56 protein-coding genes and 3 pseudogenes (1 of these 59 cut by a window edge) are annotated in these 56644 nt (G+C 45.5%); 17 read left to right on the top strand and 42 right to left on the bottom strand.

The genetic code is table 11. From position 1 onward, the window contains the following. Window positions 1-263: 263 nt before the first annotated feature. The 9 genes and pseudogenes from AC0WRU_RS03970 to AC0WRU_RS03930 all read right to left on the bottom strand — a co-directional run bounded on the left by AC0WRU_RS03970 (window position 264) and on the right by AC0WRU_RS03930 (window position 10453). Complete coding sequence (locus tag AC0WRU_RS03970) at window positions 264-1820, bottom strand: glycoside hydrolase family 32 protein (RefSeq protein ID WP_476128560.1); 1557 nt, start codon at window positions 1818-1820, stop codon at window positions 264-266. Window positions 1821-2016: 196 nt separating this feature from the next. Further along, window positions 2017-3516 (bottom strand): glycoside hydrolase family 68 protein, encoded by a 1500-nt coding sequence (locus AC0WRU_RS03965; protein ID WP_476127309.1) that lies wholly within the window; start codon window positions 3514-3516, stop codon window positions 2017-2019. 890 nt (window positions 3517-4406) lie between these two features. Continuing rightward, window positions 4407-5921, bottom strand: a complete 1515-nt coding sequence (locus AC0WRU_RS03960) for an MDR family MFS transporter (RefSeq protein WP_476128559.1) — start codon at window positions 5919-5921, stop codon at window positions 4407-4409. 171 nt (window positions 5922-6092) lie between these two features. After that, window positions 6093-7632, bottom strand: a pseudogene (locus tag AC0WRU_RS03955) (ABC transporter ATP-binding protein). Between the two features lie 56 nt (window positions 7633-7688). Then, window positions 7689-8276, bottom strand: a complete 588-nt coding sequence (locus tag AC0WRU_RS03950; RefSeq protein ID WP_476127308.1) for an ECF transporter S component — start codon at window positions 8274-8276, stop codon at window positions 7689-7691. 124 nt (window positions 8277-8400) lie between these two features. Continuing rightward, window positions 8401-9159: an energy-coupling factor transporter transmembrane component T family protein gene (locus AC0WRU_RS03945; protein WP_476127307.1), complete on the bottom strand. Its 759-nt coding sequence runs from the start codon at window positions 9157-9159 to the stop codon at window positions 8401-8403. After that, on the bottom strand, window positions 9143-9739 hold the full coding sequence (locus AC0WRU_RS03940; protein ID WP_476127306.1) for a GNAT family N-acetyltransferase: 597 nt from the start codon (window positions 9737-9739) through the stop codon (window positions 9143-9145). Before AC0WRU_RS03940 ends, AC0WRU_RS03945 begins: the two co-directional genes overlap by 17 nt. A 203-nt stretch (window positions 9740-9942) precedes the next feature. Beyond that, window positions 9943-10248 carry a hypothetical protein gene (locus tag AC0WRU_RS03935; RefSeq protein WP_476127305.1) on the bottom strand — a complete coding sequence of 102 codons (306 nt, stop codon included), beginning with the start codon at window positions 10246-10248 and terminating at the stop codon, window positions 9943-9945. 46 nt (window positions 10249-10294) lie between these two features. After that, the gene (locus AC0WRU_RS03930; RefSeq protein ID WP_476127303.1) at window positions 10295-10453 is read right to left on the bottom strand and encodes a hypothetical protein; all 159 of its coding nucleotides are present in this window, start codon (window positions 10451-10453) and stop codon (window positions 10295-10297) included. Window positions 10454-10676: 223 nt separating this feature from the next. Here AC0WRU_RS03930 and AC0WRU_RS03925 point away from each other — a divergent pair, with 223 nt between their 5' ends. Together AC0WRU_RS03925 and AC0WRU_RS03920 are read left to right on the top strand one after the other, a co-directional pair. Beyond that, the gene (locus AC0WRU_RS03925; protein ID WP_476127302.1) at window positions 10677-11156 is read left to right on the top strand and encodes a GAF domain-containing protein; all 480 of its coding nucleotides are present in this window, start codon (window positions 10677-10679) and stop codon (window positions 11154-11156) included. Window positions 11157-11245: 89 nt separating this feature from the next. After that, a complete protein-coding gene (locus tag AC0WRU_RS03920) occupies window positions 11246-11725 on the top strand; it encodes a hypothetical protein (RefSeq protein ID WP_025686577.1) in 480 nt (159 codons plus the stop codon). A gap of 99 nt (window positions 11726-11824) precedes the next feature. On the opposite strand, the gene AC0WRU_RS03915 is transcribed toward AC0WRU_RS03920, so the two are convergent. The 5 genes and pseudogenes from AC0WRU_RS03915 to AC0WRU_RS03895 form a co-directional block, all read right to left on the bottom strand. Next, window positions 11825-12589, bottom strand: a complete 765-nt coding sequence (locus AC0WRU_RS03915; RefSeq protein WP_476127301.1) for a MerR family transcriptional regulator — start codon at window positions 12587-12589, stop codon at window positions 11825-11827. A 416-nt stretch (window positions 12590-13005) separates the two neighbouring features. Beyond that, window positions 13006-13953: an NAD(P)-dependent oxidoreductase gene (locus tag AC0WRU_RS03910; RefSeq protein WP_025722578.1), complete on the bottom strand. Its 948-nt coding sequence runs from the start codon at window positions 13951-13953 to the stop codon at window positions 13006-13008. A gap of 113 nt (window positions 13954-14066) precedes the next feature. Next, a pseudogene (locus AC0WRU_RS03905) lies at window positions 14067-14321 on the bottom strand (transposase); the annotation flags it as partial. A 45-nt stretch (window positions 14322-14366) separates the two neighbouring features. Beyond that, window positions 14367-15144 (bottom strand): annotated as a pseudogene (locus tag AC0WRU_RS03900) (IS5 family transposase). 71 nt (window positions 15145-15215) lie between these two features. Then, window positions 15216-15869, bottom strand: coding sequence for a TetR/AcrR family transcriptional regulator (locus AC0WRU_RS03895; RefSeq protein ID WP_476127300.1), 654 nt, complete (start codon window positions 15867-15869; stop codon window positions 15216-15218). Between AC0WRU_RS03895 and AC0WRU_RS03890 the strand changes: the two genes are divergently transcribed. Then, entirely contained in the window at window positions 15797-16246 is a 450-nt protein-coding gene (locus AC0WRU_RS03890; protein WP_476128558.1) for an FAD-dependent oxidoreductase, read from the top strand. The genes AC0WRU_RS03895 and AC0WRU_RS03890 overlap by 73 nt on opposite strands. 78 nt (window positions 16247-16324) lie before the next feature. Here the strand turns inward: AC0WRU_RS03890 and AC0WRU_RS03885 are convergent, their stop codons facing one another. Together AC0WRU_RS03885 and AC0WRU_RS03880 are read right to left on the bottom strand one after the other, a co-directional pair. Next, the gene (locus AC0WRU_RS03885; protein ID WP_025686572.1) at window positions 16325-16696 is read right to left on the bottom strand and encodes a MerR family transcriptional regulator; all 372 of its coding nucleotides are present in this window, start codon (window positions 16694-16696) and stop codon (window positions 16325-16327) included. 164 nt (window positions 16697-16860) lie between these two features. After that, entirely contained in the window at window positions 16861-17082 is a 222-nt protein-coding gene (locus AC0WRU_RS03880) for a helix-turn-helix domain-containing protein (RefSeq protein WP_476127299.1), read from the bottom strand. Between the two features lie 300 nt (window positions 17083-17382). On the opposite strand from AC0WRU_RS03880, the gene AC0WRU_RS03875 reads away from it, so the two are divergent. After that, window positions 17383-17847, top strand: a complete 465-nt coding sequence (locus AC0WRU_RS03875; RefSeq protein WP_476127298.1) for an AbrB/MazE/SpoVT family DNA-binding domain-containing protein — start codon at window positions 17383-17385, stop codon at window positions 17845-17847. A gap of 346 nt (window positions 17848-18193) precedes the next feature. Here AC0WRU_RS03875 and AC0WRU_RS03870 read toward each other — a convergent pair whose 3' ends face one another. From AC0WRU_RS03870 to AC0WRU_RS03845, 6 genes are all read right to left on the bottom strand, one after another. Next, window positions 18194-18622 carry a universal stress protein gene (locus tag AC0WRU_RS03870; protein ID WP_025686569.1) on the bottom strand — a complete coding sequence of 143 codons (429 nt, stop codon included), beginning with the start codon at window positions 18620-18622 and terminating at the stop codon, window positions 18194-18196. A gap of 27 nt (window positions 18623-18649) precedes the next feature. Continuing rightward, window positions 18650-19879, bottom strand: a complete 1230-nt coding sequence (locus tag AC0WRU_RS03865; RefSeq protein WP_476127297.1) for an MFS transporter — start codon at window positions 19877-19879, stop codon at window positions 18650-18652. 41 nt (window positions 19880-19920) lie between these two features. Next, window positions 19921-20376: a MerR family transcriptional regulator gene (locus AC0WRU_RS03860; protein ID WP_476127296.1), complete on the bottom strand. Its 456-nt coding sequence runs from the start codon at window positions 20374-20376 to the stop codon at window positions 19921-19923. A gap of 356 nt (window positions 20377-20732) precedes the next feature. Then, window positions 20733-20834, bottom strand: a complete 102-nt coding sequence (locus AC0WRU_RS03855) for a hypothetical protein (RefSeq protein WP_014599460.1) — start codon at window positions 20832-20834, stop codon at window positions 20733-20735. A gap of 112 nt (window positions 20835-20946) precedes the next feature. After that, the gene (locus tag AC0WRU_RS03850; RefSeq protein WP_476127295.1) at window positions 20947-21534 is read right to left on the bottom strand and encodes a TetR family transcriptional regulator; all 588 of its coding nucleotides are present in this window, start codon (window positions 21532-21534) and stop codon (window positions 20947-20949) included. A gap of 201 nt (window positions 21535-21735) precedes the next feature. Beyond that, the gene (locus AC0WRU_RS03845; protein WP_476127294.1) at window positions 21736-22347 is read right to left on the bottom strand and encodes a pyridoxamine 5'-phosphate oxidase family protein; all 612 of its coding nucleotides are present in this window, start codon (window positions 22345-22347) and stop codon (window positions 21736-21738) included. Between the two features lie 115 nt (window positions 22348-22462). On the opposite strand from AC0WRU_RS03845, the gene pdxR reads away from it, so the two are divergent. Beyond that, the gene (gene pdxR, locus AC0WRU_RS03840; RefSeq protein WP_476127293.1) at window positions 22463-23968 is read left to right on the top strand and encodes a MocR-like pyridoxine biosynthesis transcription factor PdxR; all 1506 of its coding nucleotides are present in this window, start codon (window positions 22463-22465) and stop codon (window positions 23966-23968) included. 14 nt (window positions 23969-23982) lie between these two features. Here the strand turns inward: pdxR and AC0WRU_RS03835 are convergent, their stop codons facing one another. From AC0WRU_RS03835 to AC0WRU_RS03825, 3 genes are all read right to left on the bottom strand, one after another. Then, entirely contained in the window at window positions 23983-24588 is a 606-nt protein-coding gene (locus AC0WRU_RS03835) for a pentapeptide repeat-containing protein (RefSeq protein WP_025686563.1), read from the bottom strand. An 11-nt stretch (window positions 24589-24599) separates the two neighbouring features. After that, entirely contained in the window at window positions 24600-25238 is a 639-nt protein-coding gene (locus AC0WRU_RS03830; RefSeq protein WP_476127292.1) for a pentapeptide repeat-containing protein, read from the bottom strand. A gap of 374 nt (window positions 25239-25612) precedes the next feature. Beyond that, complete coding sequence (locus tag AC0WRU_RS03825; RefSeq protein ID WP_025686561.1) at window positions 25613-26659, bottom strand: hypothetical protein; 1047 nt, start codon at window positions 26657-26659, stop codon at window positions 25613-25615. A gap of 202 nt (window positions 26660-26861) precedes the next feature. On the opposite strand from AC0WRU_RS03825, the gene AC0WRU_RS03820 reads away from it, so the two are divergent. Both AC0WRU_RS03820 and AC0WRU_RS03815 read left to right on the top strand, forming a co-directional pair. Continuing rightward, window positions 26862-28235 (top strand): helix-turn-helix domain-containing protein, encoded by a 1374-nt coding sequence (locus tag AC0WRU_RS03820; RefSeq protein ID WP_476127291.1) that lies wholly within the window; start codon window positions 26862-26864, stop codon window positions 28233-28235. A gap of 249 nt (window positions 28236-28484) precedes the next feature. Then, window positions 28485-28664 (top strand): aspartyl-phosphate phosphatase Spo0E family protein, encoded by a 180-nt coding sequence (locus tag AC0WRU_RS03815; RefSeq protein ID WP_476127290.1) that lies wholly within the window; start codon window positions 28485-28487, stop codon window positions 28662-28664. A 121-nt stretch (window positions 28665-28785) separates the two neighbouring features. Here the strand turns inward: AC0WRU_RS03815 and AC0WRU_RS03810 are convergent, their stop codons facing one another. Then, window positions 28786-28911 (bottom strand): AbrB/MazE/SpoVT family DNA-binding domain-containing protein, encoded by a 126-nt coding sequence (locus AC0WRU_RS03810; protein WP_476128557.1) that lies wholly within the window; start codon window positions 28909-28911, stop codon window positions 28786-28788. 226 nt (window positions 28912-29137) lie between these two features. Here AC0WRU_RS03810 and AC0WRU_RS03805 point away from each other — a divergent pair, with 226 nt between their 5' ends. Further along, window positions 29138-29596, top strand: a complete 459-nt coding sequence (locus tag AC0WRU_RS03805; RefSeq protein WP_476127288.1) for a hypothetical protein — start codon at window positions 29138-29140, stop codon at window positions 29594-29596. 500 nt (window positions 29597-30096) lie between these two features. On the opposite strand, the gene AC0WRU_RS03800 is transcribed toward AC0WRU_RS03805, so the two are convergent. Further along, window positions 30097-30540, bottom strand: coding sequence for an AbrB/MazE/SpoVT family DNA-binding domain-containing protein (locus AC0WRU_RS03800; protein WP_476127287.1), 444 nt, complete (start codon window positions 30538-30540; stop codon window positions 30097-30099). A 541-nt stretch (window positions 30541-31081) separates the two neighbouring features. Between AC0WRU_RS03800 and AC0WRU_RS03795 the strand changes: the two genes are divergently transcribed. The 4 genes from AC0WRU_RS03795 (at window position 31082) to AC0WRU_RS03780 (ending at window position 33184) form a co-directional block, all read left to right on the top strand. Next, a complete protein-coding gene (locus tag AC0WRU_RS03795) occupies window positions 31082-31360 on the top strand; it encodes a hypothetical protein (RefSeq protein ID WP_476127286.1) in 279 nt (92 codons plus the stop codon). A 303-nt stretch (window positions 31361-31663) separates the two neighbouring features. Further along, window positions 31664-31852, top strand: coding sequence for a hypothetical protein (locus tag AC0WRU_RS03790; RefSeq protein ID WP_476127285.1), 189 nt, complete (start codon window positions 31664-31666; stop codon window positions 31850-31852). Between the two features lie 490 nt (window positions 31853-32342). Beyond that, window positions 32343-32738: a hypothetical protein gene (locus tag AC0WRU_RS03785; RefSeq protein ID WP_476127284.1), complete on the top strand. Its 396-nt coding sequence runs from the start codon at window positions 32343-32345 to the stop codon at window positions 32736-32738. A gap of 167 nt (window positions 32739-32905) precedes the next feature. Next, complete coding sequence (locus AC0WRU_RS03780; protein WP_476127283.1) at window positions 32906-33184, top strand: hypothetical protein; 279 nt, start codon at window positions 32906-32908, stop codon at window positions 33182-33184. 549 nt (window positions 33185-33733) lie between these two features. Here the strand turns inward: AC0WRU_RS03780 and AC0WRU_RS03775 are convergent. From AC0WRU_RS03775 to AC0WRU_RS03750, 6 genes are all read right to left on the bottom strand, one after another. Then, entirely contained in the window at window positions 33734-34561 is an 828-nt protein-coding gene (locus AC0WRU_RS03775; RefSeq protein WP_025684374.1) for a carbohydrate ABC transporter permease, read from the bottom strand. Further along, entirely contained in the window at window positions 34558-35442 is an 885-nt protein-coding gene (locus AC0WRU_RS03770) for a carbohydrate ABC transporter permease (protein ID WP_476127282.1), read from the bottom strand. The genes AC0WRU_RS03775 and AC0WRU_RS03770 overlap by 4 nt, the downstream gene beginning before the upstream one ends. A 38-nt stretch (window positions 35443-35480) precedes the next feature. Then, entirely contained in the window at window positions 35481-36761 is a 1281-nt protein-coding gene (locus tag AC0WRU_RS03765) for an ABC transporter substrate-binding protein (protein ID WP_476127281.1), read from the bottom strand. A gap of 239 nt (window positions 36762-37000) precedes the next feature. After that, window positions 37001-38068: a response regulator transcription factor gene (locus tag AC0WRU_RS03760; protein ID WP_476127280.1), complete on the bottom strand. Its 1068-nt coding sequence runs from the start codon at window positions 38066-38068 to the stop codon at window positions 37001-37003. Continuing rightward, the gene (locus AC0WRU_RS03755) at window positions 38065-39861 is read right to left on the bottom strand and encodes a sensor histidine kinase (RefSeq protein ID WP_476127279.1); all 1797 of its coding nucleotides are present in this window, start codon (window positions 39859-39861) and stop codon (window positions 38065-38067) included. The genes AC0WRU_RS03760 and AC0WRU_RS03755 overlap by 4 nt, the downstream gene beginning before the upstream one ends. A 130-nt stretch (window positions 39862-39991) precedes the next feature. After that, complete coding sequence (locus AC0WRU_RS03750; RefSeq protein WP_476128556.1) at window positions 39992-41998, bottom strand: beta-galactosidase; 2007 nt, start codon at window positions 41996-41998, stop codon at window positions 39992-39994. A gap of 386 nt (window positions 41999-42384) precedes the next feature. Here AC0WRU_RS03750 and AC0WRU_RS03745 point away from each other — a divergent pair, with 386 nt between their 5' ends. Both AC0WRU_RS03745 and AC0WRU_RS03740 read left to right on the top strand, forming a co-directional pair. After that, window positions 42385-43293, top strand: coding sequence for an AraC family transcriptional regulator (locus tag AC0WRU_RS03745; protein WP_476127278.1), 909 nt, complete (start codon window positions 42385-42387; stop codon window positions 43291-43293). A gap of 268 nt (window positions 43294-43561) precedes the next feature. After that, window positions 43562-44350, top strand: coding sequence for a hypothetical protein (locus AC0WRU_RS03740; RefSeq protein ID WP_476127277.1), 789 nt, complete (start codon window positions 43562-43564; stop codon window positions 44348-44350). Between the two features lie 83 nt (window positions 44351-44433). Here the strand turns inward: AC0WRU_RS03740 and AC0WRU_RS03735 are convergent, their stop codons facing one another. The 6 genes from AC0WRU_RS03735 to AC0WRU_RS03710 all read right to left on the bottom strand — a co-directional run bounded on the left by AC0WRU_RS03735 (window position 44434) and on the right by AC0WRU_RS03710 (window position 48865). Then, window positions 44434-45522, bottom strand: coding sequence for a site-2 protease family protein (locus AC0WRU_RS03735; RefSeq protein ID WP_476127276.1), 1089 nt, complete (start codon window positions 45520-45522; stop codon window positions 44434-44436). A gap of 74 nt (window positions 45523-45596) precedes the next feature. Continuing rightward, a complete protein-coding gene (locus AC0WRU_RS03730; protein ID WP_476127275.1) occupies window positions 45597-45869 on the bottom strand; it encodes a hypothetical protein in 273 nt (90 codons plus the stop codon). A 63-nt stretch (window positions 45870-45932) separates the two neighbouring features. Continuing rightward, on the bottom strand, window positions 45933-47213 hold the full coding sequence (locus AC0WRU_RS03725; RefSeq protein ID WP_476127274.1) for a Tle-like phospholipase domain-containing protein: 1281 nt from the start codon (window positions 47211-47213) through the stop codon (window positions 45933-45935). A gap of 36 nt (window positions 47214-47249) precedes the next feature. After that, a complete protein-coding gene (locus tag AC0WRU_RS03720) occupies window positions 47250-47525 on the bottom strand; it encodes a hypothetical protein (RefSeq protein ID WP_476127273.1) in 276 nt (91 codons plus the stop codon). Between the two features lie 228 nt (window positions 47526-47753). After that, window positions 47754-48119, bottom strand: coding sequence for a hypothetical protein (locus AC0WRU_RS03715; protein WP_476127271.1), 366 nt, complete (start codon window positions 48117-48119; stop codon window positions 47754-47756). A 341-nt stretch (window positions 48120-48460) separates the two neighbouring features. Continuing rightward, complete coding sequence (locus AC0WRU_RS03710; RefSeq protein ID WP_476127270.1) at window positions 48461-48865, bottom strand: hypothetical protein; 405 nt, start codon at window positions 48863-48865, stop codon at window positions 48461-48463. 247 nt (window positions 48866-49112) lie between these two features. On the opposite strand from AC0WRU_RS03710, the gene AC0WRU_RS03705 reads away from it, so the two are divergent. Beyond that, complete coding sequence (locus tag AC0WRU_RS03705) at window positions 49113-52475, top strand: DEAD/DEAH box helicase (protein WP_476127269.1); 3363 nt, start codon at window positions 49113-49115, stop codon at window positions 52473-52475. Between the two features lie 527 nt (window positions 52476-53002). Beyond that, window positions 53003-53458 (top strand): MarR family winged helix-turn-helix transcriptional regulator, encoded by a 456-nt coding sequence (locus tag AC0WRU_RS03700; protein WP_476127267.1) that lies wholly within the window; start codon window positions 53003-53005, stop codon window positions 53456-53458. 94 nt (window positions 53459-53552) lie between these two features. On the opposite strand, the gene AC0WRU_RS03695 is transcribed toward AC0WRU_RS03700, so the two are convergent. From AC0WRU_RS03695 to AC0WRU_RS03685, 3 genes are all read right to left on the bottom strand, one after another. Further along, window positions 53553-54497 (bottom strand): ring-cleaving dioxygenase, encoded by a 945-nt coding sequence (locus AC0WRU_RS03695; protein WP_476127266.1) that lies wholly within the window; start codon window positions 54495-54497, stop codon window positions 53553-53555. Between the two features lie 40 nt (window positions 54498-54537). After that, window positions 54538-55164 (bottom strand): nitroreductase family protein, encoded by a 627-nt coding sequence (locus tag AC0WRU_RS03690; protein ID WP_476127265.1) that lies wholly within the window; start codon window positions 55162-55164, stop codon window positions 54538-54540. Between the two features lie 206 nt (window positions 55165-55370). After that, window positions 55371-55742: an MmcQ/YjbR family DNA-binding protein gene (locus tag AC0WRU_RS03685; RefSeq protein ID WP_476127264.1), complete on the bottom strand. Its 372-nt coding sequence runs from the start codon at window positions 55740-55742 to the stop codon at window positions 55371-55373. A gap of 461 nt (window positions 55743-56203) precedes the next feature. Between AC0WRU_RS03685 and panB the strand changes: the two genes are divergently transcribed. After that, window positions 56204-56644: the 5' portion of a 3-methyl-2-oxobutanoate hydroxymethyltransferase gene (gene panB / locus AC0WRU_RS03680; RefSeq protein WP_476127262.1), read on the top strand. It continues 432 nt past the right edge of the window; 441 of the gene's 873 nt are visible here — the first part of the coding sequence; the start codon lies at window positions 56204-56206; its stop codon lies off the right edge, out of view.

The following is a 56644-nucleotide window of genomic DNA, read 5'->3' as shown; positions in this document are numbered from 1 at the left end:
TGAAATAGAGTAATTTAGAATCGTTCCTATAAACATGCTTTTAGGAACGCAGATATTGCCCTTCACCAATGCCGGAGCAAACATGGGATAGGCCTTTTTATGACCATGATCGTTATTATTCTAGTAGGAACTTTATTCTAGCGAGTAAATCCTGAAACTAATTTAGTTAAGGCTGAAAAGTACAATAGTTGAATAAAGAGGCAGCTCGGACCTCATTTTGGTGCCCGAACTGCCTCTTTTTTATAGACTTCTAACGATACCCGCTAACGATTAAAATGCTTGACCACTACATTGTTAAACATAGCCGGGCCGCCATCGGCAAAAAGAGTAATTCCCTGATCCTCTAGTTCTGGGAATATTAAACTGGAATAAGCAACTTCACCGTCATCTACAAATACTTCAATGCTGGTTTTATCGACGAGAATGTTTAGGTGAACCTTTTTCTTAGTGGCATCAAAAGGCGCCCTGCTCTCTACATATTTTCCACTCTGATCCGGCTGCCTGGTGTTGGCTCTATTTACGTAGGAGTATTGCCCATCCGTCGAAACGCCGACATCCACATGACGCTTGCCATCCGCTGACTCTCGAAGTCTCAAGCCCGTATTTTTGATCGTTGACCAAGATACATCCGCCTCTAACTGATAGGCATCACCTGCTACTGGAAGTGGGTGAGAGCCCTCTACCTTGATCTGTCCAAATGATTCCGTTGAGGTTTGGAATTGCCCCAAAGCTTTTACCGGCTGTGAAACCAAGCGATATCCGGCATCTGCTATATGCTTCAGCCGAATTTGACGAACAATCGAATCCATTCCATTAAAGCCTTCCTTTAGGGTAGGCGTGTTATGGGCATAATCCCAATTATTCATCCAGGCCAGAGCATAACGGTGACTGTATTTATCTTTGTCTTTCCCATCCTCAAACGTAACTGCACTATACCAGTCAAAGCCATAATCCAGCCACTCAGGCTCACTACGATCAGGAAGAAATGCTTCTCCATTAAAATCTCCCGTCCAGTAGGCATACGTGTTGGGCCCGCCTGTTGGTTTGCTATTGGCGCTCACGCCCAGAATCCATTGATAGCTTCCATCATCGGCCCGCATCCGGTAAAGGTCAGGACATTCCACAAGCCCGATATTTTCCGTTTGAAAGCCGCTCGTATACCGCCAATTCTTTAAATTATCAGACTCATAAAAGCCAATCTTCGTTCCCTCTGCCATGACCATCACCCATTGATTACGTTGAGTATCTCGGATGATTTTGGGGTCTCTGAAGTCCTTTGTACCGGGGTTGGACATCACAGGCTTGTTGCGGTAAGAAGTAAACGTCTTGCCTTTGTCCGTACTGTACCACAAAAATTGTTCCTGCTTTCCTCCATCTGCGGAGGGTTGTGTCACAATGGCTACAAGCGCTCCTTTACCAAAACCTGCGGTGTTATTATCGTCGATCACGACTGAACCGGACCAAGGATCTCCATTCGGGTTCGTATATTTAGGAATCGCCACCCCTTCATCTTTCCAATGAACCAGGTCGGTAGATGTGGCATGTCGCCATTCTGTACCGTTCTTTTTGGGATAGTCACGATTATATAAATAGTAATAATGATATTTTTCATCGAAATAAATGGGCCGTTGAGGATCATTCTTCCACTTATCCGGAACGGTAAAATGATAGGAAGCCCGGTAGGTTGGCCTCTTCTGTGTTTCTAGACTTTCACTTTTAGCCGGGTGATAAAGACTCCAGCCTATCGCTAATAAAATACTTAAGCCCACGATGACCACGATGGATCGTATCCAAATGCTCTTAGAAGCTATGTTTTTCATCATGACGATCCTCCCCACTCTCTTTGTCTGGATAGTCTGACGAGCATGCGGGAATGGTCGGTTCCCATCCTCTCATTGCACGATATGTATCGTCCGGTATGGGACGGCTCGGTAAATCAAGGTAACCCTTAATTCACCAAGTTACTCAGAGACGTGTGAATCTCAGCCCCCGGTATCGTCCCACCGGACTACCTACTTATTTCTTCCCATAGTCATATGGTGGTACTTCCTTGTCGTCCGTCGGGTCAATCGTGATTTGTCCTTGCTCCAGAATTCCGTTCTTCACAACAGAAGTTTTGGAGCCTTTAATGTTCAGCAGGAAGCTTGGCGCAAAAGTGGATTTGTGATCCGGGAACAGTCCACGGTTTGTCATATAGCTGGTTACCACAACGTTATTTCCTTTGCCTTGCGGAATAGCAAAATGGGCATACGTCCAGGTAATATCATCACGATCCAGATTTTGGTGAAGAACGAGACCGGTTCCATTCAGGGGCTTATAAGGCCCTGTCAAAGAAGTCGATACGTAACCCAGCATGTAAATATCGTCGTCTCCAACGGCATCAACGGTAGATTTGGAACCTCTGGTGCTTGTAAACAAATACCACAAACCATTCATTTTGAAAACATTCGCCCGTTCAATTTCATCGGTTACCAGATTGGATGCAATTAGCGGGTCCATCACTTTTTTCAACGTATAATCATTATTTAATTCCACGATTCCCAAAGCACCGTTTGCCACTTCGGCCCCGTTTTTCTTGGGACTTTGCTGCAGATTTTGTAGCTCTTTCGTGAAAAATTCGTTATTCCCGCCATAATACTCAGATTTATAAAGGGAATCCTCTCCCTGGTAGCCCGTCTCTGTACCCGTGTTCGCTTCAAATATGATATATTTTTTTCCTTGATCTTCAATGTAATGAGGGTCTCTGAATGTGTGGTTATCTAGGTTTACTCCCACGCTTTGCTGAACATTCTGATAAATTTTCCCGTCGCCAGCATCGTAAATCGATTTGAGGTCCTCTATGCCATCCACTTTCAGGGTTTCGTCATTGGGTTGAGAAAGATTAATTTGGGCCGTAGCCAAGGTTTGCTTGCCGTATAGTTTGTTCTCCGGCTCAAAAGGCTGTCTGCTCGTATAAAATAAACGCACTTCTCCATCCGACGTTAAAGTAGCAGAACCGGACCATTCCTCCGCCTGATTCTTCAGGATTGGATCGTTTGCAAGGAATTTATCGTTATCCTTAAATACTCTTCCGGCATTTTTCCAGCCTTCCAGCGAGGTGTTGCCTGCTTTTTGATAGAACAGATAGACAAACGTATCCTCTGCTCTTTTAGGATCGCCTGCCAGTCCAAAAACAATGTTGTACCCCTTGTAATTAGCTATCGTGCCATCGGCATTTTGTAACGGCCAAGTATCCCATACATCCAGATCAATCAGCTTGCCCGATCCGTCGCGGCCTTTTGCCGAAGGAATATTTTTGATGGTAGATGCATCAAAGGATGGAACCTCATATTTTTCTTTGCCCTGCTGTTTGAAAATATCCAGCATATCATGACGCGTGATTTGGGTAAACCTGCTGTCTTCCTCCAGATCAGCACCGTCTTTTTCCTTCGCAAAAGCTTGAATGCCGCCTCCTAACAGCAAGGTAGTTGCTACCGTTACGGTTGCTGCATTTCTGAACCATTTGTTAAACTTCAAGTATTCCATCTCCCTTTTCGATTATTCTTCCCTGTATCGGATACTCAACTTTTATGTTGGTAGGGCCATTCTATATTTAATGCTTAACGATTGATATAGACTAGATCTCCCCTTTTATTCATGGCTAAAGAAGGAGACCTCTTGAGCTCTATCCTCATATTTGCCTAGTGAATTTCTGAAAATCTCATTTTCTTTCATTTTACTTACACTTGGATAAATTTATTTCTTGATTTTTTTGCATATTCAATTTTTCTAGGTAGGTCGCTTCATTTTCCTTCAAAATCATTCAAAAAAATTCATCAAAAAATCCATTTGCAAACGAATTCAGAAAAACGGTACTTTAGGGCCCCTTTAATTTTCGACAAAAATATTAGATGCATGTGTAATAAGACTATTCTACCAATAATTTACTTATGTAGTTATTTACATACGGTATTTCTGACATAAAAAATACACCTCTGATGCTCATTAGCCCAACTATATAAACTGAATTTAAAAGTTACCTATGGTGCCACTACGCAGTCGGATAGTGCTTCCCATCGCCACCGCCCCTCCGGATTTCTCGAATAAAGCCTGTGATTAGAGAAGAAATCCGGGGAGGTGATGCTTCCGAAGCGAGCTTTCCTACGAAAAGCTTTTAAAGCGATCGCTTCGCTTGTACAGCACCACCCCGACTACTCCGTTTTCTATGTACATTTTCTGCTTATCTATGTGAGAAAAAAACTAAACCTATTAAACTATCAGGAAATGACGATTAAAAAAATAGCAGTAGCTCTGGACGCTATTTCCCTGTCCCAAGCTACCGCTATTTCCCTATATATTCTGTATTTTCATACCGCTATACAAGCAATAAACATTCTCCAAGGAAACGATCTACGATTCCTTTATTCCTATGCAGTTCCTTCCTGTGCCGCCTTTGCAGGCTTGCTTGCTTCTTCCTCCGTACCCGGTGGACGGTTCCGCAACCCGAGGACGACAAACCAACTAATAACCGCAATAATGACCATGATGATGAACAGGGAATGCAGACTGTTTTCCAGCACGGAACGGAGCAAGCCAGCGGTCTTGTCACTCAAGCTTTGTGAGGCATGAGGAGCAAGCAAACCGTTAATATCCTCCTGCGTAACCCCCTGCAGTGTAAGCTGTCCATCTGCTGTCTGGGCAGCAATGCGATAATTAAGCCATGAACCGAAGGCTGCGACACCAATGGTTTGCCCCAGTGTTCGCAGGAACGTATTCAATGCTGTAGATGCACCACGCAGTTGGAACCCGACCGAAGACTGGGCAATAATGGTAAACATAGTCATGGAGAAGCCAAAGCCCAATCCATACAATAATGTGGATAGGAACAGCAGCCAGATCGGCGCCGTTTCGCCCATCAGGGTCATCACGAAGGCACCCAGTACAATCAGGGTCAGTCCGACTAATGAGGTTCGACGCGAACCCAAAGTCAGCAAAATGCGTCCCCCGATCATGGAGCCGAACAGCCATCCTACTGACATCGGAGCCAGCGCCAGACCGGATGAAGCGGCATCTCCACCGTGTACGCCTTGAATCCAAAGCGGCAGGTAGCTTGTCAGCCCGATCAGTAGAGAACTGACCAGCAGTGCTGCGGCACAGGAAAAAGCGATATCCGGTATCCGAAACAGCTTTAGCGGCACCATCGGTTCCTGAGCATGCTTTTCAATAACCAAAAACAGAATCAGGAATAAAATAGCGACGGCTGCCAAGGCCAGCAATTCAGGAGAAGCCCAACCGACATATTGTCCGCCCAGTGCCAATACGAGCAAAAGAGCCGTCATTCCAATGGTAAAGGTCACAGCTCCCGGCACGTCGATGCGCGCGGTGCGCTTGGCTACCTGCTCCCGCAGGTAACGAGCGATGAAGAACATTGCAAGCAGTCCAAAAGGGACGTTAAAGCCGAAAATCCATTCCCAGCCAAAATAAGTGACCACGTAACCGCCCAGCAAAGGCCCGATCAGAGAAGAAATCCCCCATACCGAGCTGATCATTCCCTGAACTTTGCCGCGTTCCTCCATTTTGTATATATCTCCGATAATGGTAAAGGTAACGGGAATCACGCCGCCCGCTCCAATCCCTTGAATAGCCCGGTACAAAATAAGCTGCTCCATACTACCAGCCATCATACAAAGCAAAGAACCGAGTACAAACAATGAACAGCCGATCAGAAAAATCGGTTTGCGACCAAATAAATCGCTAAGCTTGCCGAAAATAGGTGTAGTTACAGCCATCGTCAGCAAATAGGCCGTAAAAATCCAGCTGAGCAAATTCACGCTGCCCAGTTCACTAACAATAGTCGGTCCGGCAGGACCGATGACGGTTCCCTCAATCGCGGCCAGAAAGGTGGCCAACAGAACACCGGTCAGCACGAGCCCGCGCTTCAAGGGTTTATCTTTTCCCAAGCAAATCACAAATCCTTTCCTTGTGTAAACTGGTTGCACCTGTGCAATTCGACTGCACAGGATTGGTATTACCCGCACTGCATAATCGTAAACAGGCGGCCTATATAGGCCGCCTGTTTTATACGATGTATATATATTATTGTCTACATATAATTAATTTTTGCCAACTGTAATCGTATGATAAATCCCCGGCACTTTCCGCTTCCTTAATCTGCCCCTTTTCCATGTACAGAATATGGCTGGAAAAGCTTTCAGCGAACTGCATATCGTGGGTGATGATCAGAAAGGCTGCTCCGTGGTTCACTTGTTCAGCGCACATGCGAAGCAGGATGTTCGCTCCTTCATAATCCGTTCCGGCAGTAGGCTCATCCAAAATGTAAAGCTTTTTGGGCAGAATGAACTGCGCGGCTACGCCTAAGAGCCTTTTTTCACCGCCACTCAGCAGGTACGGAGAGGCATCCAGCCTGTGATCCAGTCGGGCGGCTGTCAGCAACCGCTGCGCCCGTTCCTCATATGCAGCAGGAATCGGCTCCCCAGCCCGTAATCCAAGCTTGACGCGGACGCTGTACAAGCATTCGTCCCACACCGTTGTAGCCGCAAACTGATGCTCCGGCTGCTGGAACACGTAGCCGATCCCGGTGGCCAGTTGATGGATCGGCAGCTTCGCCATATCCTGACCCTCCCACCACATGCACCCCTTAGGTGCAGGCAGGAGGCCCATCAGCAGCTTGCCGAGCGTTGTTTTCCCCGAGCCGTTCTCGCCCAGCAGGACGGCTCGTTCTCCGGGCGCAAGGGCAAGGCTCACGCCTGCCAGTGCTGCCCGGCCACTGCCGGGATAGGTGAAGGCCAGCTCCTTCACCTCCAACAACGGCAGGCCGGGCTTCGCCCCCGGTCCTTGGGGCACGCCTCCCCTCCCTGCGGGAGACGGCAGCAGCCCCAAGGCGACAAGCTGCGCGCCATGCTCGCGCAGCAGCTTGTCGGGCGGGCCTTGCAGCTGCACAGCCCCGCCCTCCAGCACGATGACGCGCTGCGCTGCACGCGCGGCATCGTCCATGCGGCCGGACACGGTGACCACCGTCCGGCCTGCGGCATGGAGCCGCCGGCATAGCAGGGCGAAGTCGCTTTGGGCCGGCGGGTCCAGTTGCGCCGCTGCGTCGTCGAACACGACGAGCGGCGCTTCCAGCGCCAGCACCGCAGCGATAGCAGTGCGTTGGCGCTGGCCGCCCGAGAGGCGGCGCACGAAGGAGCCGCGCTCGGAGGCAAGGCCGACGGCCTCCAGCGCAGCCGTCAGGCGCTGCGCTATTTCCGCCGGAGGCACGCGCAGGTTCTCCGGCCCGAAGGCGATCTCGTCTTCGACGATTCCCTGCACCAGTTGGGCATCCGGGTCCTGAAGCACGACGCCGACGGTGGAGGCGACAGCCGCCAGGTCAGCCGTGTCCGGGTCCATCCCGTACACGATCAGCTCCCCAACCCGTTCTCCTTCACCGGAACGGGACAATCCGCCGTGGAGAAGCTGGCACAGCGTAGATTTTCCACTTCCACTGGCCCCGACAATCGCAACATGCTCGCCCACTGCAATGTCCAGCGTCAAGCCATGTAAAGCGGGTTCCTCCTGATCATCATACCGATAGCCGAAATCCTTCATGGAAATGGCTATTTTACATCCAGAACCATTATCGCTATGTTCATTCATAACCGAAATACCCTCTATCCCTGTTCTTGAAGAATGCAGTCTCGCCATGGCAAGTGCTATGCACGCGAAGCACGACCCAGCTCAAAACGTTTTAACAGTCCTGTCCGATTCAACGCATCGCCCAACATCTTGGTCAGCAGACCGCACAATACAATACCGCTCAGGATGCGCACGACCAGTGCAATCGTCAGCACCTTCCAGCCCCAATGCATATAGCCGAACATATTGGCTGCCACGATAAACCATAACGGCACCATAGCCCCGCCTGCCAGCATCAGCGAAACGGCATTCCAGCGTCGATAGCGCAGTACAGCAAATACCAGTTCAGCGGCAATCATATAGCAGACCGCAGCAGCGATGATAGATGCGATTCCGTAGGCTGAACCCATAAAGGACTGCACCACTGCGCCAAATGAATAGGCAATTACCGCCGTCCCCGGCTTACGAATAATATAATAGGCCAGCAAACCATATATCATGTACAGCCCGACAATGGAGGAAGTCGCGATAGGCCCTCCCAGACTGTTTAATGTTTTGTTAATCATCGACAAATAAACGGTCATGACTCCATTCAACGTTGCCAGCATCGCCATCAATACGATATCCAGCGTCGTAAACTTTGCAAAAATACGAGATTCCTTCATATGTAATTCCCTATCTCCTCTCCAAATATAAACGAGCACATTCTAAATGTATTCATACAAGCTCTTATTGTCAACCTAAATTTATTTATACGGTTGACAATAAGATCAAAAAAGAAGCTGCTCCCTATAAGCTCCACCATAAAACAGCAGTACCTAATACAGCAACCACAGCACATACATAACCGGAGCACCCCTTGTCCAGCGCACGGAGATAGGTACGATCAGTATAAGCACCAAAGCCTTTGCCCTCCATCGCCAGCGCCGTCTGCTGAACTCGTCTCACGGCATTCACCAGCATAGCACCGACATATCCGCCCCACCATGAAAGCCGGTTCCGCAGTCCTCGCGGCGGTTCCTGTCCACGCACACGCCGTGCCGCCATTATAGTACGTCCTTCCTCTTCCAATAAGGGGAGAAACGTCAGCGCCACAGAAATACCGAACGCAAACCGATAAGGAACACGCAAACGCAGATTCAAAGCCTGTACAAAATCTCTGGGATCAGTTGTCGACAAATAAATATACGAGGCCAAAAACAGCACAAAAATGCGCAGCGTCAACGCCCCTGCGATATCCAGCCCTTCCGCTGTAATCCAAATCGGCCCCCAGGTTGCCACGATATGTCCTTCCCTAATTGCCAGAATAGATAATATAAAATACGGAACACCCAAACCAATCAGAAATGACATGGCCCGAAGCTGACGTGCCAACGTTATGCCTGCCCCAAACCAAGCCGCAACGATCAATACAACCAGCAGTGCCGCTTCATGCAGGGTTGAATCCCATGCCATCGACAGCAGGCTAAAGCAACCCACCAGAATCAGTTTACTTAATGGCCCCAGCCTGTGCAGCGGGGACGCCCCTCCGTTATACTGAAACAGCATTTCGCTTTGCCTCCAGTCTGAGCCATTCTTCATGTAGCAAGGAGTACATCAGCATATCCTTAAAGCCTGTAGACGTATGCTGCACTTGCCGTAGCAGCCCTTCCTGCGTCCAGCCCATAGAGGACAATAAGGCTTGCGATCCCGTATTTCGCGGGTCCACCAGCGCTTCCATCCGATTCAGCTGAATCGTGCCATACCCGAAAAACAGCACCAGCCGCAGCGCCTCCGACATATAGCCCTTTCTCCAATAGGGCTTAGCCAGCTCGTAGCCGATTTCGGCTTTATAGGCTCCCTCGGTCTGCCAATAATTAAAGCCACAGCTGCCGATCAGCTTCCCGTCCTCCTTCAGCTCTATGCCCCAGCGTAACGCATCCTCCGTCTTCGCCAGCTCATTCAACAGCTCGATCATATCCTCCGCATCCTCACGTCCGGACATCCCCGTCAGGTTCATATAACGGTGAACCTCCGGATCAGACCAGCAGGCAAACATCGTAGCCGCATCCCCGGTTTCCATCTTTCGGAGTCGAAGACGCGGGCCTTCCAGCGGTGGTATATGCCCCTTACATGCATATGCGCACATGTTCAATCATCCTTCCAGCATCAAAGTGACAATAAATATACGCTACATTTAAGCATACCCCTCCAACAAACGCAAACACCCCCCTGCTCCACAAATGCGCCGATCCGGTATCCATGAGAAAAGGAGGATATGTTTGGAGCCGCTCATTTCCAAGTAGTCAGGCAGACATGAATGATGACTATACTCCGCATTCCAATGCCACTTTAGGAGGAGGCACGAGAAGCCGCCCGGGCCGGTTTCTTCACAACATCCTTGTACAATACGCCCAGCATCGTCTGAATTTCCTTCAATTCTTCAATTCCTGCGCCCGTAATGCTGAACAAATCGTCATGCGGTGTCAGAAAGTTTTCCTGCGTCAGGTTCTCCAGCTCCTGCTTGACCTCACGTTCTCCTACGCGGTACCCGCGGTCTTCTAGTACAGGTTGAATATCTCTCACCGTCAAATCGTTTTGATGTGCATAGGAAAGCATCTGTATACGGATAAACAAATTTTGAACATCTGCATGCATGGTTGTAGCTCCTTCCCGGCTTAAGGCCAACATCGTTATATTGTTTTTACCCATAGGAAACAAGCCGGAAACAAATGAGTGGCACCCCTTTTGAATTGTAGAAACCAAGCAGCGAAGGCGATCCACTTTTCATAAAATGTACGACTGCCGTCAGAATCAGACTGGTCACCACCGCTGAGCTGATTGCACTATGTACCTTTTTCATACCTGACAACTCCTGTTCTTCTCTTGAAATTACGCTGTACAAAGATTAGAGTACGGAGGTCGCTGAAAAGGTTACAGATGTATTTTCCTCTTGACTGAATATATAAATCGTTATATCTTAAATTAATTAACCAATGGTAAAAGCAACTTGCAGAATTACCTTTTTCTCCCGATATATACAACAGATAATGGTAAAAAATTTCACTGATAGGAGCGTGGACTACATGTTTCAGGCTATCCCTTACGAAGGCACACGTAACGAACAATTTGAATCAGTTCTTGGGCAACTCCGGGCACTCATTCATGATGAACCCAATACTATTGCAAACCTGGCGAACGCTTCTGCATTGCTTGGTCATTTTCTGCCGGATATTAACTGGAGCGGCTTCTATCTCTATGATGGAACCGAGCTTGTACTCGGTCCATTTCAGGGCCAGCCCGCGTGTATACGAATTCCGCTGGGACGCGGTGTATGCGGTACAGCCGCAGTGGAGCGACGGACCCTTGTCGTAGAAGATGTCCATGCGTTCCCGGGCCATATCGTCTGTGACGCGGCTTCCAACAGCGAAATCGTCATCCCCCTCATCAAGAACGGAGAACTGCTGGGAGTACTGGACATTGACAGCCCGCTAAAAGCCCGCTTCGACCACGAAGATCGTGTATTCCTAGAGGAATTTACGGCTATTCTGGTAGCCAGTTTGTAATCAAAATCCGCGTATAATCATCGTCTTCCTTCGCCACAATATATAAGGGTCTGGAACCTAAAACCATCCGGTGAAGGAGATTAATGACAATGTACAACAACACCATGGCTCCACAACAGCAGCTTCGTCAATGTGAACAAATTATGCAGCAACTAGTTCAACAAACACAGCAAGGGACAACGATGTATCAACAGTTGCTGCAACAGGAGCAACAAAATGCATCCAGTCTTGAAAACCTGGTGCAACGTGAACGTAATGCAGCTCAAACGATCCAAACCGCAATCCAGCACCACCAACAAGCTATGCAGCAATACCAACAAGTCATTCAATTGTGTAGTCAATTGGAAAACACGATCCGCTCCAGCAGCCAAATGACTCAGCCCGGATTTGGCGATAATTACGCCTCCCACAGTATGCAACCATCCTCCTATGGTACGGGAAGCCACATGAGCCAAAGCTTTCCGCAACACATGGGTACGACTGGGCAGCATTATGCAAGCAGTGGTAGCATTCAGCACTACGGAAACAACAGTCAGCAAGGCATGAGAGCGACACATAGCAGCATGTAAAGCTGCTTTACACACAAAAAGGGTGAACAGCAGGCCGTCGGATTGGCTTGTTGTTTACCCCTTTTTCATACCTCTTACAGCCTTTTTCACCAGCTAGTGTTAGTTTAATTCCCGCTTTGCCAGCACCTTCATCCCGTCTCGCAAATACTCAGCCAGTCCGGGGCGATAGCCTTCATACATTTTACTGAAATCCTCATGCTCCACGTACAAGTCTGCCAGCCCACTATAAATCTCGGCAGTAGGTGTATAGAATCGGCTTACCCATTGGAGATGACGCCGGATCAAAGCTTGCACTTCTTCACTGTTATGCTTTAATCCCTTATTCATAGCTTCAGCTAATTGCCGATGAATCTGACCTGCCTCTGCTTGGGAATCCAGATACTCCTCTTTGGACCAGTTCGTCGTTGCCGTCTTGCTCTCCTGAATCTTCTCTTCGGCCTCATGACCATAACGTTCCGTCAGTTCACGTTCGTACATTTCCTGCTTTTCCGGGTCAAACCCTTGGTACAATTGCTCCGGTTTCATCATCTGTTCTCCTTTCACATGAGCCACCGTTTCGTCGATGGTCTGTAGGAGAGTATGCAAGCGGAAGACTTTGTTCTGCACCTTGTTTCGATGCTCCAACAAAACCTCGGCCGTCTTTTCCTTCGTCTGCTCCAGCAAGTCGCCAATGTCGGATAACGGTAATTCCAGCTCTCTGTATAACATAATCTGCTGTAGTCTCAACAGTTGCTCCTGTTCGTAATAGCGATACCCGTTATCCCCGACATGGTGCGGTTTCAGCAATCCGATTTCATCATAATAATGTAAAGTTCGTACGCTGATTCCCGACAGACCGGATACTTCCTTCACCGTGTAAGCCATTCCGCTTCACCTCCCTTGTTACACAGTCTACAGCCTCACGTGGCGTGAGAGTCAACCCAGCATTATTGCCCTAGTATTACCTTTTACCCGTTAAGCTTGTGGTGAACCGTCCCTGTGACTAGGGTGTGTACGCAAACTGTGAAGCCGTCCTCTGGGTTGCCCGTACCGGTGCTTCATGGCATTATTTACCCGATTATAATGGCCCTTGGTCTTCAGCCTACAGCTTTTTCTGGCGTTCGTGGTTGATGCACTGGGGAATCCGCTCCGCTTTGAGTTGACACCGGGACAGGCAGATGATTCGGTAATGGATTCCGAGCAAGCGAGACCGGAGGAGGAAGCGGGCGTATGACCAGGATACGTATAAAGAACGGCCAATTGATCGACTGCTTTTTTAATAAAATGAAAAATTATCAGAACTATAACACCTGATTAAGCTTGCTTTCGGGTTCTTCACCGTTTTTTATATGTTTTATATTATTCACAAAGAAATCATATCTTTTTTTATGCAACTTGACGCCATCTGGCATGCCGGCAGTATGGGGAGTAAGTATGACATTACTCAGATCCCTTAGTTCACTGTCAATTGAAAGCGGTTCAGATTCAAACACATCCAAGCATGCTCCTGAAATTTCTTTATCTTTTAAAGCAGCTATTAAGTCATTTTCATTGACAATCCCACCGCGAGCCGTATTGATAAAAAGTGCGGTATTCTTCATCTTTTTGAATACTCCTTTATCAATCAGTTGTTTGGTTTGCGGATTCAGTGACGTATGTACAGTGACTATATCTGATACGCTTACAAGATTATCGAAATCCGTCATTTTTACAAAGCTGTCAGGTTGTACAACGGCATGTCTAGCATTAACCAGCACATTCATATCAAAAACCCTGCAAAACTCAGCTACTTTTTTACCGACAGCACCAAAGCCGATAATTCCTATCGTTTTACCTTTTAATTCACTTCCTGTATAATCCAACTGTTTTTCATCTATTCTGGTTTTCATGAATCTATCAAGGTAGGGTATGTTTTTATAATAAGACAACATCAGCGCCATTACATGCTCGGCCACTGCCTGCGCATTCACTCCTGCAGCATTAGCTACCCAAATACCTAGTTGCGTGCAGGCATCAATATCTACATTATCATACCCTGCACCCGTCTGTACCAGTTTCAATTTTTTTGCCATGGAAAGTAAGTCGCGATCCACTTTGATATGTTCAGGTATGATTACCTGGCAGTCTCCAATATGATGCAGCATTTCTTTTCCCGGCGGCACAATTACAATGTCCCAGTCATTAGGAAAATATTTTTTAATATTTGATTTTGAAATTTGTGTAAAATAGCCTACTATAAGAATTTTCATTGTCAAGCCACCTCCAATTTCTTTGTTTTTACAATAATATGTTTATTGATATTTGTAAAATTGATAGTTTATATAAATTCTACATAGACTGAATTTTTGAATTACATTCGTATTCACAAGCGATCAATGACCTCCAACGATTTGTCATTGACGCGTTTCATGAAGGCTGCGACATTGATTCGAATATGATAAAACTTCTTGTAAAATACGTTGTGAACGACATCGCTCTTTAGCCACTTCCATAAACCTTCAATCAGGTTAAGGTCAGGCGAGTACTTCGACAGAAAAACAAATTGTAATCGGTGATGCTGCTTCAAGAAATCTTGCACTTGGGCTGCATGATGAATGCGGCCGTTATCCAGGATCATCCACAATATCGACCTAATTAGATTGATTAGAGCCTATACGCAAACCTATTTGAGCCACATCCTTATCGAAATCAACGCCAAAAAAGCCTTGAACATGCTCGCTGTCTTGTCATAGCGGGTTGCCAAGCGCCGATACTGTTTCACTCGATTAAAAAAGCTTTCGATTAAATGCCGTTCTTTATACGTATCCTTGTCGTAAGCTCGCTTCTTTCGCCGGTTGCGTTTGCTTGGAATGACGGCGGTTGCATTTTGTTCCTTTATTAAGGCCACAATCACATCGGTATCATACGCCCGATCCGCCAAAATTTCTAGATTCTGTAAATCCAGCTTCGAAAGCATATCGTAACCCATTACCGAATCATGTGCTTGTCCAGGTGTCAATTCGAAGCAGAGCGGATAGCCCAGCGCATCCACCACGGCATGGATTTTCGTGGTTAATCCGCCTCGGGAACGTCCGATCGCTTGCTTGCTGGCCCCCCTTTTGCGCCGGCCCCATGATGATGGACTCGGACAATCGTTGAATCAATCATCATTTGCTCAAAATCAGGTTCAATGGTAACGTGCTTCAGGATTTCATCCCAAATGCCGGCCTTTTGCAGGCGCCAGAAAAAGCTGTAGACCGAGGACCGAGGACCGAGGACCAAGGACCATAATAATCGGGTAAATCACGCCAAGGAGCACCCGTACGGGCAACCCAGAGGACGGCATTCAACATTTGACGACGGTTTTTGGGTGGTCGACCTCCTTGTGATTTTCGTACTGGGGGCAAAAACATCTGAAAGACTTCCCACTCACGGTCTGTTAATTCGTATCTTCGTCTCATATCTCTTATTCTACCAGAATATTCTCTTGATCTACAGTTTGCGTACACACCCTAGGATAAAATCAATTCCTTTATTTAAAGATCGTGAGCAGGCGACTCATATATTCACGCATATTTACAATTAAATCCGAGTCGCCATCATGAAGACACCAGTTGTACATGACCCCACGAGCTGCAATAAATAAGTAGTCTGTTATCTCTTCGGATGTCATGCTTTGATCCAACTCTCCCACGGCTTGCCCTCTCTCTATAATCTGTTGAAGTATATTTTGCATACCACGACCCTTAGTAATGAAAAGCTTGTTATTACTTGTATATAACTGTTTCACCGTCTCTAAACCAACATTCTGATTATATTCCGCATAAACCTCAAAATATTGAATAAGATCCTGCATAATACTTTCTGATGGTAGTTCATTCTTAAATTTCAATTCAAAGTAGCCATCCGCCTGGGCATACATCTCCACCAAAATATCACTTTTAGTCTTGAAATGATTATAAAATGACCCTACTGACACGCCGGCCTTCCGACAGATATCCTCAATTTTAATTTTTTCCAGGCTCTTTTCATACATTAGCTCTAATGTACTGTTATATATATTTTTTTTAGTCTGCAGACTTTGCAGCTTGCGTCGATTCCGCAGAAGAGGTTCTGCTTGGGAAAAAAGATCCCGGTGCTTCCACTGTAATTGTCGGGGGCGGGCTTGTGGGATGCGAAACTGCACTCTGGCTTGCTGATCAAGGTAAAAAAGTAACCTTGGTGGAAATGCAAGAAGATATTTTAACCGTAGGCGGACCCCTGTGCCATGCAAATGAAGATATGCTGCGTGACCTTGTTGCATTTAAGGATATCCATCTCCTGACCAACGCCAAAATTGTAGATGCCAACGATCAAGAATTTGTTCTTAAAAACAAAAATGGTGAAGAAACGATTCTAAAGGCCGATTCAGCGATTCTAGCTGTAGGATATACTCCTCAACAATCGCTTTATGAAGACATCCAAAATGAAGTTTCCGAAGCCTACTTAATCGGAGATGCCAAGCAAGTACAAAATATTATGTACGCTGTCTGGGATGCGTATGAGGTTACCAGAAATATATAGTGCCCTGCTCCCTCCGAAGAGCCGTTTGCTTTTTAAGCAAACGGCTTTGGCTTTTTTACCTTTGCATCAAATACTTGGTTAAGAGAAGTTTTTTCCCATAACCACATGATCATAATAAGCGATCTTCTGAATGATTTTCTCCAAATTGTGTTGTGTTTGGGCCATATGCTCTTCTACCTTTGTCTTATGAGCTATGAGAAAATCTCTTCTTTCATGTACGGTGGCTTCGCCTTTTGCATTAAGCTCAAGGTATGCCTTAATCTCTTCAATCGTCATCCCCGTATCTTTCATAGCCATAACAAACCTTAACCAGTCAATTTGTTTTTCCGTATATACTCTTCTTCCACCCTCATCCCGCCCCACTTCAGGTAATATCCCCTCTTTTTCATAATAACGAAGTGTAGATGCAGGCAGTCCGCTCTTGATTTGAACCTCTCTGATGGAGTACATTCTCATTCCCCTCCTCGTTATCGTTGTACTTCTTAAAGTCAGCTTTAACTATAAGTATAAGTTTTCATAGAAAAGAGTGCAAAGTAATGAGAAATATACAAAAAAAGAGCGAGTGACCCACGAAGGTTTCTCGCTCCAGAGTCGATTGCTCGCCATCATAATATTCAAAAGCTCTGTAACCAATTCTTTTTCCGATTTATCGGGGGTGCGCAAATATACTCCACATAATTAGTGAGGACACTGGTGGGATGTCCCATAACTGCCGTAATCCGATCCAGTTGATCGACGGAAAACGTACGATTTCCATTTACCAAGGTACTCACCGTACCTGCATTTAGCCCTGCTGTTCGTCCAAGTCGGGTAATGTTCAGTCCGTTTGTCTTCATGTTATGTATCAAGCTCTGCTCGAATCGTGGTTGTATGGTTCACAATAAACAACCCCTTTAACACGTTTATAGGATAAAGTTACGATGCTGCTCTGTGGCAACAAATCCAATTACAATCTGGTATTAGACACAAGTTGTACTAGAATCATTGTTTTTTTCACAAAATAGTATACCATTTTATAGAATTTCCTTGTATACTTTTCAACAGTTTACTTAATATATGCGATTGCTTCTCTAAGCCTATTCTTTTTTCTCCTCTTTATTTAGTATTATAAGGATATAAAAAAAGGAGGTTATCATTTGAAAAGTACAGGTATGACACGTCCCTTAGATTCGTTAGGTCGTATCGTCATTCCCAAAGAGATGCGTATTTCAATGGATTACAAGATGGGTGATCCTGTTGAGATTTTTGCTGATGAGGAAACGGGTATTCTCGCCTTACGAAAATATACCGGGGTGACGTGTAAAATGTGTGGTTCTACGGAGCAGTTGACTTATTTTAGAGACAGCTTTATTTGTGGGGAATGTATTCATAATTTGAAGAATGGTACAAATTTCACCCCTATCACAAGGCCGTCCAAATCGACTTTCTCCAACGGAGAAAGGCCAATGAAGCAATCCAAACGTCTGCGCCGTTCGACGCAACAGATGATCGAAAGCCTAAAAGAATTGATGCAGAAGCAACCCAATGCAGCACAGCACGAATATGCAAAGATACTTGAGGTTTCCCAAGCCCGTATTTCCCAGCTCAAAAAAATGCTATAACTACAGCTTGCAATCCTACATAGGTATACATCACAAATTCCATGTACAATTACGTTTGAACCGTGATACGCAGCATCATAGCTAATCGACAAAACCCATGGCGTCCATGGCGAGAATTACACATTGGGCAAAAAGAACCACTGGATGACTTTCAGGCGAATAACCTGTATCCGGTGGTTCTTTGTATCTAATTTTCAGTTTTCTTCAATTCCAAACAATTTTTCTTCTTGAGATAATTCCACATCTTGAACCTCTCTTGACTAAAGTCGCGAGATTCTTGGGTAGTCCCTTCATCAGATGCCGCGCTTTCCATTCACCACCAATAAATAAATGCTGCTGTTAACGTTTATTTTACCGTCAGCACAGGGCAGGGTGCATGCTGAATTACATGATGGCTGACGCTGCCCAGTATTATTTCCGAAACCAGCCCTTTCCCCCGCGTTCCCATAATGATCAGATCCACCTGCTCCTGCTCTGCACTTTTACAAATAACACTCGCCGGGTCACCATGACCCGCCAGCATGCGGTACGAAAGACCCTCGTCCTTCAAAAAGTCGGAAGCTGGCTCTAATATATGACGCCCTTCCTCCTCAATTCGCTCATCCACATCCACCCCAACCGGGGGCTCATTCATGGATAAAGCCGGATTCACATGCAATACGGTCAGACGCGGTTCACCCTGAAGCTGTTTGGACAGCGCTTTGGCTGTCTCCAACGCCTTCATAGCGTGCTGCGAACCATCAATCGCGACCAGAATATGCTTGTATTCGCTCATACTCTTTTCCTCCTCAGAAGTTCATTGTTAGTGAGCATCAATCTGTATATCCTGCATATGTCGACGACGTACGATCAGCACCACTACACCCAGCAGTACCATCAATGCACCAAAATAAAATGGAGTTTCCGCCGTGTACCACTCGGACAGCTTCCCTGCAAGCCACGGCGAGATCGCCCCGCCCAAAAAGCGCATGAAGCTGTAGGCCGCAGATGCCGTGGAACGTTCCACCGGAGCAGCCTGCATCACAGCCGTTGTGATCAATGTATTGTTAATCCCCAGAAAAATACCAGCCACGATCACCGCGACAATGACAGTCGTTGACGAGCCTGCCACCGTCCCTATAGCCATGACGCCTAAATCAATGGCAAACAGCGTCAGCATGACACTAATGGAAGATACCACGCTAAAGCGTGCTTGAATCTTCGGTGCTACAAACACCGAGGTAAAGGCCAGCATAATCCCCCAGCCGAAAAAGACATAGCCCAAACCGTGCTCGTCCAGATGCATCACATATGGAGAATACGCCATCAGCGTAAAAAATCCGAAGTTATACAACAAAGCCACAATGCCCAGCGTTAGCAGGGCCGGATAAGTGAGCGCTTTGAACGGATCGGCAATCGAGCCGCGCTTTTTAGGCTTTGGAATCGAAGGCAGCATAAATGTAATGAACAAAAATCCCACGACCATCAGCGCAGCTACACCGAAGAATGGACCTCGCCAAGAAATGGAGCCTAACTCACCGCCAAGCAGTGGGCCGACCGAAATCCCGAGACCCAGTGCCGCCTCATACAAAATAATCGCTTTGGCCGTCCCCGAAGTGGACAGACCTACAATCGCGGACAGCGCCGTTGCAATAAACAGGGCGTTCCCCAAACCCCAGCCTGCCCGGTAGCCCACAATCCCGCCAACCGTATCGGCTGTACCACCCAACCCGGCAAACACAATAATGAGCAATATTCCGGTCAGCAGCGTCCATTTGACACCCAATCGGCTGGACACTACGCCCGTAATCAGCATAGCCACGCCTGTCACCAGATTATAGCTGGTGAACAGTAACGATACTTGGCTCTTGGTGGCATGAAGCTGATCGGCGATGGCCGGAAGGATAGGATCGACTAATCCCAGTCCCATAAATGAAATAACACAGGCAAAAGCAACCGCCCATACCGCCTTGGGCTGAGACAGCAAGCCTGCCTGTTTTTTTAACTCATCAGGTAACTTTAAATCATCAGGTAATGCGTGTTGTGAACTCATAGTAGGATGTAACCTCCAGATCTAAATGTAAAATGATTCGCTTATGATGGTTCGCTGCCAAGCTCCTTATCAAGCAGAACCTTCCGTTCGCGAACCCTGACCCGCAGCTCCTCCAGCTCGGTCTGGAGCATACGGATGCTGTTGATTTTTCCCTCCATCAGCTCCAACTGTTCGTTCAGTGTTACCTCCATATCCTCCAACATGGCCCGGCGCTCAACGGGATGCAGGATATCCGTTCGCTCACGATATTCCTCCCGCTGACCCTTGAGCATTTCCGCTGCGGACATGTAACGCTGAAGCTCTTGCAGGGAGAAACCAAGCACTTCCTTGGCACTCACAATTTTTTTCAGTAAATCCACATCCTCCTGCGTATACAGCCGCATATTTCCTTCGCTGCGCTGCGGGGAGGGCAACAGACCGATTTCCTCATAATAACGAATGGTTCGCTTGGTCAAACCGCATTGCTTGGCGACCTCATCAATTTTATACGTAACCATGACACCCACCTTATGAAAAAGTTTATATATAAATACTACGCCTATATAACGTTAACGTCAACGTTAACTTTGAAAAAAAAGAAACCGCCCCTATTGGAGACGGTTCCTGTTTCGACTTGCAGGTTCATAGGCCCGAAGCATCGGCGCTCAAGCCCATGAAATATATAAATTAGATGAACATAGTGCGAGTGATGATAACCAGCAAAATGAAGAGTACCAGAATAACACCAGTGGAAGTCCACATGCCGTAGCCACCACCGCAACAACCTCTATCTACTTCACCCATCTCAAATTCCTCCTCCCTCCGTTGATTACAAATACATCGCCGGAATTCAATTCAGATTGTTAACAACGAGTTAGATAACGAATGCTTTAGAGATGATAACGAGCAAAATGAAAAGTACCAGAATCGCTCCTGTAGATGTGAAAGCTCCATAACCAGCGCCTACTCCAGACATACTGATTCCTCCCTTCATGGTTTACAAAAGCATTTTATGCGTATGTTGCCAACCATGATAGGTACAGATGCCGCGCCTCCCGCCCAAATGTAGGTCTTTCGCTTTGGTTCCGTTATCCTTCATGCGCCAGCATGCCGTGATACAGCAGGTTTCGCGTCTGCTTGGCAAGCACGGATGGACTTTCGCGTCCAGTCAGCAATTGGGTTAACGTCAACCGTTCAATCAAGCCAACGACGCATTCCGCCGTCAGCTCCGGGTCCAATTCCTCGCGGCAAGAACCCCATCGTTGTGCCGCAAGCAGATGCTTTTTAATATGACCTGCCATTTCTGCCTTGATACGCACCGAGTCGGACGCCTGGTAAAATCCGACACGGGTTATCGCCGGATTATTGGATAACATACGAAAAATGGATTCCAGAAACACTAGCCCCCGGCTCAAAATTTCAGCTTGGCTTTGATCCGGTTCCACCTTCATGCATTGGACCGTCTCATTCACCAACACTCGGAAGCTCTCAACAAGCTCCTCATACATTTGTTCCTTACTCTCAAAATGAATATAAAAATCCGGTTGCGTCAATCCTGCACGCGCCGCGATCGAACTTACCTTGGTATGATAAAAACCGGTCTGAGCGAACTCCTCAGCCCCCGCCTCCAGTAACAACCGTCGACCTTCCCGACTTCTGACTCCTGCTCTCGTCACGGTCCCTGCCCCCTCACTCCACAAATCTATCGTATTATAAAGTTCCCTTGCGGTAAGAACAATGGGCTTGAGGATGATATATGCCTGTCCTTCCAAAGTCCTAATACAAAAGAAATGAAGGTTTTGAAAATATAAGGGCATCTCCCTTTAAGGTAGTATTAACCAATTAGACCGTGAGCGAGCAGGAAAGATGAAGCCGGATCAGTGGTGAGGACAATATTTGCGCATCATTTCAATGGTTGTCAGATCATCATCCAGCCCTCGGTTTTGCAAACCGTCGATAATCTGTTGACGTTCCTGCTCTTTAACATTCTGCCCGAATTTGAATTTGGCGGTCCACTCATCCGGTACAATCTTGATCAGCGCGACCCCTTTCAGACGTGAAGCATACCGGGGATCGCTGGCATCGATAGGTTCATAGCCGCCCTCCGGTTGCAGCTTACTCATAAAAATGGAAAATGCCGATGCCTTTTCTTCCAGTTCCACTACCTGTTCCGCATGACCTCGCACAGTAATACTTTTAAAAAATGAAGTCGCCGGACACGCCATATGTTCATCTGTAAAATAAGACGGAATGAGTGCATACTCTCTGGCAGCGGAAAAAGTAACCCTGTTGTCCTCCTTCATCCGTTCCATCTTCTCTCCGGCACGGCTGCCATGAATATAAAAAACACCATTTCCATAGGCAAAATTCAAGGGTACAACCCGCGGGAACCCATCCTCGCTATTCATGCCCAGAAAACCGAAGCTGACCTCGCTCAGAAATAGCTCTATTTCCTCTTCTTCTGCCACCGTAAATTCTTTTCTTCTCATGGATCATGCTCCTTTCGTCTATTGACCAGCGATACATTTCAGATTATGTTGAAAATGGATCAATGAATAGATCCAATATGATCGAAAATGAGTAGTCCAATGGAAGGAGAAGGATATGGATATTACGATTGCTTATCAGCGTGCTATTCAACTGTATCATCATAAATATTTGGCCTTGTATCATGCCCTTCGGGAAGGAATTCTGAACGGATCACTTGCCAGCGGCACGCGCCTGCCTTCCAGTCGTGATTTGGCTGTGATGTATGGAATTTCGCGGGGGAGTGTTGCAGAAGCCTACGATATGCTATTGGCAGAAGGATATGTGGAAACGGCGGTAGGCAGAGGGACCTTTGTCATTGAACAGACAGCGATGCTGCCGGACAAGTCACAGATTGATAAGCAGAGCCAGCAAGCACCTTCTGTAAAACAAACAACCCCAGCTTTGTCAGCATGGGGACAACGGATCATGCAGATGGAAAGAGAGTCACAACCGTCTTCTGCTTCTGCTGTGAATGAAGATGAGGCTCAACAACCCTTGATTTCCTTTCAGGCAGGAGAAGTGGTGTTGGAAGGCAGTTCACTGACCGCATGGAAAAGCGCAATGGCTGCCGCTGGCAAAGACCTGCAAAAGCCTTCGTCTGCCTTGATGACAGCACCGGTGAATGGTGATGAATGGTTGCGCGAAGCGATCTGTCAGCATGTTGGAAGAACACGGGGAATTACGGCCCACCCGGAGCAAGTCGTATTATGCAGTGGTTCCATGGAAGTGATCACGTTATTATGCCAATTGCTTATTAATGAGCAAGATCCCATCGTGCTGGAAAATCCTTGTTACCCTGGTATCCATCGTGCGGTTACTGCATCGGGCGGACAGGTACAAGCTGCTGAGCTGGATCAACAAGGAATTATTCCGCAGGATTGGGATTCCAGCTTACTATTTGTTACACCGGGACGACAGTTTCCAACCGGAGCTGTGTTGCCATTAGCACGCCGTCAACATATTTTGCAATGGGCGGTGTCCAGAGGCGCGTGGATTATCGAAGATGACTATGACAGCGAATTCCGTTGGGCAGGACGACCGATTGAACCGCTGAAAGCACTAGATCGCGCGGATTGTGTCATCTATGTCGGCTCCTTTTCCAAAAGCATGTTCAGCAGTCTTCGACTGGGCTACGCTATTCTGCCCGCTGCACTGGCCCAAGCGCTAACAGCCGCCAAACGGCTATATGACCCGTTGCCGCCTGCCCGTCTGGAACAGCGCGCACTGGCACGCTTTATGATACGCGGCGACTATGTTCGCCATCTGCGCCGGATGACCCGGATGTACAGATCACGTTACGAGATGTTCCAGCGCGAAATGCAGCAGTTGAGTGGACTGTTTCACTGGCATCAGACTGACTGCGGCCTGCATGCCTATGCGGTCTGGAAGCATGAGCCTGCTCAGTATCAGCAATTGATGCAGGCAGCACTGTCTTTCGGAGTCACATGGCGTGATGCAGCCGACTACCAACTGACACCAGGCCCACCATCCGCCTGTTTTATTTTTGCCCATTTAACGGAACACCAAATGATTGAAGGCATTAACCGTCTGCTCCAGGCTTGGGATCGTATTAAAAAATGAGTGGAACCCTCGCCTTAATCGACCTTCGCACCATATGAACGCAAGAACGCTAGCGCCTGGTCTTGATCCATCCGTGCACCTTTGACAACAAGTGCTTTAAAATCGACTCCATCCATAGTAGCACCACGTAAATCGGCTCCCTGTAGCTTGGCATGAGCTAAAATAGCTCTGGTCAGGTCGCAATCTCTGAGGTCTGCCTTCTGCAGATTGGCATCCGAGAGATCCGCTTCATAAAAGCGTACTCCTCTCAAATCCTGCTTTTCCAGCCGGGCCTGCCGCAAATTGGTATATGACCAATCCCCCTGAACGAGCGTAATGCCGTCTATTTTTGCTTTTGAAAAGTCCGAGCCCGTCATTTTACAATTGCTGAATTTGGAGACGAACAGGTTGGCTTCAATAAAGTTACAATTTATAAAAGCTGATTCAGTATGAATGGAACCGTTCAACAGCGCTCCTTGAAAATCACATTCGATAAAACGACATTCGCTGGTCATGATTTCCTCCAACGAACCGTTCGTAAAAGTACAACGTTCAAAGGTGCAACGAATAAGTTCACCATCCCTTAAATCTTTCCCGCTATAATCAATGCCCTCATATTGCTGCTCCTGATACTGAAACATAATGATCCCCCTTATTTAATCACTAGCCCTAACAGCCCCACAAAAGACGAGGCTTGATGCGGAGAGATCATGCACCCGTCCAGGTCTTCGATATCCACCTGTAGTCCATCGAATTCGCAATCGCTCAGATCAATCCCCCTGAGCTTGGACCCCGACAGCATGGCCTGATCCATATTGCAACGGGTAAAAAAGGTTTTTTGTAGCGTCAAATGATAAAGGTCGGAGCTTATCAATGAACAATCCTCAAATCCAACGTGCTTGAAATTGGCAAAGCGAAACATTGAATAATCCCCTAAGCAATCCAGAAAACGGACATTTTGGAGTCTGCTTCTGGAGAAGTCTGTTCCGAGCAGCTTGCAATTTCTGAACTCTACCCGGTGAATAAAGGAACCGGAAAAGTTAATATTAGACAGGTCGCATTTATCGAAAATAACATCTGTCCATTCACTTTCCGGCAATGACGATTCCATAATCGTAACATTTTTAAAAACCATCTTCTCAAATGAAACCCTGGCAGCTTCCACATGATCCATAGTCATATCCTCTACAGACCCCGTGCTAAACTCATCCTTGGATCGCAAGGAGTACATTTCATCGGATAATACAGATAAGTCTGAAGGGATTTTCGGCAACTCTATCTTAATTTCCATAGCTATCTCCACCTTCTGAGTGCTTATTCCGGCATATGTCTAGTTTATATGATGATGCGACGCAGTAACAATGGCTTTATATATGTACCTGCAAAATGAAAAAAAGCCACGCTACCCAGCGCGACTCCCAAGCTTTCTACAGTCAGGTAATCAGGTAGCGGCCCCGGCCGCTCCGACGCGAGCAGCTTCAATAGCTGCATTTAAACCGAGCAGGTAAGCGTTGTAGTCCCTAACATGGTAGCCAGTTCGTATGCTGAAAGAGCAGACTAAGCGGATATAATTATTTTATGCCATTAACTTTTTAAGCTGTGAATGATTCGTGCCGTGAATGATTTATGTCCTATTCATTTGAGTAAAAAAGGCGGCGGCTCTCGTTAGCTCCGTCTAATCCGCGTTGTTCTTGGCTTCAAACGTGCCAATTCCTCGCTGGTGAGCTGTCTTGTATAAGAGCGTGGGGATGATCCTGTATCTACTCTGCGCACCCTGCCTGCCCCGACGGGGCGGGCTACCCGTGTGTTGAACGCCTGCATGAACCACTGCACCGGGAAAGCAATGGACAGACGACCATCTGCCGTGCCTGCAAAATTGACCGCTGCCGCATAATTATCCGACTGTCTGAGCCAGACAGAGCCGGAATCCCCAGGCAGCGATACAGGGGTGGTACCTCTAATAACGGTCTGGTCCTCGAAGGTCAGCAGCCCCAAGCTTCCGCCGTAATTAATTTGCAAATCCGTATAAACAGACTCTACTGTGCCATTTACCAATCCGGTCGTACGCCCTACCTTTTTGAATCTTTCTCCCACACGATAAGCGGTCACATGGCCCGGGACTACTCCTACCGTAGCGTAACGCGGACTGAGCAAGCTGTTGCGAGTCGGCAAGGAAAGCGCCGCATCAATGAAATTGGTTCCCGTTGGGTTTAAGCGTACATAACGATACAACCGCCCTATACGATCTCGGGTAGCCGTCCCCTCATCGGCTCCACCTGGCTGAAGCGTGGCCTCCCGATTGTCTGTATTGGAAGGGTTGAGTACATGGTTATTGCTGAAAAGATAACGTGTAGCCGGCGTTCCAGTTACCGCGACGACCAGCCCGGTCGTACCGGAGCCTTCAATCGTTCCGACACTGTAGCCGGCGATGACCGGGCGTATACGCGTCATGTAGTCCGTGGCATGGGCTTTCATCTTTCCAGACTTTACAATTCGGACAGGAACGCTCGTTTGCTTGCCTAGTGCTGTGGCCGACAGAAGTCCGGTAGAGGCTGTGGTCAGCCGGTCTGTGTACACAATGACAGCGGCCCCCCTTTTTGGATGAGCAGGGTCCCTGTACCCTACGCCGATGCCGTGGACACCGGACATTTTTAAGACTCGCTTGGCCATCCGCTTTTTCACTTGAAGGGCGGCCGAGAAGGTAGCCAACATCATCATCCCCTTTTACATTCAGATGAAATATTGTATGGCTAAGGCCGCTCCGCGTTCCAACCGCCGTATTGAAAGGTATATGAAAACATCCCAAAAGATGGTATACTCATTTCCAAAATTGACATTTTAGCATTTGATTCTGATGTTCCTATTTTAAAAGGGTTGATATCCTAATAAGTTTCCTTTAAAGGGGTCGTTTATTTTGTCCAATACAACCACGATACTCGCAGAATTGATAAAGTACATGAACGAACATGATTTAAACATTAGCGATCTGGCTAGGAAATCAAATATGAATCCTGGCACAGTTAGCGGCCTCGTTAATGGTAACCGTAAGTTTTCAGTCTATCAGTTGGATCGATTAACAGAAGTGATGGGGCATCCCATTGGTTATTATTATGAACGTTATATCCCCGAATGTTTGGCTGATGCTAGTCCCAACTGGCGTAGAATGAGTCCGTTTTTGGAAAGTTGCGCAAAATTGAATAAATTGGATTGCATTCAGCAGGTCGTGGATATGTTACTGGATAAGTTGGGCTATGCTACTCCATTATTTGAGCTGGCTGAACAATTTTTTGAAGGTGGTTTGTATGAGGCGGCGGCCATACTTTATGAGAATGTTGCTCTAAGTGAAAATAAGCAGCACTCGGAGCGCTTGGCTCTATGTCAGTACCGCCTGTTTCAGAGCAGGCAAGGGGATGACGTGGAAAAAAACTATGAAGCAGCCGTGCAGTTTGGAATCTACGTTGTTCGTTTGGACGAACTAGACCAACTAGATGGTTTAAAGGATTTAGCGAATACATATCGTTCGTTACGTAAATGGGACAAAGTGGAATTATTCGCTAAAGCTTTGGGAGAAAAGGCTGCGATTCAATACAAATTGAGCAAACAGCAACATCGTGTAAAAAAAGAGAATTCAAGGAAGCCAAGCTTCCCTTTGTTTGCTTACTGGGCATTCTCACATTTACTTCAAATGCAAGCCTGTGGGGAAAGAAGAGATTACGAACAGGCATTTTATCATATTAGAAAGTATTCTGATTTAAGCTGGGTAACGGATACGGATGAAGAAACCTTGAAATGGAAAAAGAATTATGAGGATTGGGCAGTAGTAAATATGTATGTAAATAAGCTTCTTTCGGGCGACAGGAACGTGCTTCCCGATTATGTAGCTTATATTTCTTCAAGAAAAGATGAGGTTCTTCCCGCGCTTGATAACATCCTTGAGGCTGCTAACCGATATCATTTTGATGTAGATGATATTCTAAAGCAATTCGAAGCGGATATTTCATCTTATCTGGAGCAACAAAAAGTTGAAAGTTTTTATACTCAACGATTCATAACAGAGCGTTTTATACATTTTTCAAGAAAGTTAGCGCTCTATTATTTGCGTAAAAGTATGTTTTCAGATGGGTTTAGATCTCTGTTGATTTGCATGGAAATATCTATTGCAATCAATAACAGGATACAAGCAATGAGGTGTATGAGGCTTTTTGTTTCTTTTCAAGAACATGCACCTTCTAACACGAGGGCATTTTACAGAAAATTGGCTAATGCTGTGGGTGAAGACGAAGAGTAAGACCCTTTTAGTAACTGTTCTGATGCTAGTAGCAGTTGTAACTGTTCCCTTACAATTTCAAGATAAAGAATCCAGCTATCAACCGACATACCACGGCGAAATGTAACCCATTTTAGATGAAGTGAATTAAGGGACGTACTCTTAGAGTACGTCTTTTCTCTTTGGAATATATAGAACGCTTACCAAACATATACTTTTCAATGGTTTCCACATGAATTCCTAAAATAAGAGTACAAAGGGGGAACTGTGATGCAAACCGACAACATTTTGAGTCACCATGTAGAAGCAGCTAGACAAAAACTGCATGATCTCCAAAATAAATATGACTTTGGTCACGCTAGTGTACTCAAACAATCAATGGTTCTGGACGAACTTATCAATCAATATCAATACACTTATTATAGACGTAAAGAAAATCCGACTGTTTAAATGTAGCAGATTTGGGTGAGTAACCTTTGGTGGTACTACTCACCTTTTATGTAGTGCATAGCCTTAGTGAAGACATCACTCCTCCGATTTGTTTTTGAGAAAATGTACATAAATTACCTACTTAATACATGATGATGGAATCCTCGGTAGCGAAAAACTCCATTGGAGTATCCGTTTTAATGCCAAGTCGCCTTCTTATTTCTACAGGGATCACAATTCTCCCCAAACTGTCTAAATTTCTTACCATTAACGCGTCACTCAATGTGTTCACTCCTTCAATTTTCATGATCCTTATTTTAATAAGTATAGTAATATATGATTTTAATGAATGGAATTTCATAATATAAAGGGTAAATGTGGTAATATAATGCTTTAGCATCATTTTACATTTTTTTCAATAAAAATATACAAATGATACCTTATATATGTTACTGTTGTTTATTAATACAAATAATAGAAAAGGGCGTGTTAGTATGTTAAAATTGAAAAACACAGCAGTAATTCTTACGGGTGTGCTGGCTCTTACGGCAATAGCTCCAATCGCAGCTTCTGCTGCTGCTCCTACTGAGGGAATCAAAGTATCGAAGGATGGTGGAGGTATAGTTATCCAACAATCTGGTCAAGAGGTACATGAGGTTCTTGGTGGGACAAGTCCGACGATGAACTTAACTGTTAAAAAAGGTTATGGACATGTAAAGATTAAAGTTCGGAATGAAGGAACATCAAATCTCACTTGGAGCTTGCAGGGTAACGGGAAAGAATATGTCTATAAAACTGTTGGCAAAGGAGACACATTAACGTGGACTAGTCTTAGTTCATTCCCTAATGGGATGCCTTCAGGGGAATACGTAATTCAATTCAGAGCCAACGGTAACAAAGTTGAAGGCGAAGCTTGGGGTACTACTGGTCAGTACCCGGGAGACATTAACTAACCATACTTGGTATTTTGACTAATACTAATGAAAAAGAAAACTATTTTTATTATAATTGGAGTCATTTTAACGATCTTTATTCTCGGTTTCTTTTTAAACCTATGGGTGGTCAATAATCTTCATGTTGTACCTTCCCAATAACTATGAACAAAAAAGCATGGAAGATTGTGGGGTCTGTTTTGGGAATTGTTTTAATCTACATTTTCTTGGTTATTGTAGGGATTTCTCAGCTTGTTACTAACGTAACACCATAGGACTTGACTTTATGCTTTTTCGTACTTACAGTTGAATTATTGTAGGCCCTGTCACAGCGGCCAAACACAAAAGACTTCCTTAATTATAGGAGGTCTTTTGTGTTAGCGGTAGAAGTAGCTAGACAACAACTGTATGATCTCCAAAATAAACATGGCTTTGGTCACTCTAGTGTACTCAAACAATCAATGGTTCTGGGCGAGAAACTTGTGACGAGGTCGCTCGCCCATTTATTGTAACACTTAGTCTTATTTAGGGGGATCTATTTCAGTCGTCTTACTTTTAAGGAAAGAGACATAAGTTGGTGAAATCTTCAACAGCTGCGCGTAGGTTTTCATGGAAGCACCGGGATATTGTTTCATGAGGTCTAACAGGAGCTTAACCATTTGTGCATCAGATACATTTTGAATATCTTCTGATGTAGAGGGTAGCTGATTTTTTGGGATTGGGTACCCTTTGAGGCCATTTGCACAGTAGATACATACATAAGATTTTTTGAAGCGAATGAGTTGTTTGTTTTCCCCGCATAGGAGACATGATTCACTTTCTAATCTACGCATAACAATAGCGCTTTCAGTTATGAAAAACTCCATTTCTGTATTCTTGTTGATACCCAACCGATTTCTTATTTCCACTGGGATTACAACTCTCCCTAGGCTATCTAAATCTCTTTTCATTATCGCATCATTCATTGTATACACCCCTCCAAGACATATGATCCTTATTTTCATAAAGATAGAAATATATGCCTTGAGTGAGAGGAATTTTATAAACGAAAGGATAAATGTGGTAGTATGGTACCTTAGTATGATTTTACATTTTATTCAAAAGAATTATACAAATGATTCCTTATCTATGTTACGGTTGTTTAGTAATGAAAGAAGCGGTTAGCGAAAAAGTCTTTGATAACTACTCAAAAGCTGTTGAATCTGTAAATGAACAACTTAAAAGTGGGATTCTGAAAACAAAAAAATGGGGAACTTGTCGCAAATCCTAACTACAAAGAGATTGGTACGAATATGTATGGTAATTGGTACTGGTGGGGGTATGCATTAACTCTCTCGGATGCTGAGACAAAGCAACAAATAACAGCGTACCATCGGTAATACTTAGTAGTGGAGTTTCGTTGATGCTAAATCGTTTGAAGGCTAACGATAACGGAAGAGGTGTAACTATTAATTTCCACCCCGGATACTTCGAAGTAACAAGTAACTGAGAACTGAGGCATACTAAATGAATATATATTTGCTTGTCTTTTTTATTGCAATCATTGCTGGCAACATACTATTTAATATCTTTAAGAAAAGCCAAGGGGAAGGTAGTAAAGCGCCTGATGTAGTAACAATTATAGGATTAGTGATCGGACTGGCGTTAGGCATCACTCCTGTCCTTCTCGGTGGCATACAAGAGTGGACTTGGCACTATACAGTCGTTGTGCTTGGTTCTGCTCTTGTTATTGGACGCATCCTGTATGGCTGGAGAAAAGGCAGAGATAATAAAACAAAAAATTGAGATATCCTACTTCGTCCCAAGGGATAAATACAGCAATTGCAGTAGGATATTCACATAAGAACCCTACCTGGATTCACTACAGGCGTTGGTTTAAGCTTTGGAGTTGTCTCCTTTAGTGGAACTGGCAAAGTTGACTATACTGGTCGATTTAATTTTACGATTTAAAAGTTTTTAGAATCATAGCGAATAAATCCTTCAATTATTCATAGAATGGTTGGAGGATTTATTATTACGAACTAAACAGATCTTCATTCTTAAAGTTGGTTTATTATAAAATAATCATCAATTGAAGGGAGAACAGCTATGATTGCATTCTATATTATTGGCACCTTCGTTGCTGTATGGATACTGTCTTGGATTTTTGGAGCAATGGGTATTAATATTTTTGAAGGACCCAACGCTAGTGCACTTTATTTCTATGGATCTATCATAATAGGCATTCTTCTTAATATAAATGATGAATTAATAAATAATAAAAACAAACGGGAGTAGATAAGGGATAAATGCAACAACAGCAACATCAAAGTGGGTCTTCAACAATACGTATACGATAAGTGCTGAGAAAAGCTGTCCGTACACAGCATTTTCCGTGGTTCCAAACAGCATAGGCACGTGCTTAACACGCCTGGGAAAAAATATATCTCATAAGTTGAGATAAGTTAAAATATTTATACAATTAACAGTTAATTGAAATGAGTGAGGGAGTTGGCAGATGTGTCTACTGCTATGATTGTGACGATTGTCGGTATTATTATTTTCATCGCTCTTTTTACCTTTTTGTTGGTTACTATCAGAAGGTGGATTACTAAAAGAAATCGGAACAAGACCCATTTGTAAGTTCATATGCTGAATGAAAAAAGATGCTTCTGGGAACCGGAAGCGTCTCCCTAGTATGTATAACTCCAGCCGCATACACCGGGACATTATACTCTGAAAGTGTAAATGGTATAACACATAGACAAATACTTCAAGGAGGTGCTTCATGGAGCATTCTTTTTCATCAATATTGACATACAGCATACAAGCCATTGCGATTTTACTAATTATATTCAATTTTCTAAAGAAAAACAAAAAAAAAGTAGGTTGGGGAACACTTTCACTACTTTTAGCTCTTCTTGGCATGGCTGTTTCTTTTGAATTTGGCAATTACATATTTGGAGACCAGTTGCTTTCCTTTTTAGGATTGCCCGCATGGTCTAATAATGTTGATAATACTGGGTTTCACTACACCATTTTTCTATCCAGTATTTTCCTTATTCCCAGTTTAATCATTGGATATAAAAATCCTAAAGAATTTGGAGCTAAAATTGGAAAACTGGTTTCTAGTATATATCTAACTTTGATAGTAATTTCGCTTTTACTTTTTATTATAAGCTAAAAATACACAGTCCACATCGTCTCTGGTCTTTGCTTTAATGGCGGCAGTGCCTGGATTACAAGGCACAACTTTGCCAGCCGCTATCATCGAAGCCAACAACCAGGGACGAGGTGTAACCCTCAATTTACATGTCGGTTACTACGATATTACAAGTAAGGGGTGATTTAATGAATGTCTATTTGTTTGTGATCCTTGTTTTAATCCTTGCTGGCAGTTTACTGTTTAACATCTTTAAGAGATCTAGAGGAAAGGACAGCAGAGCTCCAGATATAGTAACCATTATAGGACTTGTTTTTGCAGTCGCTTTGGGTGTAACTCCTGTTTTTCTTAGCGGACTACAGGCGTGGACATGGCATACAACAGTCCTTATTGTTGGATGTACAGTCGTTATTGGTCGCATCCTGTATAGCTGGAGTAAAAATAAAAGTCACTCAAAAAATGGCTGAGGGATAGTTGACTTTGCTCTATAATCGTACTTACTGTGCATTGAAGGGGGATTTTAAAATGATAGATACTGTTGGGATCAAGTTTTTAGAATCTAACTTGGAAAATGAATAAGAAAACTATTTTAATCATTGTCGTGGCCATTTTATCGATCTTTATTCTCTGTTTCTTTTTAAACCTATGGGTGGTCAATAACCTTCATGTTGTACCTTCCGAATAACTATGAACGGAAAAATTTGGAAAATCGTAGGATTCCCTCTTCTAACCATTTTTTAGTTATTATTTCTTAGGTATTGTGGGCTGGAGAAAAGGCAGAGATAATAAAACAAAAAATTGAGGAACTATACCTTTTAAATTTTAAGAGTTACTTTTTCAGTGGCCTCGTTATTCTGAGGCTTATTGTTTTATCACATTAAATCCGAACAATCCTGGGTGGGTAGGTAGATCAAGGAGCTGGTTGTAACCCTTCCTATCTTTTTATTGAAACGTTGGCGCAAAAAAAAGCTGAGTCAGAAAAAAAGCCTTCCTTGTTGATAGGAAGGCTTTCCACTTTATCCCTTAATCGCTCCCTCCGCAATGCCCTCCATGATGAATTTTTGGAAGAACGAATAGATCAGGATTACCGGGATGGAGGTCAGTACAAGTGCGGCCAGAATGAGCGACCAGTCCTTGTTATACTCCCCGAACAGCATGTTTGTCGAAAGGATCAGGGTGTAGTGGTTCACATCCGTCAGCATCAACAACGGAAGCAAAAAGTCGTTCCAAATCCACAGGAAATCCAAAATCGCAATCGTGACCGTGATCGGCAGCAGCAAAGGAAATATAATACGGAAGAACGTTTGGAACTCATTACAGCCGTCCATTTGTGCCGATTCCTCCAGCTCACGCGGGATGGATTTAACGAATCCGTGATATAAAAAGATCGCCATATTCACACCCAAACCGATATAGATCAGTGCCAAACCATACGTACTGCCTTGGACGGACAAATTTTTCGCCATCCGTGTAAGCGGTATCATAATGGAATGAAACGGTACCAGCATGGATGCGACAAACAGGAAGAAGATCGCACTGCTCATTTTCCCTCGTGTACGAGAGAGCTTGTAGCCCGCCAACGCCGAACAGATCACGATACCGCCAATGCCGATAAAAGAAATAATCGTGGAATTGAGGGCGCTATTCAGCAAATGGGTCTGGTGAAAAGCCTGACTGTAATTTTCAAAATGAAGCTTCGTCGGCAGCGACGTAAAGGATGCGAACATCTCACCCTGCGTTTTAAAGGAATTAATCACCGCCATGTAGATCGGGAAGAAGGACACCACAGCGCCCACGCAGAGGATCAGCGTAATCAACAAGGAGTTGGCTTTTTTCAGACTCATGCCTCCACCTCCCTCTTCTTCATCACACGTAACTGGATTAGCGTGAAGATCAGAACGATGGCGAACAAAATAACGGATTTGGCGCTTGCATAACCATAACGGAAGTTGTTGGAAAACGCCTCCTCATAAATATTCATCGTAATTACCTGCGTACTGCGCCCCGGCCCTCCGCCAGTCAGTCCATAGACGACCTCGTAGACCTTGAAGGCGCCGTTCAGCGTCAGGAAGAAACAGATCGTAATCGCATGGGTAATCATTGGCAGCGTCACGCTTCGCAAGGTCTGAAACGCGTTCGCCCCGTCAATAATAGCGGCCTCCTTCAAGCTTTGCGGTACACCCTGAAGCGCAGCCAGATAAATGATCATCATATAGCCGACACCATTCCAGAGCGACACAATAATGATGGAAAAGAAAGATACCTTCGGATCGCCCAGCCACGATTGGCCCAAAAAGGCGATAGCTGTCTTTTCGGCAATCTGCGGCAGCACGGAGGAAAACACGAACGTCCACATAAATGCGCTAATAATGGTACTGATCATATTGGGCATAAAAAATATCGTCCGAAAAAATCCTTTGGTGCGCGTACGTGATTCAATCAGCACTGCCAGCACCAGTGCCAGCACATTTTGCAGTACAATCATGACCAGTACATATTTGAGTGTGAACCAGAGTGAATTTAGAAAATCCGGGTCCTCCTTCAGCGCCTCCACAAAGTTCCCCAAGCCGATAAAGCTGTAATTCGGATTCAAACCGTTCCAGTCTGTAAAGCTGTAGTACATGCCGCTGACCGTCGGAATGAGCAGGAAGATGGCGTAAAAGATCAGCGCCGGGGCGGTAAACGCCAGCAGCATCACGTATTTTTTATAGATTTTAAAGGGCATGGAGTCTCCCCCTCCTGATGTATTTCTGTAGGTTTCCGTTACTTGTTCACTTTGTTATACGATTTCCATGCCTTATCCAGCGCCTTAATCACGTCATCCTGCGAGAGCTGGCCTGCATAATAGGATTGCAGCGATTTGCCTGCCTCATCCTTGACCGCTTGCGGGATGGACGGATCTTGATACGACTTGCCTGCCTTCACATATTCGGTAGCGTCATTGACCCAAGGATAGCTTTTGAACGTATGCACTTTAGAGATTGGGTTGAATTTCAATGATTCATAGAACGCGCTGGAATCCTTGTCGTCCAACACATAGTTTACAAAATCGAGTGCAACCTCCTTGTTCTTGCTTGTAGAGGATACAGCCAGCGAAGTCGAAGTAGACAGATTGATCAATGTCGCATTCGGATCATCATTGATTGGCAGTGGGGCTACCCCAAAATCCATCTTCGGATCAGATTTTAAAATCGTTTCCGCAAACCACGGCCCTTGAATCCACATCGCTGCTTTCCCCGCAGCAAAGGCCGCCGATCCATCATCCCCGCCAATTTCCAGCGCCTTGTCTGTACCGTTGCTATTCACCAGATCAATAATATCGAACATACTCTTCATTTCGGAAAAAGAGCCCTTATCCTGATTCATCCGGTCGATAAAATCCTTATTCTGTGTGTTCATCATCGCACCCGCCGTCAGCGGCACGAATAACTGTGGAATCCAGGATTCCTTGTAGGACAGCAGGAACGGCTTCACATTATTCGCTTTCAGCTTCTCGACCACAGCCTTCATTTCGGTCAGCGTACCCGGTGGCTTCAAGTCCAGGTCCTTAAATATCTTTTTATTGTACAAGTACCCCCATGAAATCGTTTCCAAAGGAACTGCCACGACCTTCCCGTCTTTCGTCGTCACAGAAGGCTTCACACTATCCAGCAATTTACCGACAAACGGCTGACCAGACAAGTCCTCCAAATATCCCGCTTTATAAAACGGAGGAATTTCATTCACTGCATGCAGGGCGAACACATCCGGCGCATCGTTGGATGCAAGTCTTGTCTTCAAAATTTGTGCGGCATTGTCGGAAGGCGGCATCTCCAATTGGACCGTAACGTCGATATTTTTATCTTTCTTTTCCTTCGCTACGAACGCATTAATATATTTATCGTAATGCTCCTTCAAACGGGGCTGTGCGATAAACATTTTGAGATTAACCGTTTTACCGTCTCCACCGGAACCGCTGCTGTCACTACCTGAAGAATTCGCTCCACACCCGGCCAACAACGTGCCAACCAGCATCGTGCTCAATACACCTTTCCATAATTTCATGCAAAATGACCTCCCCTATTTTGAAAATAACTGTGACCCACTGGAAATCCGTTGTTACTCAAAGCAGCTACTGCCGTCTTTACCTCTGATGACGCTTAAAGCTCCATAGAGGCTAAATTCCTTTGTACTACTTGTTTTGTATACGCTTTCATTATAGGATGGGAGGCCACTTCTGCCATTGGACACCATTAGCCTGTTGGATTGGATTTTTTTAAACTACGGCTGTTAACATCTCTACATCATTGCTCTTTTCTCATTTCACCGGGCGCCATGCCAAAATGCTTTTTAAACACCCGGTAGAAATACGATACGTCCTCATATCCCGCCATCTCCGCCACCGCTTTAATCGAAATCTGTTTATCTGCCAGCCACTCCCGCGCCTTTTCCATTCTCCGCTGTACGATGTAGTCCGTTACATTTTGACCATACTCCTGCTTGAATACCTTGCTCATATACTCTTTGCTGACAAAAAAGTTTTTCGCCAGTTGCTCCAGTGTAGTCGGCTCGGCAAAGTGGCTGTCCATATAGCGACGAACCTCCTCCAGATTCAGCTTGTTCTTATACTTCCGCTGTCGAATGAGCTGCTCCAGCTCCTGCACATAACATGTCGACACGAACTCCAGCGCACGATCCACAGAGGATAGCGTGTCCTGCGAAAGCGGAAATCCAGCCTTGGCAATGGGCGCATCCAGCCCGTTGGACACTGCCAGCTCTTTAAGCTGGGAAAGAAGCTCCTGCACCAGCCTGCCCAGCATATGTGGACCAGGTTCCCCGTAGCTCTCCAGCTCCTGCAAGATTTGCTTGCAGGTCATTTGTACGCCTTCCCGGTTCAGCTCATTAAAATAAAGTCGCAGCAGTTGCTTATACCGGGACAGCTTGTGGAAGAACTCATAGTCCAGCTCCGCCGCCTCTTGCTGCTGTTCCGCTGCCTTGGCCTCCAGATCGTCTTTGCATTTAAGCAGTACTGCATTTAGCTCGACGGGATTGACGGGCTTCAGCAAGTAATCAACGGCCTTGTACCGAATGGCATGTTTGGCATACACGAAGTCGTCATAGCCGCTCACGACAATGATTTTCACATCGGGAAAATGGTTATTCAGCGCTTGCAGCAGCTCCACTCCGTCCGCTCCTGGCATACGCATGTCGGTAATCACAATCTGCGGGGACAATTCCCCGGCCAGCCTGAACGCCTCATCCCCGTCCTCAGCCTCACCAACCACCGACATTCCAAGCCTTTCCCATGCGCCAAATGTCTTTATAATATCCCGGTTCCACGGCTCATCATCGACGATTAATACCCGGATCATCCATTTCCCTCCCCTGCTAATGTGAATGGAATGCGGATGGTGACACGTGTACCGATTCCCGGCTCACTGTCTATCGTCACCCCGTAATTCACTCCAAAATTCATCCGTATCCGTGAAGCCACATTGCTTAATCCAATATGGCTACCCTGCGCCCAGATTGGCTCCTCCGATGCATGTTCCAGCCGTGCCCGTACTTCTTCCAGTCTGTCGGGTGCCATGCCGCTACCATTATCGCAGACTGTAATGCATATGTCTTCTTCCATAATCTCCACCCGGATTCCCACCCGCCATGCTCCAGCCTTACGATCCAAACCGTGCTGAAACGCATTTTCCAGCAACGGCTGAAGCGACAGCTTGGGCAGACGAACATCCAGCGCCTGTTCATCCGTCTCCACCTGAAACACCAGTCGTTGCGGAAACCGCCGCTGCTGGATGCGCATATAGTGGCCTACATGGTCAATTTCTGCGCGTAAAGAGGCCATATCCTGCGGCTCCCGAACCACGTAGCGGAACATCTCACTCAGCGACCGAATCACTTCATACGTGTCCTCCGACTTTTGGGAAAATACCATGCTTCCGATCATTTGCAGCGTATTTTGCAGAAAATGGGGGTGAATCTGCGCCTGGAGCGCTTTTAGCTCAGCCGTCTTTTTTTGCAAATTCATACTGTATTCCGTCTGGATATGCTCGCGGATTCGTCCTGCCATGCCATGCAGACTTCTTTCCAGCAACCCAATCTCATCCGGGCGTGTACTGGGTTCTCCGGCAGGTCCCTTGATCATATCCAGCTCCTGCACCGAACGCGCCAATTGGACAATCGGACGTGCAGTACGCCAGGCAATAAAGACAGCAATGCAGATCGAAACCAATATGGAGATCCCGCCGATAATAATCCCGTACAGCATGGTCGAAAAAGCGCTGTGGTTAATGGAGGAAGTCGGTACGATTTTGACCAGCCGCAGCCCTACCACATCCAAATCATTATAAAATACATAATTACCGGCTGTCTTGATCATTCCCGGACCCGGCCGAACATCACGCAGTGCTGTTAGTACCTCCGCAGGAGGCGACTGGTGGACCTGCGACGGATACATCACCTTTTCATCTGAATCTGTAATAAAAACCTGATGCTGGTCTCCCCGCCCCAGCAAACCCAGCGTCTGATCGAATTGGGACCACAGCACATCCAGCGAAATAGCTCCCGTCTGCTTCTGATCTTCAAAACGCCGAATACTGCGCGTCAGTGTAAATCGTTCCGGGTCAGCGTGGCTTGTGCGAATCGAATAATCCTTATTCGCTTTCCACATCTCGGCATACTGAGGGGGTATACCGTTCACCGTCGTAATGTCATTTTGCATACCATTGAAGGTAAACAGCGTTTGTGGCTGCTTCAAATAGAGCTGGATGCCGATTACATGGCTCCCGGCCGAATAATATACATTCGCCAGCGTATTGAGCATTTTTCGCTGTGCATTAAATTGGCTGGAAAGATTGCCCGGCTCACGCTCATTCAAATAATCACTCAGATCGGGGCTGATCTGAATGCTGTAAATCAGGTGGTTCAGACGATCTAACTGGTCGCTGACATAGATCCCCGTCCATTTCATGTTGGACATATTCGTCTCCACCACTTCGGTTTCCATCGACGATCTGCTTTTTTCCGCAGCCAGCGCCGTGACGGCAATAACCGGCAGCACAGAAAGGACGATCATCGTCAAAATCAGCTTGAGCTGAATGCTGCGTCGATACGGGGCCGTCAGTGTCCGAAGCCAGCGGACTACTCGGGTTGGCATAGTGGTCTCTCCTCTGTTCAGCCATATACGAAAACGCCCCGCTATACGCAGGGGCGCTCATTTTCCGGGTATTCCCGGCTGGACACATATATGATTTCATTCATAGTCAATTTCGCTCATTACTCATCATTTACGCTTCTTCGATAATTATAACACTCCAAGGCTCTAATAGAAGCGTTTGTCCTTGAGTAACTGTCTGCTCCCCAATCAGCTCCTTGCCGTCTCCATGCGGATACATAACTGAGCCTGCTTGTTCGGAATAGTTAAAATAATATCGAACCGTCCGTCCCAGCTCGTTTGTACCGGATTTAACAATGATCGGATACGACGCTTCCTGGTCCACTCCCCACACTCCCGCCTGCTTCGCGACAGAACGGAATAGCTCACGAATGACTGCCGGGCTTACGACACAGCCGATATAGGTCGCCGTTCCCTGACCATAGCGGTTTTGCGTAATTGCGGCATATTTACCCCAGTGTGGATGGTCGTAATAAGCTAACACCTCGGCAGTTGTCGGTGTAATCAGCTCCATCCACGTATCCACCTGATTATCCTCCGGTGCCACCTCAAAAGGATTATCTTTAAGCGTTACTTTCTTCGGCTCCACGAACAGGCTGTAATGAATGCCGCAAGCCTCGCTAATCACGCCCGGCTGCCGGGAGGTTCTCACCTGCACATGCTCATCGGTAAACCCACTTCGGAACGTGTATACCACATGACCGCCGTTTTCCACATAACGGTTCAGCTTTTCCAGTAACGCATTCGGTGCAGAGTAGAGAACGGGTACGATCAAGAGATTATAGTCGTCAAACGATTCCGTACCCGGATGAACAATATCCATACCGATATTCAGCTTATACAGCTCGTCATACAAGCGGCGTACAATGTCATTGTAATTCAGCGGACTGTTCATATTAAATTTGAACCAGTTAATTGATGTCAACGCTTCATTGCTGACCAGAATCGCTGTCTTATTTTTCTTTTTCAGGTTCACCAGATGGGGGGATAATCTTGCAAAATCCTTCCCAATCGTCTGTGCTTCCTCATAGACAGGATTGGGTTCAAAATCATGACTCAGCAGACCCTTCCAGTAGGTTTCTAAGGAATTATGGATGGAATGCCAATGCCAGTAGGCCACCATATTGGCCCCGGAAGCCAGATGACTGAACGCTTGCAGCCGCAATTGCCCCGGATAAGGAACCCAATGAGTAAAAGCCTGTGCTTCCGTTTCCAGCACCAGATAATTATTATTCTTCGTGGAGCGCGCCACATCACCGCCGAAGGAAATTTCAATCCCGGTCAAATCATCCTGTGTTGGATGGTAAATATCCACCCCCGTCACATCAAATGCTTGGGATGCCACAAAATGATCCACATCCGGCTGAATACCGAAGGAATAGCCTCTCCACTCAAAATCAAAGTTTTGTGTAACAAACTGGTCTTCCCGCTTGTATTCATTCACGAGCGCAACCTGCCAGGCGAGGAAATCCGTGACCAGCTTGCGCTGGAATTGGGAAAATGCTGCGCCCAGGCTTCCATTAATCGTCCCGACCACCGAAGGAAAGTCCTCCCAGCTATTGATCCGATTGCTCCAGTAATCAAGGCCAAATTTGCGGTTCAGCTCTTCCAGCGATTCAAATTGCTCACGCATATGCTTAACGAATTGCAATTGCACATTCGGCCCGCTTGTGTTGTAATGCTTCGTTTCATTGTCCGTTTGAAAACCGATGACCGCCGGATGCTGACTCACCCGCCCAATCAGCTTGCGTATAATTCGCTCGGCATGAAACAGGTACACCGGGTTCGTAATGTCCATAATCTGACGCGCCCCGTATTTACCCGGTCCCTGTGGTGTTGTCGCCAATACATCAGGATGCTCCTTGACCAGCCATGTGGGTACGGCATAGGTGGGCGTGCCTACAATGACCTCAATGCCCGCCTTATGCATGGCGTCCAGCACCCGATCCACGGAGGTGAAATCAAACACTCCGTTTTGCGGTTCATGCGTACTCCAAGTGGATTCGGCAATCCGTACCACGTTGATGCCCGTATCCTTCATCATTTGAATATCTTGGTCCAGACGGTCATAAGGCATATATTCATCATAATAAGCAACGCCGTACATCAGCTTTTTCATCAGGTCGTCCTCCAATATGTTCGTAGTAGGGGTGTCTGTTGCCCCCAGATTTTCTGAATGAATGCATAACAGCACCATTCCGCCTACTCCGTTTTCCATGTGACTTTTTCGTGTTCAGCTTATATATCGTTATTTTTAAATGCCGTGGCTGTTGTGCTTCCACTAGCTGACAACAATCCCTTGCAGATTGGTCATGAACAGCATCATAAATGACATCAGGTAGAACAGAAGCTGTTTATTTTGTAATGTTATATTTATATAAGCGCTTTCTTTTGTGTAAAAGCTTATATTAGAGCATTTGTAAACGCTCTTTTATTATAGTTGAATGTTAGGTAAAATGGGATTGTCTAAGCGGTGTAAAATTTGCCCTAATCGAAGGTGATCTCATGATATTGAATCCTGAAGTTGATCCAGCTCTATTCGAAAATTGCCATTGGCTTCCTATTATTGACTGGAATGTGAAATTTTTTGGCGCTCATATTCACCGGGTCAAAGCAGACTGGTGTATGCCGGAAGAGTCACATATCGGTTTTGAAATTGTACTGATTTTGGAGGGTCGTCAGGAGACGATCATGGAAAATAACGTGTATTCGGTTGGTGTCGGGGATATTCTGATCATTCCGCCGGGATTCAAGCATGTGAGCCAATGCGCTTCCCCAGACGGGATGTATTATTTCAGTACTCATTTTAATGTGGATGATCCGTTGTTCCGTCAGGAGATGATTAAGAGCAATCAGCTCTTTTTCCCGGCGGGTACTGAAACGAACATGAAGTTGCAAAAGGTCGTGCACAGCTGGATTGGCATGATGCAGGAGAACGGAGAATATACGACAGCGGATCGTTTTCGCATGCAAATTGCCTTGTTTGAGCTGTTCGGAATATTCTCGCAAATGATATCTACCGGGATGGAGCCTACGTTTTCGCCCTCATCCGTTCAGTATGCCAAGGCCATTATGGAGGCCATTCAATCAAGGTTCAAGCCTTATCGGGATGATGAATCTGCCGAGCCGACGTTCCGTATTGAGGATGTGGCAGCCTCCCTCGGGATCAGTCCCGGATACGCACAGGAGGTATTCCGCAAGGTATACGGCTATTCGCCGCGACACTACCTGTCGGAGACGAAGCTGCACGAGGCGAAGGTGCTGATTCAGCAGCCCAATCTGCCGCTGAACAAGATAGCTTCCCTGCTCGGCTACTCCAGCTTGGCGCATTTCAGCAGACAGTTCAAGCGCTGGACCGGCACCAGTCCGCTTAAGTACCGCCAAATGCTGAGTCCAGTTACTGAGCAGGATTAACCTAATTACAGTTGGAGTACAAAAGTTTTCTTAAAAGATTTACAGAATAAAATGTTCTAAAAAATGTCGTAAGCTCTTAATTGTTCAAGAGCTTACGACATTATAAGGGATGGTTTGGCGATACCAAATACACTGCTTCAAGTTATGATAACAACGGCGGTGTAGAATACTGGCTCTATGATAATCCAAGCTAATTTAAAATAATCCGATTACATAACCCTCCTCGATATGAGGAGGGTTTACCAATTACAAAAGAGGTGACTACATATTGAGACTACGTTTTATTCTAATCATCATGTTGCTGCTGACTAATTCTATTTTTTTATTTGGATGTACAAACAATAGCCAAGAAAAAGCTATAGATAAATCGGAGGAAACTAGAAACACTCAATTGGAATATATACGACAAGTACATGTACGTGAGAATAGTTATTTTATTTTCAATTCTCATGATGATAGTCCTCAAAAAATTAAAATCAGTTTCCCCTACAGAATAGAAGGCCTAAACATTAAAAAGGCATCTTTATTATTAAATAATGAAGTTGTATTAGATAATGTCAAAATAACTATGATCAATGAAAATGAATTGACTGCAAATATCAATTTCATTCCTGAATTTAATGCCATTGAGGTCCTTCTTGAAGATGGGAAAATTGTACGATTAAATCCTGGTCAATACTATTTCGAAAAATTCAAGGAGGAAAATTTAAATGATTTTGAAAAACAAATTCTTGAAATTAAGAATTTTCATTTGAAATTCAAAAACGGACACTTGCTGGTAGATATCATACTTCCTCAAGATAACAACTCCAAAATAGAATATCTGCTTCCGTCTCACATTAGAAAGTATGCGTCTGATTTAAAGTTCTCTCATCAAAAGATAGACGATAACTTCGTTAAGTATACGTTAGAGGCTGATATTTCTCGAGACATCCTTTCGAAAAACAATGTAAATTCAATCATTTTTGATGTTGGAATAATTCAAAATTACAAAAATCACAAATGGTTCCTACTAAAGGGAAAGCTACCTATAGAAGCGTCTGATTTTAAAAAATAAAAAATACATCCTTTCTCCAAAAAAATCAAAAAAAGGCGCGGTCTGAAAATATCAGATACCGCGCCTTTTTACACCTCAAGATCTCACAGCCTTACATCCCCTATATGCTGGTGTACCACATACATCATTCCCATCAAAAACAAGGCCAGCCCCAAATAACCGATCCCAAATTTCCAGCGTGATGACGTGGGTACTTCGTAATATTTATCATTTTCAAACGGAATGTAATCCATCTCACACAACAATTTAAGCTGATACGCATCCGGTGTCGGGATATGCTCCACGCCATTCAGCCATACATGCTGGACAAGACACTGCTGTGGCAGCAAAAGCGTCTGCTCCACATCAAGACTTTCCATATACACCGTCACATATTGCTGCCCTTCCAGATCCGAGTAGGTATTAAAGGATAGTCTACGAGTATGCTCCGGTCCGGGCAGTGGGTATCCTTGCTCATAAAGATGCTGTACGTTAACCAGCGGCTTTAGCAATAGAGATTGGACCTTGACCTCTCCTTTATTGCGTTTCACATATTTTTTGTACAAATCGTAGGCAAAAAACGCCCATATCAAGAAAAATAAAAAGGATTTTAAATATACTACTACTACAATTCCACCCAATAGGCCCACCAGCCACAGCCAACGCGTCACTGCCGTGGAAATCCGTCCTCCGTCGAGCGGATGAATCGGCAGTAGGTTGATCAGGTTCAGGAAAAAGCCGACATACGCCAGCGCATACAACAGGGGACTGTCTGTTGCATAGGCTCCTGCGTATACCACCATAGCACCAACCGTGCCCAGTAACGGGCCGCCCATCGCCACATACGCCTCTGTTTGCGCATCCAACGGATGCCGTTTCATCGTAATCAGCGCACCCAGAAAAGGGATGAACAACGGTGCCGACACCGGAAGTCCTTTGCGCTTGGCAGCCCATACATGCCCTAGTTCATGCACAAACAATAGCAACACGAATCCGACCGCAAATCCCCACGGGTAAATGATCGCATATGTGCCAATCGTTATCGCCATAGATATCAGCACACCGCCGAATTTACCGAATTTCAAAAGAGCCAGCAACGACTTCCCTTTCAAAAGAAGCAGCGCCGCCGCACTGCCTAGATACCATTTGGATGAGCCGGATTTGGAATTAGCCTTTTTATCTTCTTTTTGCAAAAGCGTCCGCCTCCTTTCTCTACACCTCCATTGTATCCTGCTCTGTACAGCTTGTAAAAACTTCCTTGCTTCAATTAGTGTACAGCATCCGTCCGCTTCATCAATTCAACGTACTGAATTAACTCTGCCTTTTGCTGCTCCAAGATACGAATTCTGTTCGCTAACCCGGCAAAAAAAGCTTCGATCTGGTCCCTGATCACATTAGCCGAATGCCCTCTCCATTCATGCAGATGACCATACAACACGCGCGCCGCTTGTTCATCTGTGCGAAGCTGAGCGAGCAGCCATGTCAGCTCTTTTTCCGCAAGTAATAACTCTTCCAGTTCGACCCGTATTTGTCCGTTCAAATCACTGTCCGCCTCCTATGTATCCTACTGACCATAAAATATATAAACATTATCAGTACCTTGTTACGAGCCGCTGTCAGCTTGAATAAATTGCTCTATCTTGTGCTGAAGGTAATACAGAAATTCATTCGTATGTTGCAAATACCATTGGCTAAATTCTGTCATTGAGGAATCAAGCTGCGTTACAATCGGCTGTAATCGGCGGCTTTGACTTGTATGCATGTAGCGGGAAAGTCTTACACTGACACGCTGAAAATCTGCATCGCATTGTTGCGCGTTCGCCTTCCATTTTTCGGCTACAGCGAGTAAATGCTCCGGCATGACCTGAATCGTACCCGCAGAAGCAGATGTAGCTGCCGTTACCAGCGCTGCCTTTTGAAATTGAGTTAAGGTCTGTCCTAATTGATGTATCCAGCCGTCCACCGTATCCATCAGGTTGAAGTCAGATGGAATGCGCGGAGATTCCGTGATACGTTCGCCTGTTACGGGATCGTACAGCGGATTAGATACATAACCATTCTCATCAAACTTATAATACTCAAGGGAGTGATAGTAAGGTCCGCCCAACGTGTTGTCAATTTGCTCTTTTAACCCTATGCCGTCATTAGCCGTTTGATAATTACTGTTGATATGGTAAGAAGATCCTACGTGAAGATCGTATCCTCCCCCAATAAAGCTGGCTATCATATCACCTGGATGAAGGAAATTCGTAATTTGATGGTCAAATTCGCCTTTTTCTGCTTTATCCCTGTATTCTGGCGTCAAGCTGGAAATAACCGAAGGCGCACTGAATGTAACAGCACTCAACCCCGTGTAAGCTGCTGCATATTGTGCATTTCCTCCTCCCAGCGAATGTCCAGTTAGCGAGAAGTTATAGTTCTTGTATTTGCTTTGTAAATCCTTCGCATAGTCCTCTGCCTGATAGAACTGGTTTGAGCTACCGAACAAAGCCTTATCTACACTCTTTTCTTTTTCCCCCATCCAGTTGTTGAACGCCGTGAACCCTAACTCGTCGTCCATTTTCTTCATATTCTCGTTGTAAGCATCCGAATGAATATTTAAACTACCATGAACTTTTCGGTTAATTTCAGGAAGTGCGAGGGTCGCATCGTTATACAAATCCTGTGGATCATCCGTTTCCGTCCCACGATAGGCAATGACAGCCTGTTTCGTTTCTTCGTTATAGAATGTAGTGGCCGCTAATCCTGAGTCTTCACGATTAACAGAATCCAGTACCCTCCAGCCAGGGAGTTCATCTACGTCTGTATCTGATTCCCATTCATCATAAGACAATTCGGACATTATTCTATAGGTCTCGTCATCAACAAGAGGTGTAACAGCCATTGAAAGTAGTCCCCTTTCTCGTATTAAAGAATACAGCTATTTATTTCCTTCACTTTTTCCTGATAAGACCTTCTTTAGTTCAGGACTTATCATAAAATTGGAAGTTTCCTGTGTTTTATAATCTACGGAAATTCCAAAGGTCTGTTCCTCATGGCCCACAACATTGCCCTTAAAATTCACTTTAAATACTACATAAGCCGGCATTTTTTTCGCATAAGTGATTTCTACATCGAGACCATATTTGTCTTTCATATGTTCAATTGCCGTAGCCTTCGCTTTACTAATGAGTTCAGCATCTTCATCTTTATTCACCTTTTGGCATCCTCCCAATATTAAAATTAGAGCTATCAACACCATCATTCCTTTTAGATATCGGTGGCCGATTCTAATCATCCCTTTCATATGCACAACGTCCTATCTTATATCCACAAAATCCCTTTTATGAATTGTACCTTTTCTCTATGGAAACAAACAATACGCCTTTAGGCTTAAGACATGATTAAGCCCACAGCATCAAAGTAATTTATAAAATCTACGTACTTAGCTGAATAGTTCCAGTTCATCAATAAAATTATCCATATTCTTCAATAATAATTCACTTTTGTCCATCGTTACAACGTTGATCTCCTTTAGCTCATGTCGTATCCCTTCTTTGTATAGAACCTTCTCTAGTTCAGAACTAATTATGAAATCCGAAGTTTTCTGAGTTTTATAATCAACAGAAATATCAAAAGTCTGTCCTTTCTGTCCCTTTACATTTCCTTTAAAGTTTATTGAATAAGCTACATATGTTGGTAACTTATGTTCATAGGTAATTTCTACATCAAGACCATATTTATCTTTCATATGCTTAATTGCCGTAGCCTTGGCTTTACTGATCAGTTCAGCATCTTCATCTGTATTCACCTTTTGACATCCTCCGAGTATTAAAATTAGAGCTATCAACACCATCATCCCTTTTAGATATCGGTAGCCGATTCTAATCATCCCTTTCATATGCACAACGTCTCATCTTATATCCATAAAATCCCTTTTGTGAATTGTACCTTTTCTCTACGGAAACAAACAATACGCCTTTAGGCTTAAGACATGATTAAGTCCACAGCATCAAAAGGATGTAGAAAATCCACGTTCTTAGCTGAATAGTTTTAGCTCGTCAATAAAATCATCCATATTTTTCAATAATAATTCCCGATGTGTCCCATTATATTTGCTCGTAACTTGAAGCTAAGGTAAAATTACTTGTCTCATAAATTTATATTCGTATAGGTTCCATTTTCGATAAGGACTTTTTCTAATTCAGAATTTATACCAAGACCAGAGACTTTTTGATTAGTATAATCTACAGAAATAGAAAACTCTTGTTTTTCATGGTCAATAACATGACCCCTTAGGCTAATTTCACTGTTTACATAGGTTGGCATTTTTTTCGCATACGTAACTTCAACGTCAAGTTTGTATTTCTCCTTTAAATATTGAACAGCCGTAGCTTTCACTTTACTGATCAATTCAGCATCTTCATCTTTATTTACCTTTTGGCATCCTGCCAGTATAAAAATGAGGACTACACCCAACATTATTCCCTTTACAAATCTGCCACAGCTAATTTTAATCACCTTTTCCACAACGAAGTCATCTTGATCTATATCCACCAAACTCTTTCTCTTCCCATAAATTGTATCGTTAGTTCCCCTGTTCATTCAATAAGCTTTTAGACATAGAACTCATTTCATCCTATAGCAATAAAATGGAAAAGTATTTCCACCCGTATAGTTGATTAGTTTCATTTCTCGCATAATATTATCCATATATTTCAATAACCATCCGCATGTGTCCACGATCACGCCTGTTCTGTTATCATAAAAGAAAACGGAATGACTCAGGAAAGGATTGCGAACCATGAGCTTTGAACTTACCCGACGGGTCATTAGACAGCTATGCAGTCAAGCCGCTTATGACGACGGGGACGCCTATTATCGGGCCAAAAGAGTGGCCTTTACGCAAATAGATCATGATGATGGTGTGTATGAGGCTACGGTCAAAGGCAGTCGCTTTTATGCCGTTGCCGCTATGATCCGCCCCAACGGCCGTATCCGCGCGGAATGCACCTGTAACACATTTCAGACCACCGGACAGTATTGTAAGCATATTGCCGCTGTTCTCATTAACGCCCATGAAATGCTGCACGGAAAAAGCCTGTCTGTGCGTTCTTATGCTTCCAGACTCCATTCCGGCATGACCCCGGATTCAGTAGAAGGAACTGAAGCAGACGGAATCTATACCACTACCGATGCTCAGTATGATTACGCCCAGACCACACGATTCTCTGGCATCACGCAAAGTGACCTCCAACTGACCGACAGTATGCTAAAGCTATTCAGCAGCAAGAAGCCGCTACGCAGCACCCCTACCCTGCTGGATACCCGCGCTGTTCTGGATTTTCAGTTTGTGATTCGGCCCTTTGCCTACGGTTATCAGAAGTACATGTTTGGCATAGAGATGAAAGCCGGACCCAAACGATTGTATATCGTCCAGAAAATCCGTCCGTTTCTCGACAGCATTGATCATGGCGACAGCTACATGTTTACGAGAAACTTTTCATACGAGCCTCAGTTATACCGATTTCGGCTTGAACATGATGCCATTCTCCAGCAGTTGGTTCAGGTTCGCCGCAATGAGCGGATGATCCGGGAAACCTCGGGTACGTATTCGTCCTCTGGCAGCCATATGAGTGGAGAACGGATGCTGCTCATTCCACCTGCGGCCTGGGAAAAGCTGCTCCCCTTGCTGGCAGCAGCACAGGGCGTCCAGTTTGAGATTCACGGAAACACAACCGAGGGTATTCCTCAGTCGGACAACATGCTGCCGCTGCAATTTGATTTCGATAAGGCCGAGACTGAAACCGAAGGCTACCAGCTAAGCATTCAGGGACTGACTGATCTCACCATTATGGAGGACTACGGCATCGTCATTGCCGATGGCAAGCTCGTAAAGCAGAAGGACGATCCGCTGCGACGTCTGTCCGAGCTAAAACGGATGGTGGAGGTCCACCACAAGCGAAAAATTCAGATTGCACCGGAACAGATGGAGTCTTTTATGGACAAGGTCGTCCCCGGGTTGACGAAGCTCGGACGTGTCCATATGACACGATCTGTCTCTGAGCGGGTGACACAGCAACCATTGAAGGCGAAGCTATATCTGGATCGGGTAAGAGACAAGCTGCTGGCAGGACTTGAGTTCCAATACGGGGAGATCATCGTGAACCCGCTGGAAACCGACGAGCGGAAGCCTGACAACGAGCGTATTCTGATACGGGACGGGGAGCAGGAACAACAGATTTTGGATCTGATGGAGCATAGCTCCTTCGCCAAGACAGACAGTGGATATGTTATGGAAGATGAGGATGCGGAATATGATTTTCTGTATCATACCCTGCCACAGCTGGAAAAGCTGGTACAGGTGTATGCGACAGGTGCCGTTAAATCGAAAATAAACAACACCCTGCCCACCCCGAAGGTACGAGTAGAGCTAGACGAACGTACCGATTGGCTTGAGTTTACATTTGATATCGAGGGCATTCCGGAGTTGGAAATCCGCAAGCTGCTGAAATCACTGGAGGAAAAGCAAAGATATCACCGCTTGCCGAATGGCGCTTTGCTACCGCTGGAAACAGAGGAATACAAGGAACTGATCCGGTTCATGAACGAAACGGGAATTCGCAAAAGCGACCTGGATGCCGCACAAATTCGCATACCCGTTACGCAAGGACTGTATTTAATAGATCCCCACGATCAAGGGAAGAACCTGACGCTGGGCAAAACGTTTCGCCAACTGCTGGAGAATATACGCAATCCCGATCATCTCGACTTTCCAGTACCCGATACACTCACTCCGATCCTGAGGGATTATCAGGTCTATGGCTTTCAATGGCTCAAGACGTTGGCGCATTACCGTTTCGGGGGCATTTTGGCTGATGATATGGGACTGGGCAAAACGCTGCAAAGTATCGCCTTCCTCGTCTCTGTGTTGCCGGAAGTCCGCAATCAGCAGCTTCCAGCCATGATCGTGTCCCCTGCGTCACTGGTGTACAACTGGCGAAATGAGCTGGAGAAATTTGCACCGCATATCCGCGTCGCTATTGCAGACGGTAACGCGGATGAGCGCAGTCGAATCATCAGGGATGCTGCCCAGTATGATGTCATCATCACCTCCTATCCTCTGCTGCGTCGGGATACGGACTTGTACGGCAAGCTATCGTTCCACACGCTGATTCTGGACGAGGCGCAGGCATTCAAGAACCATGCCACCCAAACGGCACAGAGTGTGAAGGATGTAAAAGCCCGTTATCGTTTTGCCCTTACTGGAACGCCGGTGGAAAATACACTGGAAGAGCTATGGTCCATCTTCGATGTTGTATTTCCCGAGCTATTTCCCGGTGGAAAAAGAGCATTTCACAATCTCACCCGGGATGTGATCGCCAAGCGGGTACGTCCATTTCTGCTGCGCCGCCTCAAGAGCGACGTTCTGAAGGAGCTGCCGGAAAAAATCGAATCCGTTCAGGTGTCGCGGCTCCTGCCGGATCAGAAGAAGCTGTATACGGCCTATCTGGCCAAGCTCCAGCATGAGACATTAAAGCATCTGAATGAGGAAGGCTTCCAGAAAAACAGGATCAAGATCCTTGCGGGTCTGACCCGGCTTCGCCAGCTCTGCTGTCATCCGGGCTTGTTCATCGAGGGCTACACCGGAAGCTCAGCCAAGTTTGAGCAGTTGCTTGAGATCGTTACGGAATGCCTTAGTTCAGGCAAGCGGATGCTCATCTTTTCACAATTCACGACGATGCTTCAATTGATCGGACGTGAGCTTGCTCAGGAAGGAGTGCCCTACTTTTATCTGGACGGGCAGACTCCTGCTTTGGAACGTGTAGAGCTGTGCAGCCGTTTTAATGAAGGAGAACGCGATCTGTTCCTGATTTCTCTGAAAGCAGGAGGAACCGGCCTGAATCTCACCGGAGCAGATACCGTCATTTTGTATGATCTGTGGTGGAATCCCGCTGTAGAGGAGCAGGCTGCCAATCGCGCCCACCGGATGGGCCAGAAAAAAGTCGTGCAGGTGATTCGTCTCGTCGCGCAAGGTACGGTAGAGGACAAGATGTATGAATTACAGCAAAAAAAGAAAAATCTCATCGACCAGGTCATCCAGCCTGGACAAGAAACCCTTTCGGCACTGACTGAGCTGGAGATTCGTGAGCTGTTAATGATCTAGGCAGCGTTATTTTTCATAGAAGAGACTTCTGGATCATACGGCCTGGCGCTGAAAGGATTCTATGTTCTCATGTTTCTTTCAAGATCAAAAATAAACCTGCACATCGCCATGTGGTTCATACGGTCGTGCAGGTTATTTTTTGTGATCAGACAAACCACCCGGCCAGTAATGACCGTCCCTCTTTCTTCACAATCCCTCCAACCTGAAATGACTGGGGATATTTTTCAATATTCAAACCATAACCAGAGTCCGTGAAATGGTACATTCCACGGACCTTGCATAGTTGAGTATAGTGGATTAATTTGAATGATGCTGTACATTAACAACGTGGGTTCGTAAATGTTCTTGTTGTTGAAGCTCCCCAAAAAACCTTATTTATATAAGAATTTAGATAATCCATAATTACTTGTTCGATGCAACCATATTTATTTGTATTGTACAACTATAAAATTTCATATCAATCATTTATTTAAAATTATAACTATTCCAACATTCTGATGAACCACCACATTAAGGAGGAACTTATAATGAACCATCCTCTTCATGATTCTCACAGGAATAAAGCAGTGGAGCTTATTGAGTATGAGTTAACAACATTTATACGCCGCGCAGTATACATTGATCAGTCTGAGCACAAAATCGGCACTTTGGAGCGCGCCACGTATCTGCTATTGAGGCAGCTCATGGAGTATGGCCCCACTCGTGTAAAAACGCTCGCAGATATGTTTCTGCTCGATATTTCTACCGTCAGCAGACAAACGGCCGCATTGGAAACCAAGGGACTGATTCGCCGTCTATCCGACCCTTCGGACGGGCGCGTCAGCCTATTTGAAATCTCGGAGCTGGGTAAGAAACTGTTGCTGAAAGACAAGAAAATGAGAGTAGCCCGGTATTGCGAAATGCTGGAGAGCTGGACATATGAGGAGCAGGAAAAATTCGGGGAGCTGTTAGTACGGCTGAACAAAACCTACATTGAGGGATAACCCCATACAGATGTCATAAAGCAAGATGTCACTGAAAAAAGTCCAAAACAAAAGGTCCAATTGCGGTAGAAGCACCCCGCAATTGGACCTTTTGTTAATCCTGCTTCAATACTCTAACTTCAATGGGAACCAGATTAGACTCAATCACGGAACGCTGAGGCTCAAACCACTCTGGCAGCATCAGCTTGTGCCCCAATTCGTTCAGCTCCTCATCCACGGTAAAGCCGGGTGGATCGGTCGCAATCTCGAACAAAATACCACCTTGCTCCCGGAAGTATACAGCATTGAAGTATTGCCGATCCACAATGCCGCTTGTCCCAAAGCCATGCTGGCGAACCGTTTCGTCCCACACCTGATGTTCTGCATCATCCTGCGCACGCCAGGCGATATGGTGAACTGTACCCGCGCCGCCGTTACCCCACGGCACATCTTTTACTGGAATGTCGATCAGGTTGCCCAAATCTCCAGTCGCCTGATAACGGATGTAACCCACATCTTCACCAATGGGAGTCATACCCAGAACGTTCTCCAGCACACCTTGCGTATGCTTGGAATTAGCACTGAACAGCACTGCGCCGCCAAAGCCCTTGATCGCTTTATCCGCTGGTACGCCGCCTGCCGTCCACGTGTTGGTCGGGCCTTCTTCCCGCTCCACCAGCTCCAGACGCAAGCCTTCATTATCCTGAAACTGAATAAATGATTCGCCGAAACGAGCTGATTTTGTGAAGGATACCTTCAAGCTGTGCAGGCGATTTTCCCAATAATCCAGGGTACCCGGCGGCACTACATACGTTGTAATTCCTACCTGCCCGCCTCCGAGCTTGCCCTTGCGTGTACCCGGAGCCGGAAAAAAGGTAATGATCGTTCCCGGGCTGCCTCCTTCATTGCCAAAATACAAATGATATACTTCAGGAGCATCAAAATTAATCGTCTTTTTAATCAATCTCAACCCAAGCACGCCTGCGTAAAAATCAACATTGCCCTGCGGGTCTGCTGCAAAGGACGTAATATGGTGAATCCCTGCGGTTTTCAATGACATGTTCAATCACTCCTTTGGATAGTCTCATATATTATAAAATTCAAAATGCGTTGTAGCTGACAAATTGGCCCACCGGCTTGCGGTATCCACGCCCACGCTGACCTGATACATCTTCTTTACCCAAGGTAATCAGCATCACAGGCACGAAATTTTCCGGAATATTCAATACTTCCTGTACCTTCTCCGGGTCAAAACCGATCATCGGGCAAGTGTCCCAGCCTTTGTCCTTGGCAATCAACATGAACTGCATGGCAGACAGGCTGGCATTGCGGATCGCTTCTTCTCTTTGGAAGACAGGTCCACGCTCGCGATAGAACTGGGTTACCGATTCCACCGTACTGTCATATTCCTGTTTGCTCAGGATGCCCAGATTCAGAAAGCCTTCATTATATTCAGCTACTTTTGTATAAGCCTCTGTATCCCCGAGCACCACAATTGCGGCCGAAGACGTTAATATTTTATACTGCTTACTTGCCTCGTCATGCAGTCTTTGTTTCATATCTGTATCCTGTACCACGATATAATGCGCATGCTGTAAATTAAAAGCCGATGGAGCAAACTTCACTATCTGGAATATCTCTTCCAGTTCTTTTGCATCTATTGTAACATCAGGAATAAATTTAGAAGCTGATCTTCTCTCTTGAATAATATTCACAAGTTCGCTCATGTTCAGTTCCACTCCTTGATATTATTTTCAAATTAACTATCTTTAAATTAAGAATATATCAATTTGTGGTTTCTGTCAAGTAAAACTATAAATATGTTAAGTAAGTATGTCCTTAACTTTGTATTGCGTATGAGAAGGGTTTTAACAATGTTCTAGTACCATTAGCATCATACAAATTCTAATGGAATCATCGTCAAACACACCTTTCACAGATCAGCTGCCCGTATTCTCATCGTAATCGCTTCACGTTGCGCTTTGGTTAAGCTCTTGAAGACCAGCTCATACGAATGGTCGATCATGCTATACAAATCCTCTAATGGGAAGGTAGAATCGACCGTTACCGTGTTCCAATGCTTTTTACTTAAATGATATCCCGGCTTAATCGCCTTGTTTTGCTCACGCAGGTTTTCCGCAATGACCGGATCACATTTCAGAGATACGTGGCTAACGCCGTCCTTTTCGGTCAGGAGAGCAAACATCTTGCCCCCTACTTTCAGTACCAGCGGATCGGCACCAAATGGATAATCCTTAGCAGCCTCTTTTTTGCTCAGACCATACGTTACAATTTGCTCGTACATTAGCCTTCTCTCCTCTACTCTAGTCATCGCCCTATGAATCTATTTGTGCCCTATTATATCACCTTCATGCTCTTCAAATACATCACGTCCATGCTACATTAAGGTATCTGTGCCAAAAGGACTCTGTAGTCACCTTGAGCAAAGGCTCCCTGTGGACAGGTCCGTGAGCTCGTGCGGTTCCTAAAGATTTAATGTTATGCAAGAACCCTATATTTTGGTATACTTCCGTGAGAGGCTGTATCGAAAAAATCGAACGGTACTCTGGTTTAGTGTAATTCAATATGTAGATGTGTGAGCCTATGGAGGTGAACTCGTTGGATTTTGCTCTGACCCGCAAGGACCGAGACAAAAGAACGGTCGCAAATTGACTCTTTTTTTGCCTTTCGGACCTTTTCAGCGATGTGCTGAAAGGTTTTTTTTGTGATCTAAAATACAAGGCAGGAAAGGATTTGAATGTAACCATGGCAACCTCGAAAGCACTTAATATTTTGCAATTGAAGAAAATGAAACAAGCAGGTTTACCTATAAGTATGATCACGGCGTATGACTATCCATCTGCTCGTTTGGCTGAGGAAGCCGGGATCGATATCATCCTTGTTGGTGATTCCGTAGGTAATGTGCTATCTAATTATAATTCGACACTGCCCGTCACTATGGACGATATGGTCTATCATACACGGTCGGTCGTGCGCGGAGCAGAACATACCTTTATTGTCGCGGATATGCCATTTATGACGTACCACGGGAGTAGTGAGGAAGCCCTTACTAATGTACGCAGGCTCATGCAAGAGGGACATGCCCATGCCGTGAAACTAGAAGGGGGAATGGAGATTTGCGACACCGTGAAGCGAATTGTTCAATCCGGCGTTCCGCTCCTGGGGCATATTGGACTTACACCACAG

It is taken from the genome of Paenibacillus sp. 1-8 (assembly GCF_056316205.1).
Note: the sequence above shows the minus strand (reverse complement) of the source record. Positions and strands in the feature narration are given on the sequence as shown.

Excerpts from the sequence above, each read along its gene's own strand:
- AC0WRU_RS03970 (WP_476128560.1), bottom strand. The coding sequence starts at position 1,820 with ATGAAAAACATAGCTTCTAAGAGCATTTGGATACGATCCATCGTGGTC.
- AC0WRU_RS03950 (WP_476127308.1), bottom strand. The coding sequence starts at position 8,276 with ATGAAGGAATCTCGTATTTTTGCAAAGTTTACGACGCTGGATATCGTA.
- AC0WRU_RS03945 (WP_476127307.1), bottom strand. The coding sequence starts at position 9,159 with ATGCTGTTTCAGTATAACGGAGGGGCGTCCCCGCTGCACAGGCTGGGG.
- AC0WRU_RS03940 (WP_476127306.1), bottom strand. The coding sequence starts at position 9,739 with ATGTGCGCATATGCATGTAAGGGGCATATACCACCGCTGGAAGGCCCG.
- AC0WRU_RS03935 (WP_476127305.1), bottom strand. The coding sequence starts at position 10,248 with ATGCATGCAGATGTTCAAAATTTGTTTATCCGTATACAGATGCTTTCC.
- AC0WRU_RS03930 (WP_476127303.1), bottom strand. The coding sequence starts at position 10,453 with ATGAAAAAGGTACATAGTGCAATCAGCTCAGCGGTGGTGACCAGTCTG.
- AC0WRU_RS03925 (WP_476127302.1), top strand. The coding sequence starts at position 10,677 with ATGTTTCAGGCTATCCCTTACGAAGGCACACGTAACGAACAATTTGAA.
- AC0WRU_RS03920 (WP_025686577.1), top strand. The coding sequence starts at position 11,246 with ATGTACAACAACACCATGGCTCCACAACAGCAGCTTCGTCAATGTGAA.
- AC0WRU_RS03915 (WP_476127301.1), bottom strand. The coding sequence starts at position 12,589 with ATGGCTTACACGGTGAAGGAAGTATCCGGTCTGTCGGGAATCAGCGTA.
- AC0WRU_RS03910 (WP_025722578.1), bottom strand. The coding sequence starts at position 13,953 with ATGAAAATTCTTATAGTAGGCTATTTTACACAAATTTCAAAATCAAAT.
- AC0WRU_RS03885 (WP_025686572.1), bottom strand. The coding sequence starts at position 16,696 with ATGTACTCCATCAGAGAGGTTCAAATCAAGAGCGGACTGCCTGCATCT.
- AC0WRU_RS03880 (WP_476127299.1), bottom strand. The coding sequence starts at position 17,082 with ATGAAGACAAACGGACTGAACATTACCCGACTTGGACGAACAGCAGGG.
- AC0WRU_RS03870 (WP_025686569.1), bottom strand. The coding sequence starts at position 18,622 with ATGAGCGAATACAAGCATATTCTGGTCGCGATTGATGGTTCGCAGCAC.
- AC0WRU_RS03865 (WP_476127297.1), bottom strand. The coding sequence starts at position 19,879 with ATGAGTTCACAACACGCATTACCTGATGATTTAAAGTTACCTGATGAG.
- AC0WRU_RS03860 (WP_476127296.1), bottom strand. The coding sequence starts at position 20,376 with ATGGTTACGTATAAAATTGATGAGGTCGCCAAGCAATGCGGTTTGACC.
- AC0WRU_RS03855 (WP_014599460.1), bottom strand. The coding sequence starts at position 20,834 with ATGTCTGGAGTAGGCGCTGGTTATGGAGCTTTCACATCTACAGGAGCG.
- AC0WRU_RS03845 (WP_476127294.1), bottom strand. The coding sequence starts at position 22,347 with ATGAGAAGAAAAGAATTTACGGTGGCAGAAGAAGAGGAAATAGAGCTA.
- pdxR (WP_476127293.1), top strand. The coding sequence starts at position 22,463 with ATGGATATTACGATTGCTTATCAGCGTGCTATTCAACTGTATCATCAT.
- AC0WRU_RS03835 (WP_025686563.1), bottom strand. The coding sequence starts at position 24,588 with ATGTTTCAGTATCAGGAGCAGCAATATGAGGGCATTGATTATAGCGGG.
- AC0WRU_RS03830 (WP_476127292.1), bottom strand. The coding sequence starts at position 25,238 with ATGGAAATTAAGATAGAGTTGCCGAAAATCCCTTCAGACTTATCTGTA.
- AC0WRU_RS03825 (WP_025686561.1), bottom strand. The coding sequence starts at position 26,659 with ATGTTGGCTACCTTCTCGGCCGCCCTTCAAGTGAAAAAGCGGATGGCC.
- AC0WRU_RS03815 (WP_476127290.1), top strand. The coding sequence starts at position 28,485 with ATGCAAACCGACAACATTTTGAGTCACCATGTAGAAGCAGCTAGACAA.
- AC0WRU_RS03810 (WP_476128557.1), bottom strand. The coding sequence starts at position 28,911 with ATGGTAAGAAATTTAGACAGTTTGGGGAGAATTGTGATCCCTGTAGAA.
- AC0WRU_RS03805 (WP_476127288.1), top strand. The coding sequence starts at position 29,138 with ATGTTAAAATTGAAAAACACAGCAGTAATTCTTACGGGTGTGCTGGCT.
- AC0WRU_RS03800 (WP_476127287.1), bottom strand. The coding sequence starts at position 30,540 with ATGAATGATGCGATAATGAAAAGAGATTTAGATAGCCTAGGGAGAGTT.
- AC0WRU_RS03795 (WP_476127286.1), top strand. The coding sequence starts at position 31,082 with ATGAATATATATTTGCTTGTCTTTTTTATTGCAATCATTGCTGGCAAC.
- AC0WRU_RS03790 (WP_476127285.1), top strand. The coding sequence starts at position 31,664 with ATGATTGCATTCTATATTATTGGCACCTTCGTTGCTGTATGGATACTG.
- AC0WRU_RS03785 (WP_476127284.1), top strand. The coding sequence starts at position 32,343 with ATGGAGCATTCTTTTTCATCAATATTGACATACAGCATACAAGCCATT.
- AC0WRU_RS03780 (WP_476127283.1), top strand. The coding sequence starts at position 32,906 with ATGAATGTCTATTTGTTTGTGATCCTTGTTTTAATCCTTGCTGGCAGT.
- AC0WRU_RS03775 (WP_025684374.1), bottom strand. The coding sequence starts at position 34,561 with ATGAGTCTGAAAAAAGCCAACTCCTTGTTGATTACGCTGATCCTCTGC.
- AC0WRU_RS03770 (WP_476127282.1), bottom strand. The coding sequence starts at position 35,442 with ATGCCCTTTAAAATCTATAAAAAATACGTGATGCTGCTGGCGTTTACC.
- AC0WRU_RS03765 (WP_476127281.1), bottom strand. The coding sequence starts at position 36,761 with ATGAAATTATGGAAAGGTGTATTGAGCACGATGCTGGTTGGCACGTTG.
- AC0WRU_RS03760 (WP_476127280.1), bottom strand. The coding sequence starts at position 38,068 with ATGATCCGGGTATTAATCGTCGATGATGAGCCGTGGAACCGGGATATT.
- AC0WRU_RS03755 (WP_476127279.1), bottom strand. The coding sequence starts at position 39,861 with ATGCCAACCCGAGTAGTCCGCTGGCTTCGGACACTGACGGCCCCGTAT.
- AC0WRU_RS03750 (WP_476128556.1), bottom strand. The coding sequence starts at position 41,998 with ATGAAAAAGCTGATGTACGGCGTTGCTTATTATGATGAATATATGCCT.
- AC0WRU_RS03745 (WP_476127278.1), top strand. The coding sequence starts at position 42,385 with ATGATATTGAATCCTGAAGTTGATCCAGCTCTATTCGAAAATTGCCAT.
- AC0WRU_RS03725 (WP_476127274.1), bottom strand. The coding sequence starts at position 47,213 with ATGGCTGTTACACCTCTTGTTGATGACGAGACCTATAGAATAATGTCC.
- AC0WRU_RS03705 (WP_476127269.1), top strand. The coding sequence starts at position 49,113 with ATGAGCTTTGAACTTACCCGACGGGTCATTAGACAGCTATGCAGTCAA.
- AC0WRU_RS03700 (WP_476127267.1), top strand. The coding sequence starts at position 53,003 with ATGAACCATCCTCTTCATGATTCTCACAGGAATAAAGCAGTGGAGCTT.
- AC0WRU_RS03695 (WP_476127266.1), bottom strand. The coding sequence starts at position 54,497 with ATGTCATTGAAAACCGCAGGGATTCACCATATTACGTCCTTTGCAGCA.
- AC0WRU_RS03690 (WP_476127265.1), bottom strand. The coding sequence starts at position 55,164 with ATGAGCGAACTTGTGAATATTATTCAAGAGAGAAGATCAGCTTCTAAA.
- AC0WRU_RS03685 (WP_476127264.1), bottom strand. The coding sequence starts at position 55,742 with ATGTACGAGCAAATTGTAACGTATGGTCTGAGCAAAAAAGAGGCTGCT.